This is a genomic window from Streptomyces sp. Act143 (genome assembly GCF_003143935.1).
Taxonomy (GTDB): domain Bacteria; phylum Actinomycetota; class Actinomycetes; order Streptomycetales; family Streptomycetaceae; genus Streptomyces.
On sequence record NZ_QFRX01000001.1, the window covers coordinates 3918834 to 3969935 of the forward strand.

The 51102-nt window shown below is 71.2% G+C and carries 43 protein-coding genes and 4 pseudogenes (1 of these 47 cut by a window edge); 22 read left to right on the plus strand and 25 right to left on the minus strand.

Features of this window, described 5'->3' with window-relative positions:
* On the minus strand, positions 1-1008 hold the 5' portion of the coding sequence (locus DI272_RS17405; RefSeq protein WP_109496253.1) for a bifunctional succinyldiaminopimelate transaminase/glutamate-prephenate aminotransferase. Its footprint begins 84 nt before the window's first position; the window shows 1008 of its 1092 coding nt (coding positions 1-1008); its start codon is at positions 1006-1008; the stop codon falls past the left edge of the window.
* Positions 1009-1123: 115 nt separating this feature from the next.
* A complete protein-coding gene (gene fdxA, locus DI272_RS17410; RefSeq protein ID WP_004926152.1) occupies positions 1124-1441 on the minus strand; it encodes a ferredoxin in 318 nt (105 codons plus the stop codon).
* A 140-nt stretch (positions 1442-1581) separates the two neighbouring features.
* On the opposite strand from fdxA, the gene DI272_RS17415 reads away from it, so the two are divergent.
* Entirely contained in the window at positions 1582-2592 is a 1011-nt protein-coding gene (locus DI272_RS17415; RefSeq protein WP_109496254.1) for a GNAT family N-acetyltransferase, read from the plus strand.
* 29 nt (positions 2593-2621) lie between these two features.
* Positions 2622-3473: a transglutaminase-like domain-containing protein gene (locus DI272_RS17420; RefSeq protein ID WP_109496255.1), complete on the plus strand. Its 852-nt coding sequence runs from the start codon at positions 2622-2624 to the stop codon at positions 3471-3473.
* Positions 3474-3489: 16 nt separating this feature from the next.
* On the opposite strand, the gene DI272_RS17425 is transcribed toward DI272_RS17420, so the two are convergent.
* The 8 genes from DI272_RS17425 to DI272_RS17460 form a co-directional block, all read right to left on the minus strand.
* Positions 3490-4104, minus strand: coding sequence for a response regulator transcription factor (locus tag DI272_RS17425; protein ID WP_109496256.1), 615 nt, complete (start codon positions 4102-4104; stop codon positions 3490-3492).
* A complete protein-coding gene (locus DI272_RS17430) occupies positions 4101-5291 on the minus strand; it encodes a sensor histidine kinase (RefSeq protein ID WP_109500887.1) in 1191 nt (396 codons plus the stop codon). Before DI272_RS17430 ends, DI272_RS17425 begins: the two co-directional genes overlap by 4 nt.
* Before the next feature lie 5 nt (positions 5292-5296).
* Positions 5297-6037: an ABC transporter permease gene (locus DI272_RS17435; protein WP_109496257.1), complete on the minus strand. Its 741-nt coding sequence runs from the start codon at positions 6035-6037 to the stop codon at positions 5297-5299.
* Positions 6034-6939: an ABC transporter ATP-binding protein gene (locus DI272_RS17440; protein ID WP_109496258.1), complete on the minus strand. Its 906-nt coding sequence runs from the start codon at positions 6937-6939 to the stop codon at positions 6034-6036. The genes DI272_RS17435 and DI272_RS17440 overlap by 4 nt, the downstream gene beginning before the upstream one ends.
* 133 nt (positions 6940-7072) lie before the next feature.
* A complete protein-coding gene (locus DI272_RS17445) occupies positions 7073-9481 on the minus strand; it encodes a peptidoglycan binding domain-containing protein (RefSeq protein WP_109496259.1) in 2409 nt (802 codons plus the stop codon).
* A 160-nt stretch (positions 9482-9641) separates the two neighbouring features.
* Positions 9642-10052, minus strand: coding sequence for a DUF6113 family protein (locus DI272_RS17450; RefSeq protein ID WP_109496260.1), 411 nt, complete (start codon positions 10050-10052; stop codon positions 9642-9644).
* A complete protein-coding gene (gene mshB, locus DI272_RS17455; protein ID WP_109496261.1) occupies positions 10049-10909 on the minus strand; it encodes an N-acetyl-1-D-myo-inositol-2-amino-2-deoxy-alpha-D-glucopyranoside deacetylase in 861 nt (286 codons plus the stop codon). Before mshB ends, DI272_RS17450 begins: the two co-directional genes overlap by 4 nt.
* Positions 10910-10940: 31 nt before the next feature.
* Positions 10941-11135 carry a hypothetical protein gene (locus DI272_RS17460; protein ID WP_109496262.1) on the minus strand — a complete coding sequence of 65 codons (195 nt, stop codon included), beginning with the start codon at positions 11133-11135 and terminating at the stop codon, positions 10941-10943.
* 178 nt (positions 11136-11313) lie between these two features.
* Here DI272_RS17460 and DI272_RS17465 point away from each other — a divergent pair, with 178 nt between their 5' ends.
* Positions 11314-13428: a S9 family peptidase gene (locus DI272_RS17465; RefSeq protein ID WP_109496263.1), complete on the plus strand. Its 2115-nt coding sequence runs from the start codon at positions 11314-11316 to the stop codon at positions 13426-13428.
* A gap of 159 nt (positions 13429-13587) precedes the next feature.
* On the opposite strand, the pseudogene DI272_RS17470 reads toward DI272_RS17465, so the two are convergent.
* Positions 13588-13818, minus strand: a pseudogene (locus DI272_RS17470) (peptide ABC transporter ATP-binding protein); the annotation flags it as partial.
* A gap of 605 nt (positions 13819-14423) precedes the next feature.
* Between DI272_RS17470 and DI272_RS44180 the strand changes: the two are divergent.
* Positions 14424-14951 (plus strand): hypothetical protein, encoded by a 528-nt coding sequence (locus DI272_RS44180; RefSeq protein WP_146238340.1) that lies wholly within the window; start codon positions 14424-14426, stop codon positions 14949-14951.
* A gap of 318 nt (positions 14952-15269) precedes the next feature.
* Here DI272_RS44180 and DI272_RS17480 read toward each other — a convergent pair.
* Positions 15270-16028: pseudogene (locus tag DI272_RS17480) on the minus strand (IS256 family transposase); the annotation flags it as partial.
* Between the two features lie 227 nt (positions 16029-16255).
* A protein-coding gene (locus tag DI272_RS17485; RefSeq protein WP_258314890.1) for an IS5 family transposase occupies positions 16256-17055 on the minus strand; the annotation gives its coding sequence in 2 pieces (ribosomal slippage) (positions 16256-16717 and positions 16720-17055; 798 coding nt in all).
* A gap of 185 nt (positions 17056-17240) precedes the next feature.
* Here DI272_RS17485 and DI272_RS17490 point away from each other — a divergent pair.
* The 4 genes from DI272_RS17490 (at position 17241) to DI272_RS17510 (ending at position 23468) form a co-directional block, all read left to right on the plus strand.
* Positions 17241-17432 (plus strand): hypothetical protein, encoded by a 192-nt coding sequence (locus DI272_RS17490; RefSeq protein WP_109496265.1) that lies wholly within the window; start codon positions 17241-17243, stop codon positions 17430-17432.
* 594 nt (positions 17433-18026) lie between these two features.
* Positions 18027-21419: a S8 family peptidase gene (locus tag DI272_RS17500; RefSeq protein WP_109496267.1), complete on the plus strand. Its 3393-nt coding sequence runs from the start codon at positions 18027-18029 to the stop codon at positions 21417-21419.
* Positions 21420-21659: 240 nt separating this feature from the next.
* Complete coding sequence (locus DI272_RS17505; protein ID WP_109496268.1) at positions 21660-22517, plus strand: aldo/keto reductase; 858 nt, start codon at positions 21660-21662, stop codon at positions 22515-22517.
* A gap of 18 nt (positions 22518-22535) precedes the next feature.
* On the plus strand, positions 22536-23468 hold the full coding sequence (locus DI272_RS17510) for an aldo/keto reductase family oxidoreductase (protein ID WP_109496269.1): 933 nt from the start codon (positions 22536-22538) through the stop codon (positions 23466-23468).
* Here the strand turns inward: DI272_RS17510 and DI272_RS17515 are convergent.
* The 3 genes and pseudogenes from DI272_RS17515 to DI272_RS17525 form a co-directional block, all read right to left on the minus strand.
* Positions 23413-24077: pseudogene (locus DI272_RS17515) on the minus strand (ATP-binding cassette domain-containing protein); the annotation flags it as partial. The gene DI272_RS17510 and the pseudogene DI272_RS17515 sit on opposite strands and share 56 nt — an antisense overlap.
* Positions 24078-24184: 107 nt before the next feature.
* Positions 24185-24733 (minus strand): hypothetical protein, encoded by a 549-nt coding sequence (locus DI272_RS17520; protein ID WP_109496270.1) that lies wholly within the window; start codon positions 24731-24733, stop codon positions 24185-24187.
* Between the two features lie 76 nt (positions 24734-24809).
* Complete coding sequence (locus DI272_RS17525; protein WP_109496271.1) at positions 24810-26207, minus strand: S8 family serine peptidase; 1398 nt, start codon at positions 26205-26207, stop codon at positions 24810-24812.
* Positions 26208-26574: 367 nt separating this feature from the next.
* Here DI272_RS17525 and DI272_RS17530 point away from each other — a divergent pair, with 367 nt between their 5' ends.
* The 9 genes from DI272_RS17530 (at position 26575) to mqnP (ending at position 38329) form a co-directional block, all read left to right on the plus strand.
* Positions 26575-28044 (plus strand): MFS transporter, encoded by a 1470-nt coding sequence (locus DI272_RS17530; protein WP_109496272.1) that lies wholly within the window; start codon positions 26575-26577, stop codon positions 28042-28044.
* 42 nt (positions 28045-28086) lie between these two features.
* Positions 28087-28725: a TetR/AcrR family transcriptional regulator gene (locus DI272_RS17535; RefSeq protein ID WP_109496273.1), complete on the plus strand. Its 639-nt coding sequence runs from the start codon at positions 28087-28089 to the stop codon at positions 28723-28725.
* A gap of 272 nt (positions 28726-28997) precedes the next feature.
* Entirely contained in the window at positions 28998-31931 is a 2934-nt protein-coding gene (locus DI272_RS17540; RefSeq protein WP_146238341.1) for a helix-turn-helix transcriptional regulator, read from the plus strand.
* Between the two features lie 109 nt (positions 31932-32040).
* Positions 32041-32214, plus strand: a complete 174-nt coding sequence (locus tag DI272_RS44525) for a hypothetical protein (protein ID WP_181387220.1) — start codon at positions 32041-32043, stop codon at positions 32212-32214.
* Positions 32215-32406: 192 nt separating this feature from the next.
* Positions 32407-33480 (plus strand): S8 family serine peptidase, encoded by a 1074-nt coding sequence (locus DI272_RS46235; protein WP_109496275.1) that lies wholly within the window; start codon positions 32407-32409, stop codon positions 33478-33480.
* Positions 33381-36068 carry a S8 family serine peptidase gene (locus DI272_RS17550; protein ID WP_375138114.1) on the plus strand — a complete coding sequence of 896 codons (2688 nt, stop codon included), beginning with the start codon at positions 33381-33383 and terminating at the stop codon, positions 36066-36068. Before DI272_RS46235 ends, DI272_RS17550 begins: the two co-directional genes overlap by 100 nt.
* Positions 36068-36712: a hypothetical protein gene (locus DI272_RS17555; protein ID WP_109496277.1), complete on the plus strand. Its 645-nt coding sequence runs from the start codon at positions 36068-36070 to the stop codon at positions 36710-36712. The genes DI272_RS17550 and DI272_RS17555 overlap by 1 nt, the downstream gene beginning before the upstream one ends.
* A gap of 236 nt (positions 36713-36948) precedes the next feature.
* Complete coding sequence (locus tag DI272_RS17560; protein ID WP_146238342.1) at positions 36949-37347, plus strand: peptidase inhibitor family I36 protein; 399 nt, start codon at positions 36949-36951, stop codon at positions 37345-37347.
* A 76-nt stretch (positions 37348-37423) separates the two neighbouring features.
* Positions 37424-38329 (plus strand): menaquinone biosynthesis prenyltransferase MqnP, encoded by a 906-nt coding sequence (gene mqnP, locus DI272_RS17565; protein ID WP_109496279.1) that lies wholly within the window; start codon positions 37424-37426, stop codon positions 38327-38329.
* A 545-nt stretch (positions 38330-38874) separates the two neighbouring features.
* Here the strand turns inward: mqnP and DI272_RS17575 are convergent.
* Genes DI272_RS17575 through DI272_RS17585 form a run of 3 tightly spaced genes read right to left on the minus strand, consistent with a single transcriptional unit; the run spans position 38875 to position 41212 of the window.
* On the minus strand, positions 38875-40428 hold the full coding sequence (locus DI272_RS17575) for an alpha/beta fold hydrolase (RefSeq protein ID WP_109496281.1): 1554 nt from the start codon (positions 40426-40428) through the stop codon (positions 38875-38877).
* Complete coding sequence (locus DI272_RS17580; RefSeq protein WP_109496282.1) at positions 40326-40994, minus strand: condensation domain-containing protein; 669 nt, start codon at positions 40992-40994, stop codon at positions 40326-40328. Before DI272_RS17580 ends, DI272_RS17575 begins: the two co-directional genes overlap by 103 nt.
* A 5-nt stretch (positions 40995-40999) precedes the next feature.
* A complete protein-coding gene (locus DI272_RS17585; protein WP_258314589.1) occupies positions 41000-41212 on the minus strand; it encodes an MbtH family protein in 213 nt (70 codons plus the stop codon).
* Between the two features lie 229 nt (positions 41213-41441).
* Here DI272_RS17585 and DI272_RS17590 point away from each other — a divergent pair, with 229 nt between their 5' ends.
* From DI272_RS17590 to DI272_RS17600, 3 genes are read left to right on the plus strand one after another with little or no spacing between them, the layout of a single operon-like run.
* Positions 41442-42377 (plus strand): SDR family NAD(P)-dependent oxidoreductase, encoded by a 936-nt coding sequence (locus tag DI272_RS17590; RefSeq protein WP_109496283.1) that lies wholly within the window; start codon positions 41442-41444, stop codon positions 42375-42377.
* A gap of 30 nt (positions 42378-42407) precedes the next feature.
* Positions 42408-43130 carry an alpha/beta hydrolase gene (locus DI272_RS17595; RefSeq protein ID WP_181387221.1) on the plus strand — a complete coding sequence of 241 codons (723 nt, stop codon included), beginning with the start codon at positions 42408-42410 and terminating at the stop codon, positions 43128-43130.
* Positions 43127-43780 carry a TetR/AcrR family transcriptional regulator gene (locus DI272_RS17600; RefSeq protein WP_109496284.1) on the plus strand — a complete coding sequence of 218 codons (654 nt, stop codon included), beginning with the start codon at positions 43127-43129 and terminating at the stop codon, positions 43778-43780. Before DI272_RS17595 ends, DI272_RS17600 begins: the two co-directional genes overlap by 4 nt.
* Before the next feature lie 88 nt (positions 43781-43868).
* Here the strand turns inward: DI272_RS17600 and DI272_RS17605 are convergent, their stop codons facing one another.
* The 4 genes from DI272_RS17605 to DI272_RS17620 all read right to left on the minus strand — a co-directional run bounded on the left by DI272_RS17605 (position 43869) and on the right by DI272_RS17620 (position 47950).
* Positions 43869-45131, minus strand: coding sequence for a family 43 glycosylhydrolase (locus tag DI272_RS17605; protein WP_258314590.1), 1263 nt, complete (start codon positions 45129-45131; stop codon positions 43869-43871).
* A gap of 201 nt (positions 45132-45332) precedes the next feature.
* Positions 45333-46247, minus strand: a complete 915-nt coding sequence (locus DI272_RS17610; protein WP_109496286.1) for a helix-turn-helix domain-containing protein — start codon at positions 46245-46247, stop codon at positions 45333-45335.
* A 258-nt stretch (positions 46248-46505) separates the two neighbouring features.
* Positions 46506-47369, minus strand: coding sequence for a hypothetical protein (locus tag DI272_RS17615; protein WP_181387222.1), 864 nt, complete (start codon positions 47367-47369; stop codon positions 46506-46508).
* Between the two features lie 101 nt (positions 47370-47470).
* Entirely contained in the window at positions 47471-47950 is a 480-nt protein-coding gene (locus DI272_RS17620) for an RICIN domain-containing protein (RefSeq protein WP_109496287.1), read from the minus strand.
* A gap of 358 nt (positions 47951-48308) precedes the next feature.
* Here DI272_RS17620 and DI272_RS17625 point away from each other — a divergent pair, with 358 nt between their 5' ends.
* Complete coding sequence (locus DI272_RS17625) at positions 48309-48899, plus strand: flavoprotein (protein WP_109496288.1); 591 nt, start codon at positions 48309-48311, stop codon at positions 48897-48899.
* 3 nt (positions 48900-48902) lie between these two features.
* On the opposite strand, the gene DI272_RS17630 is transcribed toward DI272_RS17625, so the two are convergent.
* Positions 48903-49853: a helix-turn-helix domain-containing protein gene (locus DI272_RS17630; protein WP_109496289.1), complete on the minus strand. Its 951-nt coding sequence runs from the start codon at positions 49851-49853 to the stop codon at positions 48903-48905.
* A 7-nt stretch (positions 49854-49860) separates the two neighbouring features.
* A complete protein-coding gene (locus DI272_RS17635) occupies positions 49861-50223 on the minus strand; it encodes a DUF2255 family protein (RefSeq protein WP_109496290.1) in 363 nt (120 codons plus the stop codon).
* A gap of 246 nt (positions 50224-50469) precedes the next feature.
* On the opposite strand from DI272_RS17635, the pseudogene DI272_RS17640 reads away from it, so the two are divergent.
* Positions 50470-51102 (plus strand): annotated as a pseudogene (locus DI272_RS17640) (alpha/beta hydrolase); the annotation flags it as partial.

Genomic DNA, 51102 nt, shown 5'->3' on the forward strand with positions numbered 1-51102 from the left:
GAAGTCGCCCGGCGCCACCAGGATGCCCAGCTCGGCCAGGTGGGCGACGGTGTCCCAGCAGGACTCGTCGCGGGTGGCCCACAGGTAGAGGCTGGCCTCGCTGTGCTCGATGCGGAAGCCGTGCTGCACCAGCGCCTCGCGCAGGGCCTCGCGGCGGGCCGCGTACCGCTCGCGCTGGATCCGGACGTGCTCGTCGTCGCCGAGCGCCGCGACGACCGCCGCCTGGGTCGGGGCCGACGTCATCATGCCGCCGTGCTTGCGGATCTCCAGCAGGGGGCCGAGGACGGCCGGGTCGCCGGCCAGGAAGGCCGCCCGGTAGCCCGCCAGGTTCGAGCGCTTGGAGAGGGAGTGGACGGCCACGATGCCGTCGTACGAGCCGCCGTTGACGTCCGGGTGCAGGACCGAGACCGGGTCGGCCTCCCAGCCGAGCTCCAGGTAGCACTCGTCGGAGAAGAGCAGCACCCCGTGCTCACGGGCCCAGGCGACGATCCGGGTCAGCTCCGCCTTCGACAGGACCTTGCCGGTCGGGTTCGACGGGGAGTTGAGCCAGAGGAGCTTCAGGCCGGCCGGGTCGAGGGTCGTCGGGTCGTCGTAGACCTCGTACTCGGCGCGGGCCAGCCGCGCGCCCACCTCGTACGTCGGGTAGGCCAGCCGCGGGTAGGCGACCCGGTCGCCGGGGCCCAGACCCAGCTGGGTGGGGAGCCAGGCGACCAGTTCCTTGGAGCCGACGATCGGCAGGACGTGGCGGTGGGTGACGTCCCGGGCGCCGAGGCGGCGCTCGACCCAGCCGGTGATCGCGTCGCGCAGTGCCGGGGTGCCCCAGACCGTGGGGTAGCCCGGGGAGTCCGCCGCGTCGATCAGGGCCTTCTGGATCAGCTCGGGGACCGGGTCGACGGGGGTGCCGACGGAGAGGTCGACGATGCCGTCCGGGTGGGCTGCGGCCGTCTTCTTGTACGGCTCCAGCTTGTCCCAGGGGAAGGTGGGGAGGCGGTCGGAGACTGCGGACACGGGGGCTGGCTCACTTTCTGGTACGTACGGCAAACGCCTCGGTCCCGTACGGCGATCGGAGCTGATCCGGCCGTACGGGACCGAGGCGGCACGAAGCTGCGGGCCGCTTGTGCGCTTACGCCTGCGGCGGCAGCGCGGCGATGAAGGGGTGGTCCCGCTCGATCAGACCCAGCTTGCTGGCGCCGCCGGGGGAGCCGAGCTCGTCGAAGAACTCGACGTTCGCCTTGTAGTAGTCCTTCCACTCCTCCGGAGTGTCGTCCTCGTAGAAGATCGCCTCGACCGGGCAGACCGGCTCACAGGCACCACAGTCGACGCATTCGTCCGGGTGGATGTACAAGGACCGCTGGCCCTCGTAGATGCAGTCGACCGGGCACTCCTCGATGCACGCCTTGTCCTTGACGTCGACACAAGGCTGCGCGATGACGTAGGTCACGCTGTCGTTCCTCCTCGATAGGGCGCTGGCGGGCCTCCATAGGCTCCGCCGCCTGGCGCGCGGGAGCGCGGCGTCGTCGATGCCCGCCCCTAGTATCTCCGTTCTTGGGCATGATCCGAACAGGAGGGGTGAACTGACCTGTGGAAATCTCAGCGACAGGACGCCACGAGGTCCGCATCACCGCTGCTGACGTGGGTAAACGGGTGTCCGTGCGCCGTCTGGACGATCCTGCGGTTCCGGGCGAGAAGTTCACCGACACGGTGGGTGTTCTCGCATCATGGGACAACGGTGTGCTGCTGATCACACGGAAGGGTGGCGAGACCGTCCACATCGCGGAATCCTCGCTGGTCGCGGGCAAGGTGGTGCCGAGTGCCCCGGCCCGCCGCCGGGGCCCCTCCGCCACCTACGAGGAACTGGCCCACGTCTGCTCGCGCGCGTGGCGGCCGGTGGAGAGCGAGCGGCTCGGCGAGTGGGAGCTGCGGGCCGCCTCCGGCTTCACCCGGCGGGCCAACTCCGTGCTGCCGCTCGGCGACCCCGGCCTGCCGCTGGACGACGCGCTGGAGACCGTACGACGCTGGTACGGCGAGCGCGGCCTGCCCGCGTACCTCCAGACCGCGACCGGCGCCGCGGGCACGCAGGAGCTGCTGTGCGCGGAGCTGGAGCGGCGGGCGTGGGTGCGTGAGGTGACGGCCGAGCTGTGGATCGGGGCGCTGGCGCCGGTCGCCGACCGGGCCCCGCAGGTCGACGTGGAGCTGTCCCGGGACGCGGACGAGGCGTGGCTCGCCCGGTACCAGCGCAAAGGGGTGAGCGAGGTAGCGCTGCAAGTGCTCGGGAGCGGGCCGTCCGTGTGGTTCGCGAAGGTGCCGGGCAGCGGTGCGGTGCCCGCCGCCATCGGCCGGTGTGTCGTGGACGGGCGGTGGGCGTCCTTCGCCGCGGTCGAGGTCGACCCCGCCCAGCGGCGGCGGGGCCTGGCCACCGAGGTGATGGCCGCGCTGGCCCGGCGGGCGCTCGACGAGGGCGCGTCGGCCGCGTGGCTCCAGGTCGAGAACGAGAACGCCGGTGCGCGGGCGCTGTACGCCGGGATGGGCTTCGCGGCGCATCACGCGTACCACCACTACCGGGAGCCGGCGACTCCCGGCGGCGGCCGGTAGCGATCGCTGTGAGAGGGCACGAGCCAGCTATGCGTCGTCCGCATCCACCGTCCCCGGAACGCTCCGCCGAACTGCGCCGGCGGTTCGCCGAGGAGGCCCGCTCCGAGCGGCCCGACCTGTCCGCGCTGTGCCTGCTGCTGGGCGCGGAGGCGGACGGGGGCCTGGACGAGGCGGGCATCGACGCCGCGCAGATCGCACTGGACGAGCTGGCCGGACGGCTGCCGTTCCGGCCGGGCGGGCCGCGGTCGTGGGCGGTGGCGCTGCGGGAGCTGCTCGGGGAGCGGTGCGGGTTCCGCGGCTCCGCCGCGGACTATCAGCGGCTGGAGTCGTCGCTGCTGCACGAGGTGCTTCGGCGGCGGCGGGGGTTGCCGATCCTGCTGTCCGTGGTGTGGATGGAGGTGGCTCGGCGGGCCGGGGCACCGGTCTACGGGGTCGCACTGCCGGGGCACTTCGTGGTGGGTTTCGGGGCCGCGGAGGAGCAGGTGCTGGCCGATCCGTTCGACGGGGGGCGGGTGCTGGCCGGGGCGGACGCGGAGCTGCTGGTGGTGGGGGCGACGGGGGCGGCACTTGATCCGTCGATGCTGACGCCTGCCGACCCCTTGGATGTGGTGCTGCGGATTCTCAACAACGTGCGGGCGTGGGCGGCAGCGCGGCCGGAAAGGTCGGATGTCGCCCTGTGGGCCGTGGAGTTGTCGCTGTTGCTGCCTTCCCATCCGGCACGGTTGCGGTACGAGCGGGCGCAGTTGCTTGTCGAGCGGGGGGATTTCCTCGTGGGGGCCTCGGAGTTGGAGGCTTACGCGGAGGTGGTGGGGGCGGTGGACGAGGGGGCGGCCGAGCGGGTGCGGAGGCAGGCTCGGGCCGCGCGGGCGATGCTCAACTGACATCGCCGTGGCGGCTTCACAGCCAGCCCTTCTCCCTTGCCAGGCGCGCTGCCTCCGCCCTGTTCCGCACCGCCAGTTTCTGGATCGCCGTGGAGAGATAGTTGCGTACCGTCCCCTGCGACAAGTGCAGCTTCGCCGCCAGCTCGGCATTCGTCGAGCCGTCCTCCGCCGCCCGCAGCACTTCGCGCTCCCGGTCCGTCAGGGGGTTCGCGCCGTCGGCCAGGGCCGCTGCCGCCAGCGTCGGGTCGATGACCCGCTCCCCCGCCAGCACCTTGCGTACCGCCGCCGCCAGTTGGGCCGCGGGGGCGTCCTTGACCAGGAACGCGTCGGCGCCCGCCTCCATCGCGCTGCGGAGGTAGCCGGGGCGGCCGAAGGTGGTCAGGACGACCAGCCTCACGTCCGGCAGGGCCTTGTGGACCTGGGCCGCCGCCTCGATGCCGGTCATACCGGGCATCTCGATGTCCAGGAGGGCCACGTCGATGCCGTGTGCCTGAGCCGCGGCCACCACCTCGTCGCCGCGGGCGACTTGGGCGACCACCTCGATGTCGTCCTCCAGGCCCAGCAGGGCGGCGAGGGCCTCGCGGACCATCGACTGGTCCTCGGCGAGCAGGACCTTGATCGTGCGGCTCATGCCCCGGATCCTACGGGCGTCGCCGCGCCCGCGGGCACCCGGGCGACCAGGCGGAAGCCGTGCCTGGTCCGGGCCGCCTCCAGCGCGCCGCCCGCCTTCTCCAGGCGCTCGGTCAGGCCGGTGAGGCCGTTGCCGGGGCCCTTGCCGGAGCCGCCGGAGCCGTTGTCCTCGACGGAGAGTTCCAGCACCGGCCCGTCCAAAGTCTGGCGGCGCAGGACCTCGATCGTGCAGCGGGTCGCGCCGCTGTGCCGTACGACGTTGGTGACCGCCTCGCGCAGCGACCAGGCGAGGGCGCTCTCGCTCTCCTCGGGCACCCCGGCGAGGTCGGGTTCGGCGGGCACGTCGGCGATGACGTCGGCCGCCGTCAACGCGACCTGCGCGCCCGCGAGTTCCGCGGACAGCCGGGGCCTGCGGTAGCCGGTGACGGCCTCGCGGACGTCCACCAGGGCCTGGCGGCTGACCTGTTCGATGTCGGCGACCTGCTGGGCCGCCTTGTCGGGGTGGTCCGGCAGCATCCGGCCGGCCAGCTCGCTCTTCAGGGTGATCAGGGAGAGGGAGTGGCCGAGGAGGTCGTGCAGGTCGCGGGCGAGGCGCAGGCGCTCCTCGTTGGCGGCGAGCTGGGCGACGGTGGCGCGGGCCTTGCGCAACTCCACCGTCGTGCGCACCAGTTGCTTCACGCCCATCATGGAGAAGCCCAGCAGCAGCACCACCAGGACCAGGCTCCAGTAGTCCGCGCCGACCCGCAGGCCGACCAGGGCCATCGCCACGGTGTTCCCCCCGACCGCCCAGTAGGCGGCCCGCTGCGGCAGGGTGGCGCCGCACGCGACGGAGACGTACACGAACAGGCCGATCCACTCGCCGCCCAGGGTGAGGCACAGGGTCACGGCGAGGACGCCGAGCAGGGCGACGAGGACGCCCACGATCGGCTCGGAGAACGGCCGCCCCATGTTCCGGAAGACCAGGGTGAGGTAGACGCCGGTGAAGAACACGAGGGCCACCCAGCCGGCGGCCGTCGCGGCGGTGCCGTGGTCCCCGGATTTCAGGTCCTGCACCGGCGAGGCGAGGAAGATCAGCCAGGGCAGGATCCACACGAGCTTGCGCACCGCCTCGGCCCGGGTGCGGGGCGGCCGGCCCACCCGGACCGAGTGCTCGGCCCGGACGTCGGCGGGCAGCTGGTCGTCCGTCATCGCGCTCACGCCTCCAGCGTGTCCTTCCGGTACAGCCAGGCCGCACCGCCGGTGAACAGGGCGAAGAAGACGGCGAGCACGGCGATGTCCTTGGCCTGCGGGGCCCGGCTCTGCTCGATCGCCTGCCCGAGGGCAGCGTACGCGTGCGTGGGCACCCACTTGGCGATGTCCTGCAACCAGGAGGGGAAGGTCGTGGTCGGCATCCACAGGCCGCCGAGGATGGCGAGGCCGAAGTAGGTGATCATCGTGATCGGCCGGACCGCGTCCCCGCTCGCCAGGTACCCGATGGCCACGCCGAGCGCGGCGAAGACCAGGCTGCCCGCCCAGATCACGCCGGTGAGGGCGAGCCACTGCCAGGCGTCCAGCCGTACGTCCTTCACGGCCGCGGCGACGACGAAGACCACCACGATCGACGGCAGGCTCACCACCGCGGCGCTCGCCGTCTTGGCGAGGACATAGCCGCGCCCGGGCAGCGTCGTCAGCCGCAACTGCCGCACCCAGCCGCTCTCCCGCTCCTTGGCGATGCGCTCGCTGTTGCCCATCAGGACGGCCGTGAGGGCGCCGAAGGAGGCCATGGAGACCATCATGTAGGTCGGCAGGGTCAGGCCCGTGCCGTCGACCTTCTCCGTGCTGTCGGCGCTGCCCGCGATGAGCAGGAAGAGCAGGGACGGGTAGAGGACGGAGAAGAACAGGAACTTGCGGTTGCGCAGGGCCCGGTGGAGCTCCAGCTTGATGAGACTGTTCATGACGTACGGGCCTCCTCGGCCTCGGTGATGGCGACGAAGGCCTGCTCCAGACCGAGCCCGGCGACTTCGAGGTTGCGGGGGTAGAGGCCGAGGCCGTAGAGGGCGTGGACGGTGGCGTCGGCGTCGGCGGACCGGATGCGGACGGTCGAGCCGGAGACGCTGAGGTGGGCGAGGAAGGGCAGCTCCCGGAGCGCCTCCGCGTCGATCGGGCCCGCCAGGTCGAAGGAGATGCGCCGGGCGCCCGCCCTGGCCTTGATCTCGGCGGCCGTGCCGTCGGCCAGCAGCCGCCCCCGGTGCAGCACGAGCACGCGGTCGGCGATGGCGTCGGCCTCTTCGAGGTAGTGGGTGGCGAACAGGACCGTCCGCCCCTGGTCGGCCTGTTCGCGCATGGTGGCCCAGAAGGCCTGGCGGGTGCTGACGTCCATGCCGGTGGTCGGCTCGTCCAGGACGATCAGGTCGCTGTCCCCCGCGGTCGCCAGCGCGAAGCGGACGCGCTGGGCCTGGCCGCCGGAGAGCTTGTTGACCTTGCGGTCGGCGATCTGTGTGACGCCCGCGCGGGCGAGCACGTCGGAGGGCTGGTACGGCCGCGGATGCAGGTCGCAGGCCAGCCGGACGATCTCGCCGACGGTCACCTCGTCCATCAGCCCGCCGCTCTGCAGCATCGCGCCCACCCGCCCGGCGACGATCGCCTCGCGCGGGGTGGTGCCGAAGAGCCGGACGCTGCCGCTGTCCGCCTGCTTGAGCCCGAGCAGCAGGTCGAGCGTGGTCGACTTGCCGGCGCCGTTGGGGCCCAGCAGGGCCACGGTCTCTCCGGGGTGGAGGCTCAGTGTCAGGCCGTCGACGGCCCGGACCTCGCCGTACGCCTTGCTCACCTGGTCGAATGCGACCGCTGTCGTCGTCATGTGATCCAGAGTGGCCGCCGCGGCCCCCTGACCGGCAGTGTCGGCGATCCCGACTCCCGGATGACAGATGTCATACGACGAGCAGGGGGCACCCGGCGGGTGCCGGGTGCCCCCTGGTCAGAGCCTGGTGAGGTCAGCTCGGGTCGGTGTCGATGGTGACGACGCGCTCGGCCGCCGTCTTGCCGCGCAGCGCCTTGCGCAGGGCCGAGGCGACGTCCTCGGGCAGGACGTCCCGCTTGCCGCTCGCGCCGTTGATCTGCACGCCGGCGAAGGTGGTGCCGTACGCCGTCTTCAACGCCTTGAGGTCGTAGTAGTCCACGAGCTTGCCGTCGACGGCCTTGAAGCTGAGGATGTCCGGCAACGACAGCCGGCCGAACTTGATGGAGTGCGCCGCGTCGGTCTGCACCTGGACGGGGTCGGTCATCGCGGGCTCGGCGATCGACTTCATCACCTCGTCGACCTCGGCGTTCGAGATCGTCGGCTGCTTGGTCGTGGTCGGGAGCGTGACCGCGCCGGCCGAGCCGGTCTCCACCTGGGTGCGGTACGCCTGCTCGACCGCCGCCGTCGACTTGGCGACGTCGATGCCCTTGCCGGTCTTGCCGTACACGGCGACGGCCTTGCCGTTCTGGAACTTGATCGTGCCGTCGGTCGCCGAACCGGAGCTGCCGGAGGCGTCCTCCAGGGCCGCGGTCAGCTTCTCCTCGTCGACCGGCATCTCGGGCTCGACGACCCGTTGGCCGCCGAAGAGCGAGCCGATCACCGAGACCGGGTTGTAGTCGCTGGTCGCGGCCTTGCTGACGGTGGCCTGCATGTCGAACTGGAGGCCGGCCTGGTCGGGCTGGAGCTGGACCGTCCGGCCGCCCACCGACAGCTTCAGCGGCTGGTTCACCTTCTTGTCGAAGGCCGCGTCCAGCTTCTTGACCGCGTCGTCGCGGGTGCCGCCGCCGATGTCGACGCCGAGCACCGTGGTGCCCTTGGGCACGTCGGAGTGGTTCATCAGCAGACCCGCGCCGTAGGCGCCGCCGGCGATGACGACCACGCCCACGCCGACCAGGGTCAGCTTGCTGCGGCCCTTCTTCTTCGTCTTCTTCTTCGAGGACGAGGACGCCGGCACGTTCTGCGCGACGGGCTCGGGCAGCTTCGGAGGCGTGTGCGGCAGCGGTCCGTCGGTGGCGGCGCCCGGCCCGAACGGGGAGTTCTGGGCGGTGGGCGGCACGACCGGGATGCCGCTGGTGACGGTGTGCCCGGAGACGTTGTCCGGCGGGGTGCCGTAGCCGGGGGTGCCCGGCTCGGGAGCGGGCTTCTGCGGGGTGAGGATCGCGGTGTCGTCGCTCAGACCGCCGCCGGGGCCGCGACCGGGGGCACCCTGCGGGCCGCCGTGGGGGCCGACGCCGGGAGCTCCGGGAGGGGCGCCGACGCCGGGGCCCGCGAGTCCCATGGCGGCAGCGGGCGCACCCGGGCCGCCGGGGCGGTGCTGCCCACCGGGACCACCGGGACCACCCTGCGGGCCGTTGACCGGCGGGACGACGGGGCCGTCGCCGGTGACCGGGCCGCCGGTCGGACCCGCGGGGCCCTGCGGGCCGCCGTAGCCGCCGGGGCCGCTGAAGTCGTTGGGGCCGTTGAAGTCGTTGGCGGGCGGGAAGCGGTGCGAGCCGGTGGAGCTGTTGAAGTCGTCCGGGGTGCCGGGGAGGCCGCCCTGGGCGCCGTAACCGTTCTGACCGGGATGGACGCCCTGGCCGTTCTGGCCGTGCTGCGCGCCGCCGTTGTCCGAGAAGTACGGCAGGTCGTCGCGCCGCGGCTCGCCGCCGGGGCGGGTGCCGCCGCCGAGCGGGCCCGCCGCCAGCGCCTCGGTCACGTCGAAGGAACCCGTGCCGCCGCCATGGCCGGGCGCGACGGGGCCGCCGGTCGCGCCGGGCAGGCCCGCGCCGTTGGTGCCGCCGGAACGGGAGCCGCCGGGCACGCTCATGGAGCCGACCACACCGCCGGGGCGCCCGGCACCGGGCCGCGCACCGCCGGGGGCACCGCCGGGAGCACCGCCGGCCGGAGCCTCCGGAGCGGCGCCGGCACCGTTCGGCGCGGACGCCGAACCTCCGGGCAGACCCGCTCCGTTGGTGGCGCCGCCGCCCTGACCGCCCTTGGCGGGGCCGGACTTGCGCGGCGCGAACCAGTCGCTCGTCTTCTCCTCGGCGGGCGGAGCCGGTTCGGGGGCAACCTCGGCCGTGCCGTTGCCGGCCGCGCCGTTGGCGACGGGAGCGCTCGGTGCCGGCGTCTCGGCCGTGGTGTCGCCCGTGGTGCCCTCGGCGTCCGCGACGGGCTTCCGCACGACGACCGGCGGGATCGGCCGCGATCCGGGGATGTTGATCCGGATACGGGTCGTCAGCGTGGTCTCGGTCTTGCGCTCATCGGACTGCGCGGCCGAACGGCCCGCGCCCGTACCGTCGTCGGAAGCCATGGGGGTCCCGTAGGGCGGCGTGCCCGACGGGTAGGCGGCTCCGCCGTGCCCGTTGGGCCCGGAGGACGGAGTGTCAGTTTCACGACTCAAGGCAGGTTCTCCCGGTTGGCTCCACCGCCCGTGTCGACCTCAGTGCTTCGGGCGGCTCGGCGGCGCGCACCACCATACTGGCCACTTCTGGCCCGTATCCCACGACCGCTGGGGAAACCCACACGGGACTCGCACGTCCCTGCCGCGGCGAAGTGGTACGTCACTTGCCAAGTCGGACGGCGGCGCCGTCCGGTTGCCGCCCCGCGCCGAGCGTGGCGCAGATCACAGCAGTAGCCATGCCACCGAGCAGGAAGAGGTACGAGCCGGCTCCCGCGCTGAAGAGGAAGTCGCCCTCCGGGCGGCTGGCGGTGAGCAGGACGACGGCGAGCATCCAGCCGCCCGCCGGCGCGACGGCCCCGGCCCGGCCGCCGACGGCCCGCGCGCCGCCGAGGCAGAGCCCGGCCTCGCCCGCGAGCGCGAGCAGCAGCCCGCCCGGGAACCAGCCGGACTGCACGAGCGATCCGGCGGCCCCGACGACGGCGCCGAGCACGAAGAGGCCCAGGTAGAGGAGGGCGCGTCCGGCGGAGGGGGCCTTGAGGGGCTGGGCGAGCATCGATCCGCGGTCGTTCATGAGAGGTCCCCGGTGCCGGCGAAGAGGTCGGTCTCCTGATTCCCGGGTACCCGCTCCCCCTGGACCAACTCGTAGTACTCGGTGGTGAAGAGGGGCTGCGCGAGGTCGTTGGAGAGGACGAAGTACGGCTCGGCCACGGTGATCTGGGTGGCGTGCGCGCGCATCGCGGCGGCCTTGGCGGCGGCGTACGCGGTGCCGTCGACCGCGGTGGTGATCCGCTCGTCCTCGACGACGCCCGGCACGTCGTCCAGGACGCCCTCCTTGGTGAAGGGCAGGCCGGGCAGGTCCTCGTGAAGACGGGCGAAGGCCTGCTCGCCGACCGTGCGCGGGACGCGGTTCCAGTAGATCTTGGGGATCCGCCAGCCCTGGTCCGCGGCCAGTTCGGCGGCGCGCATGGCGACGCGGTGGGCCTGGATGTGGTCGGGGTGTCCGTAGCCGCCGTTCTCGTCGTAGGTGACGAGGACGTGCGGACGCACCTCCAGGATCACCCGGACGAGATGGGCCGCCGCCTCGTCGACGTCCGCCTGCCAGAAGCAGGCGGGGTCGTCGTTGTCGGCGAGGCCCATCATCCCGGAGTCGTGATAGCGGCCCGGACCGCCGAGGAGACGGAAGTCCTCGACGCCGAGTTCGCGCATCGCGGCGGTGAGCTCGCCGAGGCGGTACTCGCCCAGAGCGGCGCCGGAGAGGTGCTGGAGCTCCGGCGGGATGACCTCGCCGTGCTCACCGAGCGTGCAGGTGACCAGGGTCACCCGGGCACCCTCGGCGGCATAGCGGGCCATCGTCGCGCCGTTGTTGATCGACTCGTCGTCCGGGTGGGCGTGCACCAGGAGGAGGCGTCGGGCGGATGGTTCCGTCATGGGACCACCCTAAAGGCGACCTCGGGAAGGGTCAGAACTTGATGCTGCCGATCATCCCCGCGATGTTCGTCGTCAGCTCGCTGATCGTCGGCGCCATGGTCGAAGAGGCCAGGTAGAAGCCGAGCAGCATGCAGACGATCGCGTGTCCGGCCTTCAGTCCTGACTTCTTGATCAGCAGGAAGACGATGATCGCCAGCAGCACCACCGCCGAAATCGAGAGTGCCACGGCGGCTCACCTCCAAAGATCCCAAGAGCGCGGGGGGTTCGGACCAGGGGGGCAGATAAATCCATACGACAGCCAGCAGGTTCATACCCACTATGCGCTAGTGATCATAACTATCCGTACTCGCGCATCGGTCGGCGCACGGACGCACAAGGGGGCGTATGGCCAATATGGTCGAGGCATGACGACGACGTCCGACTCCTTCCCTCGCCGGCACGCCCGCACCCAGCGCTTCACCCTCGGCGCGCCGCGCGCGTTCACCGTGGCTCCCGACGGTTCCCGTGTCGTGTTCCTGCGCTCGTCCTCCGGTACGGACCGGGCGAGTTCGCTGTGGGTGCTCGATCCCGTGGACGGCGGGGAGCGCGTGGCGGCCGACCCGCGCGCCCTGCTCGGCGGGGCCACGGAGGATCTGTCGCCCGAGGAGCGGGCGCGGCGCGAACGCAGCCGTGAGGGCGGTGCCGGAATCGTCGGCTATGCCACCGACGCGGCGGTGGAGTTGGCGTCTTTTGCCTTGTCAGGGCGGCTGTTCACGGCAGAGCTGCGGGCCGGTACGGCGACCGAACTCCGGGTGCCCGGGCCGGTGATCGACCCACGCCCCTCCCCCGACGGCCGGTTCGTGGCGTACGTCGCCCAGGGCGCCCTGCGGGTCGTCGGGGCCGCGGGTGAGGACGACCGGGCGCTGGCGGCGCCGGAGTCGGAGCACATCACCTACGGTCTCGCCGAGTTCATCGCGGCCGAGGAGATGGGCCGGTCGCGGGGATTCTGGTGGTCGCCGGAGTCGGACCGGCTGCTGGTGGCGCGGGCGGACGACACGCCGGTGCGGCGCTGGTGGATCTCCGACCCCGCGCATCCGGAACGTGATCCACAGCACGTCCCGTACCCGGCGGCGGGGACGGCGAACGCGGAGGTACGGCTGTACGCGATCGGGCTCGACGGCACCCGCACGGAGGTGACGTGGGACCGCTCCCGCTACCCGTATCTGGCGCATGTGCACTGGTCAGCGGCGGGTGCGCCGCTGCTGCTCGTACAGGCGCGTGACCAGCGCAGTCAGCTGTTCCTGGCCGTGGACACGGCGTCGGGGACGACCCGGATGGTGCACGCGGACGAAGATCCAGTTTGGCTTGATCTTTTCCCCGGGGTGCCCTGCTGGAGCCCGTCCGGGCGGCTGGTCCGGATCGTGGACGAGGGCGGCGCGCGGGTTCTCGCGGTGGGCGAACGTCCGCTGACGGGGCCGCAGTTGCACGTCCGTGCGGCGCTGGACGTGTCGGACGACGACGTCCTGGTCTCGGCGTCGGCCGGGGAGCGGGCGGCGGCGCCGGAGACCGGCGAGGTGCATGTGTACCGGGTGAACGAGCTCGGTGTGGAGCGCGTGTCGCAGGAGCCGGGGGTGCACTCGGCGGTGCGGGCCGGGAACGTGACGGTGCTGGTCTCGGCGACGCCGGGGCGGGCCGGGTCGTCGGCGCAGGTGCTGCGGGACGGGAAGCCGACGGCGACGATCGCCTCGTACGCCGAAGATCCTGGTATGTCCCCGCGCGTGACGCTGACCGAGGGGGGCGCACGGCGTATCCCGTGCGCCGTGCTGTTGCCTCGGAACCACCAAGGGGATGGTCGTCTTCCGGTTTTGCTCGATCCCTACGGGGGACCGCACGGCCCGCGTGTCCTGGCGGCGCACAACGCGCACCTCACCAGCCAGTGGTTCGCCGACCAGGGTTTCGCGGTGGTGGTCGCGGACGGCCGGGGCACGCCGGGCCGCTCGCCGGCGTGGGAGAAGGCGATCCACGACGACTTCACGGTGTCCCTGGACGACCAGGTGGAGGCGGTGCGGGACCTGGCGCAGCGGTACCCGCTGGACCTGGACCGGGTGGCGATCCGCGGCTGGTCGTACGGCGGCTGGCTGGCCGGCCTCGGGGTCCTGCGCCGCCCGGACGTCTTCCACGCGGGGATCGCGGGCGCCCCGGTGACGGACTGGCGGCTCTACGACACCCACTACACGGAGCGGTACCTCGGCGACCCGGCGGCGTCCCCGGAGACGTACGCGCACAGCTCCCTGGTGACGGACGACGGCCTGTCCGCCCCCGCCGAGCCGCACCGTCCGCTGATGATCGTGCACGGCACCGCCGACGACAACGTGGTCTTCGCCCACGCCCTGCGCCTGTCCTCGGCCCTCCTCGCCGCGGGACGCCCGCACGAGGTGCTGCCGCTGTCCGGGGTGACCCACATGACCCCGCAGGAACAGGTCGCGGAGAACCTGCTGCTGCTCCAGGTGGACTTCCTGAAGCGGTCGCTGGGGCTGTAGGGGGCGCGGAGACGGCAACGGACCGGGGTGACATGGCGTACCCCGGTCCGTTTACGGCACCCGCACGGCCGTACGTCGTTCAGACTGACGCGTCCGTATATCGGGATCGGGTCAGTCAAGTTGCCTGCGTGTTAACGCGGTTGATGAGTGTTTGTGTGCTTATTCCCGTCCCCCCGCGAGATCATCCGTCGGCTGCTCCGGCGGCACCACCTGCTTCTCCTCCGCGAAGTGGCAGGCGGAGTCATGGGCCGCGGGGCCGGAGGTGAGGCGGAACTCGCTGGGGACCGCCAGGGCGGGGACCTCCATCGCGCAGCGTTCCTGGGCTTTCCAGCAGCGGGTGCGGAAGCGGCAGCCGGAGGGGATGTTGGTGGGTGAGGGGACGTCGCCGGCGCGCGGTCTGCTCCGCAGACACGACGCGGTGCCGCTACGCGGCACCCCCAAGCGAGCGCTCCGCGCTCGCCCTCCCGGCGGCTCCGCCGCCGGACCGGACCACTCCGTGGCCCGGAATCCCGGATCGCTCCGCGATCCGGGAGACGGAGCCCGCTCCGCGGCCTCCTCAGCGGCAGCAACTAAGATGCTGAACAAGCGAGTTGATGTTCCGCCAGAGATTTCTGACGGAACATCAACTGAGAGAACGTCAGAAATGGACACCCTCTCTTCCCCGACTAACAACCCACCCAGCAACACATAACCACACAACGCGGACACACATGTTCCTTGGCGTCCCCCACCCGACCCACACCCGCCAATGCGACGACCACTCCGGCCGCCACGCGCAGTGCGGCCGGATTACTCCCCGGCACCCGGCGCTGCACCTCTAGCATTCTCCTCATGAGGCCTGCCTGTGGGGCAAGCCGTGGGCCCTGACATGGTGATCACGTGATCGCCTCACGGCGGCCGGTTCCCGATCTCCGCCCGCTGGTAGCCTCTGCACGTGCTGACCAGCGCAGCCGTTCTGGAATCGATCCTGCGGCTCGGTTCTTGGAAAGAGTGACGTGATCAAGCGGGTGCACATGACCGCCGGGATGGCTTTGGCAGCAGTCATAGTTTTGTCCGGATGCGGCGCCACGAAGTCGGACAAAGCGAAGTCCACTCCGCAGACCGCGTCAACCGCAAAGTCTGGCAGCGCGGTCGGCGCCCCCAGCGCCGACTCCGCGCCGAGTACCGGTGAAAGCAGCGGCAAACAGAGTGCGCAGCCAACCGCCCCTTCCACCCCCACAGCGTCCCCCTCCGCCACTGCTGCCCAGCCTCTGAAGGACGGCACCGCCGTACTCACGCACTGCGCGGACAACGACGACCCCTACGCGACCGTCACAGTTCGCAACCCAAACGGGCGCCGGGGGCTTTTCGCCGTGAAAATCAGCTACAAGACCGCAAACGGCTTCACCATGGCCGAGACCTACAACCAGGTATCGGTGCCTGCGAAAAGCAAAGCGACGGTCCGGGTGGCCGTGGCCAGCGCAGGCCCCGTGGACGAGATCGCTCGCTGTGACGTCAACCCACGGGCCACTGCCGTACGGTGACAGGCCACAGAACTCACCCCGTCCAACACGGCCTGGTCACCGCGCGGCATCAGGATTGATGCCCGCGCTCACCAGGACGCAATCTGGGGCCGTCAGCAGATGATCAACCGGCTTCGGTCACACCTGCGCGAGCACTATCCAGCCGCCCTCACCGCCTTCCTCGCCCCTCGAAAACCCGGACTCAACTACCCCCGCTTTTCGGCATCTCCTACGAGGGCGACCGACCGGATCATCGACCACCTCGGAACCCCTGGTACCCACCCGCGACCACACGGTGGCCGGGGTGTGTCAAGTTAACGGCTGATCTTGGTTGTTGAGTTATCGCTGGTCGGTGGGGGTCAGGCGGCCATCGAAGGCGATCTGGAAGGCGTTCAGGGGTGCCTTCCAGCGCATCGTCCAGCGGTGCCGGCCCTTGCCCGTCGGGTCCAGGCTCATCAGCGCCATGTAGACGCACTTTAACGCGGCGGCCTCCGAGGGGAAGTGCCCGCGGGCCCGAACCGCCTTGCGGATCCGGGCGTTCACACTCTCAATCGCGTTCGTGCTGCAGATGACCTTGCGGATTTCGACGTCGAAGGACAAGAAGGGCACCATCTCGGCCCAGGCGTCGGACCACAGCTTGATCACGGCCGGATACTTGGTGCCCCACTTCACGGAGAACTCCAAGAACTGTTCGGTTGCGGCGGCCTCGCTGGGAGCGGTGTAGACGGGCTTGAGATCCCCTGCGACCTGGGCCCAGTCCTGGCAAGCACAGTACCGGATGCTGTTGCGAATCAAGGGAACAATGCACGTCTGCACCACAGTACGGGGCCAGACCGTCTCGACCGCGTCCGGCAGACCCTTCAGCCCGTCACAGACGAGCATCAGGACATCTTCAACTCCTCGATTCTTCAGCTCGGTGAAGACCTGCAGCCAGTGCTTGGCGCCCTCACCACCGTCACCCGCCCAAATCCCGAGAATGTCCCGGGTGCCCTCGACCGTGACGGCCATCGCAACGTAGATGGGGCGGTTGGCGACCTTGCCATCGCGAATCTTGACGTTGATGGCATCCACGAAGACAACCGGGTAAACGCGGTCCAGAGCGGGGGCTGGCGAAGTGCATTCACGATGCGTGCGGTTTCTCGCCGGATCTCAAGTTCGTCTTCCAGGTCGACGAGTCTCTGTTCAGGGCTGTGCCATCGGGAGTCGGCTACGGCTCCGCCGATGCACAGACCGATCAGGACTCCGCAGAAGATGTCTGGCCCCACGAACCGGGAAGGCGTCTGCCAGTTCCACACCGTCCAGCCGACGCCGGCTAAGACGTCATCTCATTTGGTGAGTCTGCGGTAGCAGATGAGGGTGCAGGCGATGCTGGTGCAGGCCAGGAAGTGCTCGGCTTTGCGCTCGTAGCGGCGGTGCAGTCTGCGGCATCCGGCGAGCCAGGACATCGTGCGTTCTATGGTCCAGCGGTGACGGCCCAGCCGGGTCGAGGACTCGATGCCTCTGCGGGCGATGCGGTGCCGGATGCCGCCTCCCCGTAACCATCGCCGCAGGTGGTCGTAGTCGTATCCCTTGTCGGCGTGGAGTTTGGCCAGCCTGCGCCGTCGGCGTCCGCGCCGGGAGCGGATCGGCGGTATCCCCTTCACCAGTGGAATCAGCGCCTGGCTGTCGTGCAGGTTCGCCCCGGAGATCCCCACGGACAGGGGCAGACCGGTCCGCTCGGTGATCAGGTGGATCTTTGAGCCGTACTTGCCCCGATCCACAGGATTCGGGCCTGTCAGCTCCCCCTTTTCAACGCCCGCATGTTCACCGAGTCGATCGCACAGCGCGACCAGTCCAACTCACCGCGGGAGCCGAGTTCGTCGAGGACCAGGCGGTGGAGCTTGGCCCACACCCGGGCCTTCGACCACTCGGCAAAGCGCCGGTGAGCCGTCGCACCCGACGGCCCGAACGACGCGGACGGCAGCTGCTGCCACGTACAGCCCGACGTGACCACGAAGACGATTGCGGCCAGCACTTCGCGGTCGCCATGCCGGCGACGTCCACCGCCCTGAGGCCGTGATGGCGGCTCCGGCACCACACGCTGGAACAGCTCCCACAACTCATCCGGCACCAGCCGCTCAACGATCGAAACCACGACCGACAGGATAGCGAGCCAAATGAGATGACGTCTAAGTCTCCGCCGACGCCGAGGAGTGGTACGAGGCCGGCCCGGTCACCGACCTCACCGTCCGGAACAACACCTTCCTTCGCCCGTCCACCCCCGCGATCCTCGTCGCACCGAGCACCACCGACCTCGACCCCGCTCACCCCGTGCACCGCAACGTGACCATCAGCGGCAACGTCTTCTACGACGCCCACGCCCCGGTGATCCGCGCCCGCTCAGTCGGCGGGCTGACCGTCACCGGCAACCGCGTGACGGGCGCCGGCGCGGAAACCGTCACCGACGCCCATCTGGTGGCCGCCGAGGGCTGCTCGGACGTGGTCGTGGAAGGAACGACGTGACGCGCTCGCTGATCGGCTCCGCACATGTGACGCGAACGTCCCGGGGCCCGCGACCATCCTCGGCGTGACACCGATCACAGAGGTTTTGGCGCTCCCCCGTGTAAGAAACGTGTCGCTGCGCCCATTACTCCGTGTGAACGCCGGGACGGGAGGAGGGCGCGTGGCGCGTGCCGAGCACTTTCACGTGGGTCTGGGGCGGTGTGCCACCACTGCGCGGCGTCTCCCGACTCCTGCTCTCTTTTCGGGAGAGCCTGCCGCCCATGCGCCTCCACAGGCCCCGTCTGTCGGCGTCCGCGGCGGTCATCGTGTCCGCGCTCGGCGTCGCCGCCTGCCTCCACCAGCTCCAGAGCAACCGGCAGCCCTGTCGGTGACCGCTGACGGGGCCTTTCTCGCCCGGTGATCCCGGGCGGCACCACATGGCGAAGCTCGGCGACCGCGGCCCGCACCCGGTCGGCGACTTCCCCCATGGTCACGAGGTCCGCTGAGGGCCTCGTACAGGCAAGGCGGTTCGCCCGCTGGATCGGCCCGTCCGATCAGCGCTTCAGCGAACCGGTCCTTGTCTCACACCAAGACGACGGACAGGAGCCGTTTCTCATGCGCAGACCCAGATACGTCACGGGGGCCGTCGCCCTCGCCGTGGCGCTCACCTCAGGATTAGTCGGTGGAGCCGCCGCAGCGCCGCAGGGCGGTGCACACAGCGTCGGTGGCGCCGGTACTGCGAAGGCTGCGAAGGCGTCGAAGACGGTGACGCTGATCACCGGCGACCGGGTCATGGTGAACGCGACCGGCCAGGTCGTGGGGGTGAAACGGGCGAAAGGCCGCGAGCGCGTCCCGTACTCGGTCCGGAAGGTCGCCGGACACACCCACGTGGTGCCCGGCGACGCGGAACTGCTTCTGGCGACCGGCAGGTTGGACCCGCGGCTGTTCGACATGAGCGAGCTGGTGGCGGACCACTACGACGACGCACACCGTCCCGACCTGCCGCTGATCGTCACGTTCTGGGACCGGGACCGGGGAAAGCGCTCGGCGAGCATGTTCACCGAGGCCGGGGCGCAGATCGAGCGCACGCTGCCGGTCGTCAACGGGGCGGCGGTGCACTCCGCCAAGAAGCGCGGTACCGCCTTCTGGGACGCCCTGACCGGGGCCGGCACGGCGGCCGGCGCATCGGAACGCGACCGTTCCAGCGGCGGGTTCGCCGCCTCGGCGGGCGTGCGGAAGGTGTGGCTGGACGGCACTCTGCGGTCCGCCCTCGACAGGAGCGTCCCGCAGATCGGCGCCCCCACCGCCTGGGCCGCCGGCTATGACGGCACGGGCACCAAGGTCGCCGTGCTGGACAGCGGCGTGGACAAGGACCACCCGGATCTGGCGGGCCAGGTGATCGCGGAGCAGAACTTCTCCGACTCCCCCGACACCGAGGACCACTTCGGACACGGCACACACGTGGCGTCCATCGTCGCCGGGACCGGCGCCGAGTCCGGCGGCAGGTACAAGGGCGTCGCGCCCGGGGCGAAGATCCTCGACGGCAAGGTCCTCGACGACCGCGGCAGCGGCGAGGAGTCCAACGTCATGGCCGGCATGGAGTGGGCGGTGGCGCAGGGCGCCGACATCGTCAACCTCAGCCTCGGCGGTGAGGACACCCCCGGCACCGATCCGGTGGAGGAGGCGGTCGACCGGCTCTCCGCCGAGACCGGCACGCTCTTCGTCGTCGCGGCCGGGAACGAGGGGCCGGGCGAGCACACGATCGACACCCCGGGCAGCGCCGCGGCGGCGCTCACCGTCGGCGCCGTCGACAAGGAGGACCGGCTCGCGGGCTTCTCCAGCCGTGGCCCGCGGGTCGGGGACAGCGGGGTCAAACCGGACCTGACCGCGCCCGGTGTCGCGATCACGGCGGCCGCTTCCCCCGGCAGCGTGCTGGAGACGGACCACCCCTCCGGCATCCCGGGCTACGTCACCCTCGACGGCACCTCCGCGGCCACCCCGCACGTCGCCGGCTCGGCCGCCCTCGTGGCCCAGCAGCACCCCGACTGGAGCGGTGCGCGGATCAAGGCGGTGCTGACCGGTTCCGCCGAGCCCGGCGCGTACAGCTCGTTCCAGCAGGGCACCGGCCGTACCGATGTGGCCCGTGCCCTCGGGCAAGGCGTCGTCACCGAGCAGGGGCCGCTCGACTTCGGCCGGCAGGAATGGCCGCACGACGATGACGCGCCGGTGAGCAAGCAGCTCACGTACCGCAACCTGGGCACGGGGCCGGTCACGCTGGACTTGTCCGTCGACGCGCTCTCGGTCGACGGCCGGCCCGCCGCCGACGGCATGTTCACCCTCTCTCCGCAGCGGCTCACCGTCCCCGCGGGCGGCGAGGCGAGCGCCACCGTCACGGCCGACACCCGGGCGGGAACCACCGACGGCACGTTCGGCGGTGCGGTGTCCGCCGTCTCCGCCGACGGCAAGGCGAGGATACGCACCGCCGTCGGGGTGGAGCGCGAGGTCGAGATGTACGACCTGACGCTGAAGCACATCGACGAGACCGGCGCTGCCACGGGCGACGCCGTGGCCCAGGTCCAGGGCGTGGACAGCGACTTCAACGCCTCCTACGCCGACGAACAGGACGGCGAACTCACGGTCCGGCTGCCCAAGGGCACCTACTCGCTCAGCGACATGATCCACCCGGCCCCGCAGTCCCCCAGCCACGCGCTGGTGTTCCAGCCGAGACTGCGGCTGGACAAGGACACCACCGTCACCTTCGACGCCCGGCAGACCCAGCCGGTCCGGGCCACCCTGCCCGATCCGGCGGCCACGAACATCGACGCGCTGATCGCCGTCGGCTGGCAACGAGGCGAAGGCCTGGCCAAGGGCCTCTTCAGCTACAGCTACCCCGATTTCAACAGCTTCACGGTCGGGCAGCTCGGCCCGGAGCTGCCCGCCGACCAGGCCTACGCCCAGTACGCGGGCACCTGGAGCCACCAGGACGGCAGTACGCCCGTGAACTACCACCTGGCGTGGAAACGAACCGGCCGGCTCGGTGGCTTCAGCACCGAGGTCGCACCGCGGCAACTCGCAGCGGTCGACTTCCGGATCGGATCGCCCACGGCGGGAGCGCCCGTGTCCCTCTTCGCACAGCCCCTCACCCCGGACGGCCAGTTCACCTCGCTGGGCGCACCGGTCACGGGCACCCTGCCGCTGCGGAGCACCGACTACGTCCTCGGCGACGACATCAGGTGGAATGTCCTCGTCGTGGCGGGCTCCGGTCCCGACAACGAGTTGTGGACCACCAGGACGTACCGGGCCGGCCGGCACTACACCGAGCGGTTCAACGTCGGCGTCTTCGGTCCGGCCCTCGGGGAGACGAGCACCGCGCCGCCCATCCTCACTCCCGGCATCGCGCGGAGCGGCAACGTCATCCGGGCCTACCTGCCGCAGTACAACGACGGCGCCCGGCACTGGAACACACACGCCGGGACAGTGCGGGAGAGCTCGCTCCAGGTCGACGGCACGGAGGTCTCCGATCCCGGCGGCGTCTCCCCGGCCGAGGACGTCGCCCGGTACACGGTGCCCGCGAAGGACAGCACCTACAGGCTGACCCTGGACTCCTCCCGTGATCCCGCGCTCACGCCGGTCAGTACCCGGGTCAGGTCGGTGTGGACCTTCCGCTCCGCCGAGACGCCGCAGGGCGCCTGGTCCGCGCTGCCGCTGTCCGTCGTCCGCTTCACGCCCCGTCTGACGCAGGCCAGCACCGCCAAGGCGGGCCAGACGTTCGACGTGCCCTTCCACATCGAGGGCGCGGCCACGGGACACCGGCTCAAGAAGCTCGCCTTCGCCGTCTCGTACGACGACGGCAGCACCTGGCAGTCCGCCGAGGCCGTCGGCGGTACGCATCTGTCCCTGCGGCACCCGGCCGAGGCGGGGTCGGTCTCCTTGCGGGCCGAACTGACCGACACCCAGGGCAACACGCTGGTCCAGACGATCGAACGCGCCTACCTCACGACCTCGTAGGCCACCGGATCCGGGACATCGTCTGGCCGGTGGCGCCGATGCCGCCGGCCAGACGGCTGTCGGCAGCACCCAGGCGCGGAGGGCACTCGCGTTTTCGCAGATCAGTGGATTCCGGCCGTCGCACCGCATTCATCACTTCAGTTTCTGAGTTCGACAATTGACAGTTGTTGGACTTCTAGATCACTGATTTCTACAGTGAACGCGCGGCGTCGATCAGCGCCTGCTGACGGGAGAAGACACATGCGAGAACGCACTATCGGCGGTCACGTCGTCTTGGCGATCGGCCTGGGCGGCATGCCCCTTTCCATCGAGGGCCGCCCCGACGAGACCCGCTCCATCGCGACCGTCCACGCCGCGCTCGACGCGGGCGTCACCCTCATCGACACGGCCGACGCTTACCACCGCGACGCCGACGAGGTCGGTCACAACGAAGAGCTCATCGCCCGGGCCCTGCGCGCGTACGGCTCAAGTGCCGACGGCGTGCTCGTGGCGACCAAGGGCGGTCATCTCCGTCCCGGCGACGGGACGTGGACGCGCAACGGCGACCCGGAGTACCTCAAGCGCGCGGCCAAGGAGTCCGCGCGCCGGCTCGGCGTGGACGCCATCGGCCTGTACCAGTTCCACCGCCCCGACCCGGCCGTGCCGTACGCCGAGTCGGTGGGTGCGCTGCGTGATCTCCTCGACGAGGGCGTGATCCGCATGGCCGGCATCTCCAACGCCGACATCGCGCAGATCGACCAGGCCCGCGAGGTGCTCGGCGGCCGGCTGGTATCGGTGCAGAACCAGTTCTCCCCCGCGTTCCGCTCCAGCCTGGGCGAGCTGGAGCACTGCGCGCGGCTCGGCATCGCGTTCCTGCCCTGGAGCCCGCTGGGCGGCATCGCCAACGCCAAGAACCTGGCCGCGGGCCACGGCGTGTTCCAGGAGGTCGCGGACGAGGTGGGTGCCAGCGTGTACCAGGTCACCCTCGCGTGGGAACTCGCCCTCGCGCCGGTCGTCGTCCCCATTCCCGGCGCCTCCCGCCCCGAGACCATCCGCGACTCCGCGGGCAGCGCCGACCTGGTGCTCACGGCCGACCAGGTCGCCCGTCTGTCCGCCTGATCCGACCCGGAGAGAACCGTGAAGACCTTCACCCTGCCCGGCACCGACATGGTGGTGCCGAACATCGTCCTCGGACTCATGCGGATCCAGGACAAGACCGACGACGAGGTGCGCACGCTCGTGAGCACCGCCCGCGACTGCGGCATCACCTTCCTCGACCACGCCGACGTGTACGGGTCGAGCCTGCACGGCTGCGAGCGCCGTTTCGCCGAGGCGCTGAAGCTGACCCCGTCCGAGCGCGAGCAGTTCGTCATCCAGTCGAAGGCGGGCATCGTCACGGACGGGCCGTACTTCGACTTCTCCCACGAGCACATCGTCGAGTCGGTGAACGGCTCGCTCGCGGCGCTGGGCACGGACTACCTCGACATCCTGCTGCTGCACCGGCCCGACGCGCTCGTGGAACCCGAGGAAGTCGCCCGCGCCTTCGACGAGCTGTCGGCGTCCGGCAAGGTGCGCGCGTTCGGCGTGTCCAACCAGACCCCGCGCCAGCTCGACCTGCTGCGCAAGTACGTCACCCAGCCGATCGTCGCGAACCAACTGCAGCTGTCGATCACGCACGCGCCGATGATCGCGCAGGGCGTCGCGGCGAACATGCAGGGGCTGGACCAGTCGGTCGTGCGGGACGACGGCATCGTCGACTACTGCCGTCTGCACGACATCACGATCCAGGCCTGGTCGCCGTTCCAGGCCGGGTTCTTCGACGGTCCCTTCCTGGGTTCGGACCGCTATCCCGAGCTGAACGCCGTGGTCGACCGCCTGGCGGACAAGTACGGCGTTCCGGCCGAGGCGATCGCCGTCGCGTGGATCACCCGCCATCCCGCGCGGATGCAGGTCGTGCTCGGCACCACCACGCCCGAGCGGGTGGCCGCCGCGGCGCAGGGCTCGGAGCTGCCGCTCACCCGCGCCGAGTGGTACGAGCTCTTCCGCGCCGCCGGTTACACCGTGCCGTAGGGCCGTTCGGGCTCGGGCGTGCCTGCCCGGGCTCGGGCGTGCCGACTCGTTCCTGCTCGTCCTGGAGCGGATTCTTCTTCGGTGCCGGTGCCGGTGCGGGCCGCCAGGTGCGGGCCGGGACGACGAGCGGGCCGCCGGTTACCGGGTCGGGGACGACGACCGCCGGCAGGCCGAAGACCTCCTGAACGAGTTCGGCGTTGACCACCTCGTCCGGCGGGCGCTGGGCGACGATCCCGCCGGCCTTCATGGCGACGAGGTGATCGGCGTGGCGGGCGGCCTGGTTGAGGTCGTGCAGGACGGCGCCGACGCCCGGCCGCGTTCGTGGTCCAAGTGCCGTACCAGGTCCAGCACTTCGACCCGGTGGGTGATGTCCAGGCAGGTCGTCGGCTCGTCGAGCAGGAGCCGGTCCGTGTCCTGGGCGAGGGCCATGGCGATCCACACGCGCTGCCGCCGGCCGCCGGACAGCGCGTCCACTAGGTGGTCGGCGAGGTCGGCGGTGTCGGTGCGCTCCAGGGCCTCGGTGACGGCTTTCTCGTCCGCCTGCGACCACTGCTGCCACCATTTCCGGTGCGGCTGCCGGCCGCGCGCGACGAGGTCGGCGACGGTGATGCGACACGTTCCGCGCGTTGTCGACCGGTGACGGGTCCGGCGGCGGCGCACGGGAACACCGTGGACCGCCTCCTCGGCGTTCGCACGGTGTCCCCGGGGCGTACGGATCAGTGCTCCTCGCCCTCGCCTCCGCCGATACCGGTCGTCCACGAGGTGACCAGCACCCCGCCCTTGTAGATGTCGGTCGTCCCGGGGAAGAGGAAGCTCGTGCCGCGGCTGCTTCCGTCGGGCATGGCGAGGGTGAGTCCGTTGACCTGCACCTTGTTCTCCGGCAGGTCCGGGATCGAGTAGGCGACGGTCGCATGAAGGGGAGAGTCGGGGCGCAGCACCAGCGTGCCGCCCCGGCCGTTGACCGTCAGCGGGATCTTCGCGGTCTCGTCCGGTGGCGTACGAAGGGTGAGCAACGGGGTGTCGCTGAGGGTGCAGGTGATGCCGTCGTGGGCGAGCAGCGTGATGTCGAAGCTGCGATGACTGAGCCCGTAGGAGTAGCCGCCGAAGTAGAAGGAGACGTTGTCGGTACCGCAGGGCCGGACCGAGGGCTTGGGGGCACCGGGATCGGCGCTGGCGTTGGCGCTCGCCGTCGCTGAGCCGGTCAGCAAGGTGGCGCCCAGCGCGGCCGTGACCGCGACCGCCGAGACTCGGGTTCTACGCCGCATGGGAACAGGTCCTCTCTTGTCGCCCGCAGGATCGTCTGTCGTCCGGAGAGCAGTGGGTGGGAAGGAACGGGCTGGGTCAGAAGGCGCCGAGGCCGTGCGGCACACCGATGCCGGTCGGTCCGTCCCAGCCCGGTCCTGCGGTGCACAGGGAGGTGCTGACGCCGGGGTACGCGGCGCACGCGTGGTAGGTCTCGTTGTTGCCGCTCGTGATGTCCGTGAAGTCGGAGGACCGGGCCTTGTAGAGGGTGTTGGGGCCCTGCACGGAGGCGAGGTGGCCGGCCCGGGCGTACAGGCCCGCTATGTACGGTGCCGAGGCGCTCGTGCCGCCCACGATGGTCCAGTCGTTCGGCTCGCCGCTGCTCGGCGCGTAGGTGTCGTACACGGCCAGGCCGGACGCCGGGTCGGCGTCCGCGGAGACGTCCGCCGCCGCCCGGTGGCCGCCGCAGGCCGCTGCCGCCGGGGCGGGCTGGCCGGTGGCCGCGGTGAAGCGGGTTTCGCAGCCGCTGCCCGCGGACCACCAGGCGGTCGCCGGGTCCGTCGGGGACAGGGTGACGCCACCCACGGCGACCACGGAGGGCAGGTTCGACGGCCACAGCTGGTGGATGCCGCCGTTGAAGCCCTCGTCGCCGGTCGCGGCGGTGATCGCGATGCCCTTGTGCGTGAGCGCCTTCAGGATGGAGCCGCTGGTGTTGGTCACGTCCGCGGTGTAGCCGTAGCTGATGCTCACCGCGGAAGCGCCTTCGGCCACCGCGGTGTTGACGGCCTGGGCGAAGTCGCCGGTGGAGACATCGTTGTCGTCCTCGCCGTCCTGCCACGGCACGGAGATCTCCAGCAGGTGGCAGGTGGGGCATGCGGCGGAGGCCGCGTCCATGTCGAGGGCGGTCTCCAGTGCGACCGCTTCTTCGAGCGCCGCGCCGGCGCCGCTCTTCTGCGGGGCGGGCTGTTCGCCGCCGGTGTAGTCCTTCAGCGTCAGGCAGCCGGATGCCGTGTCGCAGGCGGGCAGGTGGAAGGCGGCGCGGTAGGCGGCGAGATCGGACGCGAGGTGGGGGTCCACTCCCGCGTCGATGATCGCGATGGTCGCCGTGCTCTTGGTCGTGGCGGGCAGTCCGAACGCCTTGGAGAGGTCGGCGGGGCCGTAGCCCGCGGGCGCGGCGGTGCGCAGCGGGGTGTCGCTGCCCTTCTTCTCCGTCACGACCTGGGCCGCGCACCGCGGGCAGACGGTGTGCACGCCGTGCTGGTCCAGCAGCGAACCGGACGTCACTTCCCGGCGCAGCCGGGAGACTGACGGGTCGTCGGCCGCGGTGACGGAAGTCCGCCGGGGGTCGTGGTCCGTCGGCCCGGCGGCCACGGCGTGCGATGAGGCCAGCGTCGTGAGCGCGAGGGCGGACAGCACGGCCGCCGCTCTCGCTCCGCGGGACCGCAGGCTCCGGCCCCTCGCGAGCGGAGCCGACCGGCTCCCTCCGGTGGTGTTCATGTGTGTCCTTTCTGCGTCACGTCGGTCAGGCGCGGGCGTGACACGTCGGCACCGGTCGCGGTCGGCCCGCGATCCGGCCCCGGACCGTCGTCGACACCTACCGCAGGGGGAAGGCGTTGCCCAGGCGACCCTTGGCGGCCACCCTCGCCGAGATCTCACACGTATGAGAACAGCGTCAACTTATGTGTAGGACACACCTGATGCAATGCGCACTCCCCATGCGTCCGGCCCAGGGGCGTACGGCGCCGTGCGCCCCTCCGGACACCCCCGCCGACCAGACACACATGTCGACTGCTTAGACTGCAGCAAGCGGAATCATGCTTCCGTTTCTACTCCGGCGCATCGGCCGGTGAAACGAGGGAGGACCATGGCGTCCGAGACGCGGCGCGCACACCACCAGGTCACGTTCGCGGTACTGACAGCGGGTGTCGGCGCATACGCGCTGATCCAGTCGCTCGTCACACCTGTACTGCCGACCATCCAGGCAAACCTGCACACCACCCAGGACACGGTCACCTGGGTCCTGACCGCGTATCTGCTCTCGGCGTCGGTCTTCACGCCGATCATGGGCCGGGTCGGAGACGCGATCGGCAAGGAGAAGGTGTTCGTCGCCACACTGCTCGCCCTGAGCCTCGGGTCGCTGCTGGCAGCCGTCGCCGGCAACATCACCGTGCTGATCATCGCGCGGGCGATACAGGGCATCGGCGGGGGCGTGCTGCCCGTGGCCTTCGGTATCGTGCGCGACGAGTTCCCCCCGCAGAAGGTCTCCGGCGCCGTCGGACTGCTGGCGTCCCTCACGGCGGTGGGCGGTGGCTTCGGCATCGTGCTGGCAGGGCCGCTCGTCAACGCCCTGGGATACCGCTGGCTGTTCTGGCTGCCGATGATCGTCACCTTCGCCGCGGCGCTCGCCGCACACTTCTTCGTCCCGTCGTCACCGCAGCGGACCCCGGGCCGGATCAGCTGGCAGCCCGCGCTGCTGCTGTCGGCATGGCTGGTGGCGCTGCTGGTCGCCTTCAGCCAGGCTCCGAAGTGGGGTTGGGGATCCGGACGGACCCTCGGCCTGATCGCCGCCGCCGCTGTTCTCGCCGTCGCCTGGGTGCAGGTGGAACGGCGGTCTGCCGCACCCCTGATCGACATGAAGATGATGCGGCTGCCCATGGTCTGGACCACCAATCTCGTGTCCCTGCTGTTCGGCGCCGGTCTGTACGGGGCGTTCGCGTTCGTGCCGCAGTTCGTCCAGACGCCGTCCTCCGCGGGCTACGGCTTCGGGGCTTCCACCACTCAGGCCGGACTGATCCTGCTGCCGCTCACGCTCATGACGTTCGTTCTGGGGTTGGTCGCAGGCCGGCTCGCCGGCCGGATCGGCGAGAAATCGGTCGTCCTGGTCGGGTGCGCCATCGCCGTCGCGGCCATGCTGTGGATCGCTCTCGCGCACACCTCCACCTGGCAGCTGTACCTCGGCACCGGAGTCCTCGGGGTGGGCTTCGGGCTGGCCTTCGCCACGATGTCCAGTCTGATCGTCTCCGCCGTGCCCGTCTCCCAGACCGGTGTCGCGAGCGGCATGAACACGAACATCCGGACCATCGGCGGCGCCATCGGCGCGGCGCTGATGTCCAGCACCGTCACCGCCGGCCTCGGCCCGGGCGGACTGCCCGCGGAGTCCGGCTACACCCATGGGTTCGTGTTGCTGGCAGGTGCTCTGTTCATCGCCGCCGGGGCGGCGGCCGTCATCCCGGCGACCGCTCGACGGCATCACGTCGTCGGGACGCACGCGCCGGACAAGCCGCTCGGCGTCCTCACGGAGGACGTCACCGACGGGACGATGCAGGGTTCCTGATCCACAGTGCGGACACCGACCGGGGATGAGTGCGGAACGACGATGACGGGGCAGGACAGGGGCGTCCGCCCGCTGCGGCGCGACGCGGTGCGCAACCAGCGGCAGATCGTGGACGCCGCCCGGCAGGTCGTCTCCGAGGCCGGCACCGATGCCAGCATGGAGCTGATCGCTTCACGGGCCGGTGTCGGCGTCGGCACCGTCTACCGCCACTTCCCCGGCAAGCAAGCCCTCGTGGACGAACTGATCCGGCTCATCCACGACGAACACATCGACGCGGCCCGGCGTGCGCTCGCCCGGGGCGACGGCACCGGACTGGAGGAGTTCCTCCGGGCGCTGGGCGGTTCCCTCAGCGAGCACCGAGGGTATGGCAACCAGCTCATCAGCCGTACCAGCGCCAGTCATGCGGACCGGTTGCGCGAGCTGGTAGCCGAACTGCTGGCGCAGGCACAGGAACACCGGCGGGTCCGCCCGGACATCACACTCGGGGACGTCATGACGACGGTGTGGGCGATCCGCGGCATCATCACCACCAGCGGCTCGGCGGCTCCCCACGCATGGGCACGGCACCTGGACATCCAGCTGGCGGGCATGCGCTCCACGACCCGCCCCAGCGACCGGCCCGAGGTCACCGTCCAGGAGCTCATGCGGATCAGCGGGGCCAACCGCGATCCCGACACGTAGACATCGGGCCGTCCTTGACCAGCGGGGGCTGTCCGGTCGGCGTGTGTGGTGTCCACGTGTGGGCCGGTCACGAGGCAGGCACACGGTTGTCTTGCGACGCCTCCGCCGGAGTGAGTGTCGCGCGATGTTGTCGGCCGTAACACCAATGTCGTCACATGTGGTTTACAGTCTTGCAGCCGTCCCCACAGGTATCGCGCCCGTGCAAGCCGCGGCGCCGCCCGCGAGGCCGGCGGGTGTGATGGCGGCCGGCGAGGGGGGATGTGGCGGTGGTGATGGCGGGAGCCCTGGGGAACGGTCGTCGGCTTCCGGCGCTGTCCGCGCCGCGGTTCGTGGGCCGGGACGGCGAGCTCGACGCGCTCGGGTCGGCGCTCGCGGGCGACCCCGCCGTCGTCCTGATCGAGGGTGAGGCGGGCATCGGCAAGACCCGGCTGCTGCGGGAGTTCCTCGCGTCCGAGGCGCAGCGGGGCCGGCACGCCCTCGTCGGTGCCTGTCTGGAGCTGCGGGTGCCGTACACGCTCGGCGCGGTGGTCGACGCGGTGCGCGAGGGCATCGACGACATCGGGCGGTTGCGGCTGAGCGGGCTCGCGGGGGCGCTCAGGCCGCTGTTTCCCGAGTGGTCCGACGTTCTGCCCCCTGCCCCGGAGCCGTTGGACGATGCCACCGCCGCCCGGCACCGGTTGTTCCGGGCGTTCGTCGAGGTCCTCGACCGGCTCGACGTCGCGGTCCTGGCGCTGGAGGACGTCCACTGGGCCGACGAGGCCACTCTCGAGTTCCTGCTGTTCCTGGTCTCGCGCCGGCCGCAACCGGTCGGTGTGGTGCTGACCTACCGGCGCGACGAAGTGCCCTCGTCGTCGCTGCTGTTGCGGCTGTCCTCGCGGCTGTCCCCCGATTCCCGCCTGGTGCGGCTGACGCCGCGGCCGCTGGACGTCGAGGAGACCGCCTCGTTCGTCTCGTCGATGCTGGCCGGCGGGCATGTGTCCACCGAGTTCGCGGCCTTCGTGCACGCGCGCACCGAGGGTGTCCCCCTGGCGGTGGAGGAGTCGGTGCGGCTGATGCACGACCGGGCGGACCTGATCCACCGGGGCGGCGGCTGGGCGCGGCGTCGGCTGGACCGCATCGAGGTGCCGCCGACCATCCGCGACGCCATGCTGGAGCGCGTCCAGCGGCTCGGCCCGGACACCCGTGCCGTGCTGCACGCGGCGGCGGTGCTCTCCGGCCCGGCCGATCCCGCGACGCTGCTCGCGGTGACCGGTCTGCCGCAGGAGCGGTTCGCGGCGCAGTCGGCCGACGCGCTCGGCAGTGGGCTGCTGCGCGAGGAGGGCCGGTCCGGGCAGTGGTCGTTCCGGCATCCGCTGGCGTGTTACGCGGTGTACGACGTCATTCCGGCCGTGGACCGGCGCGCCCTGCACCTGCGGGCGGGCCGGGCGCTGGAGCGGTGGCCGGTGCCGCCCGTGGCGCAGTTGGCGCGGCACTTCCGGTTGGCGGGCGAGGTCGAGGCGGCCTGCCGGTACACGGAGGAAGCGGCGGATCTGAGCACCCAGTCCGGGGATGTGGCCACCGCGGCGCTGCTGATCCACAGTCTGGTCACCACCGTCGTACTGCCCGCCGGGGTGCTGGTGCGTCTGGTGACGAAGCTTCAGTTCCAGGCGCTGTCCGGCTCCGACCCGTATGCGCCGGTCGTCGGGGCGCTGCGTACGGCGCTTTGCGGTCAGGGCCTGACGCCGGTGGTGAAGGCGTCGGTCCGCTACCAGATCGGCCGGCTGCTGATGGCGGCGGGTGAGATCGAGGCGGGCCGGGGCGAGATCCTCACCGCGCTGCCCCATCTGCCGCCCGATTCGGCGGAGATGGCGCGCGGCCGCATCCTGCTGGCGCTGCCGCTGGGCGACGCGCGGCCGGTCGCGGAGCACCTGCGGTGGCTCCGGCAGGCGCCGCCGCTGCCGGAGTCGCTGCCTTCCCTGGACCGCCTGCACCTGGCCGCGGATCGCGCTTTCGCGCTGCTCACACTGGGCGAGGAGGCCGGGTGGGACGCGGCGCGCGAGATCCCGGACGAGGTCGTCGATCCGCGGGCGGCGTCCATCGTCACCGTCGGCCATTCGAACATCGGCGAGGAGGCGATGCGGTGGGGGCGGTACGCGGAGGCCAGGGCGCGGCTCGACCGGGCCGGGGCCCTCGCCGAGCACCACCACCTCCTGCACTATCTGGACAGCATCGCCTCCACACGGGCCCACCTCGACTGGTTCACCGGCGCCTGGCCGGGGCTGGCCGAGCGGACGGCGAGGCTCCTCGACGACCACGGCGGGGTCCGGCTGAAGGACCGGTGCGAGGCGGCGCTGGTGGCGGGCCTGTTGCAGGCCGCCACCGGAGACCGGGAGGCGGCCCGAGGGCGGCTGCGGTTCGCCGGCCGCGACGACCAGCAGCGCATCGAGGCCACGGCCGCGCTGGCCCGCCTGTGCCTGGACGACGGCGACGTCGAGGAGGCGGTCCGGCTGACCGACCGGTTCGCCGAGGTCACCCTCGGCAGTGGTACGTGGTCCCGGGGCGTGGAGTTCGCTCCCGTGCGCACCGCCGCGCTGGCCGCCGCCGGGCGGCTCGGGCCCGCCTCGGACGTCGTGAACGCCCTGCGGGAGGCGCTGGGCGACCGGGACGCGCCGGCTCCCCAGGCGTCCCTGGTGCTGTGCCGGGCGATCCTGGCGGAGGCCGAAGGACAACTCGGCGACGCCGCCGCGCTGTTCCACCGTGCGGCGGCGGCGTGGGAAGCGCTGCCGCGCCCGTACGACGCCCTCCTCGCCCGGGAGCGCTCGGCGCGGTGTCTCATCGCGGCCGGGCGGGACGAGGAGGGGCTGCCGGTGCTGTCGGAGGCCGCGCGGGCCCTGTCGGAGCTCGGCGCCCGCAACGACGCCGACCGGATCGGCCGCTTCCTCGCCGGGCGGGGGCGGAACGGCCTCGGGGTGCCGCGCGGCCGGGGGCGTCCGGGGTACGGCAATCAGCTCTCGCCGCGCGAGCTGGAAGTGGCCCGGCTGCTGGTCGCGGGGATGACGAACCGTCAGATCGCCGACGCGCTGACGGTGTCGGCGCAGACCGTGGCCAGCCAGGTGAAGTCGGCGATGCGCAAACTGGACGTGGCCTCGCGCACGGCACTCGCGGTCAGGGTCGTGGAGTCGGGCCTCGTCGGGGACCCGGCGCGGCAGCCGGTGAACGACGAGTGAATGGCGGCTGCCTCGCCGACGACGACGAAAAGGCGAGGGCCGAACGGCGGGATTAAATCCCGCATCTGACCGATCGTGCCGGTCGCCGGTGCGATCGCACACTCGTGCCATGCAGTCCGCTCAATTACCGACCCCCGACCCGAAGGACGACCGGCCCGGGTCGGACGCCCGTCCTCAGGACGCATCCGTACCGGCCGCGGAGGCGCCCGTCCCGGAGGGCAGCGCCGACGTCCGCGGAGGGACGATCAGCACCGACGAGGACACCGAGTACGAGCCGCTCTGACACGCACTCCTGTACCGCGCGGCTGCGAACCCCCTTTCACACACGCGTCCATGACGTGTGCCGCCGCACGCCCCGGCCCGCCCCGGCCGAGCGTCCTCACTCGCGCTCACATCCCGATCGCTGAGGCGCCGCAACGTCGCGGCCCTGACCCGTGTCCACGTTCCGCTCATTGCTCTCGAGGGAGATTCATCGATGAGGTCAAGCGCAAGAAGGGGCGTCGGCAGACGCTGGGGCGCGGTGACCGTCGGCCTGACCGCCTTCGGCATGCTCGTGCCGGCGACGACGGCCGACGCCACCGAACCGGCGCGGCAGACGCCGTCGTCCGGTGTCGCACCGGCGACCGCCCCGAAGGCGGCCGACGACGAGCTGGCGCGGGCCGTCTCCGCGGCCGGCGGGTCCGTGCCGGTCACGCTGGTCACCGGCGACACCCTGCGGGTGGGTGTCGACGACGCCGGTAGGCCGGTCGTCCGCGCGACCGACAGCGCACCCCGGGCCGACGGCCTGCCGGTCGTGTTCCACACCCTCACCCGCCAGGGCAGCGTGTACGTCGTGCCCGACGACGCGCTCGTCCTGGTCGGCCAGGGGCTGCTCGACTGGTCCCTCTTCGACCTGCGGGAGTTGGTGAGGCTCGCCGCGGCGGGCACGTCCGACAACGTGCCGGTGCTCGTCACCTACACCGGCGACTCGGAAGCCGCCAAGAAGCGGAAGGTCGACGGGGCGTCCGGCGGCCGGTCGCTGCCCAGCATCAACGGCCGCTCGCTGAAGATCGCCGATGACGGGCAGTGGTGGCAGGGGGTGCGGGGCAAGAGGGCCGCCACACCGGCCACCGCCCGGTCGTCCGGTTCCCTCGCCGGGGTCAGGAAGGTCTGGCTCAACGGCCTGTCCCACGTCGACCTGGAGCGGTCGGTGCCGCAGATCGGTGCGCCGATCGCCTGGGAGCGCGGCTACGACGGCACCGGGGTGACCGTGGCGGTGCTGGACACCGGTATCGACGCCACCCACCCCGACGTGTCCGCGGCGGTCGTCGGGAAGGCCGATTTCACGGGTACGTCCGCGGAGGCGAAGGACGGCCACGGGCACGGCACCCACGTGGCCTCCACGGTCCTGGGCAGGGCGCCGCCTCGAAAGGGCTGCGCAAGGGGGTGGCGCCCGGCGCCAAGCTGCTGGTGGGCAAGGTCTGCAACGACCAGGGCCAGTGTCCCGACGACGCGATCATCGCGGGCATGGACTGGGCCGCCCACTCGGGCGCCAAGGTCGTCAACCTGAGTCTGGGCGGTGACCCCACCGACGGCACCGACCCGACGAGCCAGGCGCTGAACGAACTCAGCCGCACCACGGGAACCCTGTTCGTGGTCGCCGCCGGCAACCACAGCTTCGGCACCCAGAAGGTCACCTCCCCCGGGTCCGCCGACGATGCCCTGACCGTGGCCGCCGTCGACGACAACGACGAGATGGCCACGTTCTCCAACACCGGACCGCGCTTCGGCGACGGCGCCGCCAAGCCCGACATCTCGGCACCGGGCGTCGACATCGTCGCGGCCCGCGCGGCGGGCACCTCGATGGGTACGCCGGTCGACCAGTACTACACGGCGTCCAGCGGCACTTCGATGGCCACGCCCCATGTGGCCGGGGCCGCGGCCATCGTCGCCCAGCAGCACCCGGAGATGAACGCCCAGCAGCTCAAGGCGCTGTTGATGGACACCGCCACCGACCTGGGGCACGACATGTACTCCCAGGGCACGGGTCTGGTGAACCTGGCGGCCGCCACCAACCCGAAGGTGTTGCCGAAGGGCACCCTCAACTTCGGCCGCCAGGCCTACCCGCAGTCGGCGCAGACCAAGAAGATCGTGTACACCAACCGCACCGACCAGCCGGTCACGCTGCACCTGTCGCTGGCGGCCGCCTTCGGCGACGGCAAGCCGGCCAAGGCGGGGCTGTTCACCCTCGGCGCCGACCAGATGGTCATCCCCGCGGGTGGGACCGCGGACGTACCGGTGACGGTCGACGGCAGCGTCCTCGGGGCCGACGACCCGCACGGGAGCTACACCGCCCTGCTGACCGCCCGTGACGACTCGGGCGGGATACACCTCGACTCCCGCATCCACGCCTTCCTGGAGGCCGAGAAGTTCCCGCTCACCCTCAAGGTCATCCCCCCGGACGGCGCCACCGACGTCCGCTACGGGACGGTCGGCTTCACCCCGGTCGACGACCAGGTGTACCTCCACCCGGGCCAGACCTACGTGCCCGGCGCGGACACCACGACCGCGCCCCTCTTCCGCGGCACCTACGCCGCTGACGTGGCGGTCAGCTGGCGCGACGCGGTCGGCGACGTCCAGCAGGCCACACCGATCGCGGCACAGGTGAGCCTCACCAAGGCCACCACGGTCACCCTGGACCTGCGCAAGGCCAAGCCGCTGACCGTGCAGTACCCGGAGCCCACCGAGACGTACACCATGTCGGACGCCGTCAACCGGGTCTCCAAGACCGGGGCGTGGACGACCGCCACGTCGGTCGCCTTCGACTACCGGGCCACCGAGGCGAACCGGTGGCTGCTGCCCACCGGCAAGGTGACCATGGGCACCCTCACCCACGACCTCTACCACTCCGGTACGACGCCCGTCGTCAGCCTGCGCGCCACCGGTGGCGGCGCCCCCTCCGCGCTGTCCGCCCGCTACGTGAGCCCGGACTCCGCGCTGTCCCAGACGCAGATGTGGTTGCGGGACGCCGGTTCCGGCGGTACCCAGGAGGCCTCGATCAAGGTCCCCCGGCTCCCGGTGAAGGGCGAACTGCCGGTGGCCTACGCCGGTTCCGGCACCTCAGCGGAACTCGCGGCCGCCGACGTCCGGGGCAAGCTCGTCCTGCTGACGCCCACCGACATCTGCCAGGGCACCTGCGACTACGCCAAGCTCCAGGGTGAGCGGGTGAGCGCGGCCGCTTCCGCGGGCGCCGTCGGCGTCCTCGTCGCGGCACCGGGCCTCACCTCGCTGGGCCGCTCCGCCGACGCCGACCAGTGCTGGGACGGGCCGCAGAGCTGCCCGGCGATCCAGCCGTACGCCGCGGTGCCCGTCCTGAGCCTGCCCTACGCCCAGGCGCAAGCCCTGATCGGGCGGATCAAGGCGCACGGCCCGAAGGTCCGGATCGCCCTCGGCGGCACCAGCGTGCCGCGGGTGTACGCCGCCACCTTCCACGAGGCCGGACAGACCGGCGCGACCACCTTCCGGCTCGGGACGAAGGACCTCGACCGGGTCGGCCTCTCCTTCCACTCGGCCCGGCCCGGTGAGGTGCACCAGCTGAACTGGACCCAGATCACCGAAGACGCCGCGGTCTCCTCACCGGTGCAGCTGCCCCGGCCCGCCACCCAGCGGACGATGACCGTCTTCGTCAACCGGGAGAAGAACGCCATCACCCGGTTCGCGGCCGGCTGGGCCGAGGTCGGGGCGGGCCGCCTCATCACGCACAGCCGCACCGAGATCGACGAGCTGGTCCTGACCGGCGGGGACGAGATCCACTTCAACGCGGGGCCGTCCGTACCCGGAGCCGTACCCCCGGTGCGCACCGCGTCCGGCTTCTCCCTCCAGCGGGGGCCGTGCGCGGGCTGCCGGCAGGGCGACAGCTTCTACCCCACCCTCTACCTGACGAGTGCCGGCGGCGGCCGCCAGGCCCTGATCGGCATCGTCGACGACGAGACGCTCACGCACGACTTCACCGATCTGCCCTCGTGCAGCACAACGCCCTCACCCACCATCCCGAACCTGGACTCCGTCTGCGACTTCAGGCTCAAGGACGCCTCCGGCAAGGAGATCGAGCGCCAGACCGTGCACCTGCCCGACCAGAACCTGGACCCGATCCTCTGATGGCACCCGACACCGACAAGGAGACCGACACGATGCACCACATCCGCGTGCCCTCGGTGCGACGCCGCAGGGGTGTCCTCGTCCTGCTCGCAGCGGCGACCACCCTGCTGCTCTCCGGCTGCAAGGGCGGGGATCTCGTCTCGTACGAACTCCCCGCGCGGTCGGCCCGGTACACGTTCGAGACGGAGACCGACGGCGTCAGGACGGTGTGGCGGTACAGCTCCGCCAAGGCGACCGAGGACGACACCGCGACCCTGAGCCCGTGCATCGGCGAGCTGGTCGGCAGCAACCAGGCGACCTGCCGCCCCGAGCCGCTGATCTTCCTGCGCTACGACTTCGGCCTGGCCCTGGACAACACGGCCAGGGCCGGGGCGGCGCACGAGGTCACGGTCGTCGGCTACTACCAGGAACGCCTTTCCGCCCTCCCCGAGGTCACCTCCCTGAAGGCGGAGACCACGTTCGACGGGGGCAGCACCTGGCACCCGGCCCCCAGCAAGGCGACCGGCAGGAACACCTTCACCACGACCATCAAAAACCCGCGGCGCGACCAGGCCCCCAAGGGGGTCGGACTGAGGATCAGCGCAACCGACAGCCAGGGCAACACCGTCACGCAGACGATTCCCCAGGCGTACAGCCTGCGCTGACCGCAGCAGGCCCGCACGTCCGGCGGGGCCGGGTGAGACCACGTCTCATCCGGCCTCGCCGTGCCGCATGTGCCGACCGGCGGACCGGCGGACCGGAAGTCGCTCACCGCCACCAGGTGTGCCCGTGAACCCGCGGCCCCACCGGTCCCGTGTACACACTGGCCCAGCGACACGACGGCCTTCCGTCGTGCCCCGAGGGGCCGTCTCTGTTCCACCTCCGACCGGAAGGACCCTCCGTGTCTGTTCGTTCCCTCATGGCAGTGGCCTGTGGTGCCGCCGCGGCCCTGGCTCTGGGTGTCTCCCCCGCATCGGCCGCGCCCGCCGCGCCCGCCGCGAGCTGTGACGGCGCCCTCGTGCTCTGGGACAACGTCAGCTACAACGGCACCCACATCTGCTTCAGTTCGTGGGAATCGGAGAGCGACCTGGGCAAGATCGCGGCACTTCCCAGCGGCAGCATGCAGGACAAGACCTCGTCCGTGCAGAACTACACCGACTCGGCCTTCTGCCTGTACGTCGACAACAACTACTCGGGTGACCGGTTCACCATCGCCGCGCACACCTCGATCGTCGACATGCGCAACCCGAACCCGTACTGGAACGACAAGATCAGCTCCCTGCGTCCCGGCAGCTGCTGAGACGCCGCCACACCCGGACAGGAATCGCACACGTATGTCTTCAGGTTCGCCTGGGCACCCCCAAGGAGCAGGGCCCGTGAGTTCAGTGTCGCCGACGGTCCCCCGACCGGGTCGTACCCGGGCGTTCCTGCGGCTGGTGATGATCGAGCACTCGGTCTTCGCCCTGCCCTTCGCCTACGTCGCGACGCTGACGGCGATGGAGGAACGGGACGGCCGAGTCGACTGGACCACGCTGTTGCTGGTCACCGTCTGCATGGTGGGGCTGCGCACCTTCGCGATGGCCGCGAACCGGATCATCGACCGGGAGATCGACGCCCGTAACCCGCGCACGGCCGGACGTGAGCTGGTCACCGGCGCGATGTCCGTGCGGCACGCGTGGACGGGCGCGTGGATCGCCGTGGTCGTGTTCCTCGGTGCCGCCGCCTTGCTCAACCCGCTGTGTCTGGCGCTGGCGCCCCTCGCTGTCGTGCCGATGGTGGTCTACCCCTACGCCAAGCGGTTCACCGACTTCCCCCAGGCGTTCCTGGGACTGGCACAGACCATGGGCCCGGTGGGTGCCTGGCTGGCGGTGACCGGACACTGGTCCTGGACGGCCGTGATCCTGGGGCTCGCGGTGGGCATCTGGATCGGCGGGTTCGATCTCCTCTACGCCTGCCAGGACGTCGAGGTCGACCGCCGGATCGGTGTCAGGTCCGTTCCCGCGCGGTTCGGTGTCCCGGCCGCCGTTCACGGTGCGCGCGTCTGCCACACCGTGACGACCGCGTTGTTCGTCTGGTTCGGCCTCACCAGTCATGCCGGGGTCTTCTTCTGGCTGGGTGTGGTGATCGTCGCCGGGGCCTTCTGCTACGAGCACACCCTTGTGCGTCCGCACGACCTGTCCCGTCTGAACCGCGCTTTCGCGCAGGTCAACGGATTCATCGGCATCGCCCTTTTCGTCTGCGCCCTGCTGGATCTGCTGGTGCGGGGAATGTCCCTGCGCTGACACGGGGCGCTGAACCTGCGGTGACGCGGGATGCGTTCAAGGGACAGCGAGTCATGATCGCTCATTGTCCGATGCCGAAATCGAGCGATCGAAAAGGCTGACGGAAAGGCACACCCGGTGATTCTGAAGCGCATCACTCGGACGGCAGCGGTGTTGGCGGCGACGGTGGGGCTGGGGGTGGGCCTCGCGGCTCCCGCGTCCGCTTCGGCCGCCAGTCCGACCGCCGCTCTCGCCACGACGTGGTGGGACGGAGCGGAATTCCAGGCTCAGGTGGACAACCGTCCGGGCAACGGGTCGGAAAGCTGGCTCTGGCTCGCGGACTATCGTCACCGCGATGGACTGGGAGCCATAGCCCACGTCAAGTACTACGGGGACAACACCTCTTATGGGTGGGGTCCGCCGGAGGACGGTACCTCCGAAGTGGGCCTGTCCCGTGACGTCTCTCAGTTCCCAGTGTGCGAATTCGGCAACCAGACGTACCACAACTGCAGTTCCTGGATCAGCCTCAGTCGCTGACCTTCCCGCCGGTGCAACGAGACCGGCCGTCAAGGCCGTTGTGCCTGGAACGTCGTCCAGATCCGTTCCAGGTGCTCCGGCAGGACGACGTCGTGGTGTCCGCAGTCCAGCCTGCGTTCCTCGATGTGCCCGGTGATGGTCGGCGCCCAGTCCTCGACCGGGTCGACGTGCGCCGGTTTGTCGGCGGTCGCCACCACCAGGTACGCGTCGCCGTCGTATCGCCGGGGTGTGTGGGTGAGGTACAGATGGCCGTTGTTGAGGATGATGCGCCGGGCCGTGGCGAACTCCTCGTCGGTCAGTTGCACCGGGTTGGCGCGGATGTAGTCGTCCAGGTTCTCCAGGCGGAATCCGTTTCCCGCGGGGTCGCGTGACGGTTCGTCAGGGAGCGGGGCGGCGGGGTTCGTCGCCGTGTGCGGTCCGGCTGGTGGTCGGTTCTGCTGTTCCGTCTCCAGGGAGGGGAAGGAGTCGAGCAGGATGAGAGACGCGGTGTGTTCACCGGCCTCCTGGAGCTGTACCGCGATCTCCTGGGCGATGACGCCGCCGAGGGACCAGCCCAGGAGGTGGTAGGGGCCGGACGGCTGGATCCTGCGCATCTCCCGGAGGTACTGGGCGGCCATCTCCCGCAGGGAACCGGGCAGCGGGGCGCTGTCGTGGAAGCCGCGGGCCCGGAGTCCGTAGATGGGTGTGGTGGTGGGGACGTGCCGGGTGAGCGGCGCGTAGGCCCAGCTCAGTCCGGTCAGCGGGTGGACGCAGAACAGAGGGCTGTCCGTTCCCGCGGCGCGGATGGGGAGCACGGTGCGGAAGGCTTCCCACTGGGTGGACGGCCCCAGCCGGGGGGCGAGTTCAGCGACGGTGGGCGCCGCGAACAGGGCACGGAAGGGCACGTCGACGTGCAGCCTCTTGCGGATCTCGGTGACCAGCCGGGCCACGAGCAGTGAGTGTCCGCCCAGGGCGAAGAACGAGTCGTGGATGCCTGCCCGGGGGATGCCGAGGACGTCGGCGAACAGTTCGCAGAGGATCTCCTCGCGCGCGGTGCGCGGCTCGCCCGACGGGGTCCTGGGAGCAGGGCCGACGGACGGGAGTGCGTCCCGGTCGACCTTGCCGTTGGCCGTCAGGGGCAGCGCGTCCAGGACCGTGAGGGTCGCGGGGAGCAGGTGGGCGGGCAGCAGGGCGGCCAGTTCCTCGCGGACACGTGCCTCCGCGATGTCGACGCCCGGCGCGCCGACCACGTAGGCGGCGAGCAGGCGTCCTGCGGGGCCGTCCTCCCGCACGGTGACGGCGGCCTGGCGCACGCAGGTCAGGGAGAGCAGCGCGCTCTCGATCTCGCCGGGCTCGACGCGGTAGCCGCGGATCTTGACCTGCCGGTCCGTTCGTCCCAGGAACTCCAGCCGGTCGTTGCGGTCCCAGCGGGACAGGTCGCCCGTACGGTACATCCGCTCGCCGGGCCGGCCGTACGGGTCGGCGACGAATCTCTCTGCCGTCAGTCCAGGGCGGCTGAGGTAGCCGCGGGCCAGTCCCGGCCCCGACAGGTAGAGCTCGCCGGCCACACCGGGCGGGCAGAGCTCCAGACGCGCGTCGAGCACGTAGGCCCGGGGCCCCGGCAGGGGACGGCCGATCGGAACGCGGGGAAGGCGCCTTCCTCGGCAGGGGTTCCGCGGGTCAGGGCGGTGTAGATCTGCGCACAGCGCGCCACCATCAGCGAGCCGCTGTAGCCGTCACCGATGATGTGGTGCACGCGCTGGTACCAGAGGGAGCGGCTGTCCCCCACGACGAGAAGCGCCTGCGTGAACAGGGGACCCTTCAGCAGATCGACCGGACGCCGCACGTCGTCCCGCATCCACGCCTCCGCCGCGGCCTGCGGCTCCGCCTCGCCGCGCAGGTCCACGAGGACGGGGCGCCACTGCGGGTCCGGGGCGAAGCGCTGGGTGACCGAACCGTCGTCGGCGATCTCGAAGCGCACCTGGGCCAGGTCGGCCTCTTCGACCAGCCGGCACAGCGCGGACAGGAACGTGTCGACGTCCAGCGGCCCCCGGAACTCCACGTACTCGGCGATGTTGTAGGCGGCGCTGTGCGGTTCGAGCAGCTGGGCGTTCCATATGCCGAGCTGTCCGGCGGTCAACGGCCACCTGTCACCCGCGTACTCGACCATGCGGCTCAGTCACCGTCCACGGCGTCGGCCAGGCTCTTGGGCCGCAGATCGGACCACGTGCGCTCGACGTGGTCCAGGCACTCCTGACGGGTGGCCTCGCCGAAGACGACGTCCCAGCCGGCGGGTACCGCGGCGAAGGCCGGCCACAGCGAATGCTGCCGTTCCGCGTTCACCAGCACCAGGAACCCGGCGCCCTCGTCCTCGAACGGATTCGTCACCGTCAGCGCCTCCACCTGGCCGTACGTGTCGACGCATGCGTCATCCGCATATCTGTCATCTGGGCATAAAGAAGCATACATGTTGACCCGGACATGTTCGTCGGCGCCCACATACGTATGCAAGCGCAGCCCGCCTGGTCGCGCTGTGACGCTCTGGCCCTCACAGCATGTGTGAACACGTTGTATGGTTTGGGCACCGAGAAACCCACTCCTCGAAGGCGGCACAGGTATGACGCTGACAACCACCCCGTTCGGGCCCCGCGCCACCGCGGCGGACATACTCGACGGAGTCGATCTGAGCGGACGGCGCGTGATCGTCACCGGCGGAGCCTCCGGCCTCGGTGTCGAGACCGTACGCGCGCTCGCCGGCGCGGGTGCCCAGGTCACGGTCGCCACTCGCGACCCCGGCGCCGCCGCGCCGCTGGTGCAGGAGCTGCCGGGCGTACGGGCCGTGGCACTCGACCTGTCCGACCTGGACTCCGTCCGCGCCTTCTGCGCCGACTGGCGCGGGCCGCTCGACGCGCTCGTCGCCAACGCCGGCGTGATGATGCTCCCGACCCGGCAGGTCAACGCGCAGGGCTGGGAGATGCAGCTCGCCACCAACCACCTCGGCCACTTCGCCCTCGCCGTCGGTCTGCGTCCCGCGCTCCAGGCGGCCGACGCACCCCGCGTCACCGTCGTGAGCTCCGGTGCCCAGCTGCGGGCCGGGTTCGACTTCGACGACCCGCAGTTCGAGCGCCGCCCCTACGACCCCTTCCTCGCCTACGCCCAGTCCAAGACGGCCGACGTACTGCTCGCCGTCGGCATCAGCCAGCGTTGGGCCGACCACGGCATCGCCGCCAACGCCTGTGCGCCCGGTTGGATCCACACCAACCTCACGCGCCACCTCGATCCGGCGACCATGCGGGCTTTCGGCGCCATGGACGCCGACGGCAACCTGCTCACCCCCGCCCACTACAAGACCCCGGCCCAGGGCGCGGCCACCACGGTGCTGCTGGCCGCGTCCCCGCTGCTCGACGGTGTCAGCGGACGTTACTTCGAGGACAACCAGGAGTCCGAGGTCGTCGACGGAGGCCCCGACGTCATGGCCGGTGTGGCCAAGTGGTCGATGGACCCGGCCGCCGCCGACCGCCTGTGGGACCTCGCACTGTCCGTCGTCGGCTGAGCCCGCGCCCCTGCCCCTCTGCCTCCCGACATGCGAGAGAACGACATGAACGACGGCCCACAGGCACCCCACTTGCTCCTCGTGCACGGGGCATGGCACCGGTCATGGTGCTGGCGCGACCTCCAGGACCTCCTCACGGAACGCGGCTGGACCAGCCACACCGTCGACCTGCCGAGCGTCGTGGCCGAGGACGCGCACGGCAGGCTCCCCGGGCTGATGGACGACGCCCGAGCGGTCCGCGAGGCGATCGACGCCGTCGAGGCACCCCTCGTGGTCGTCGCACACTCCTACGGCGGCGCCCCGGTGACCCAGGCGGCCGTCGGCGCGGCCAACGTGTCCCACCTCGTGTACGTGTCCGCCTTCGCCCTCGACGTCGGAGAGAGCCTGATGACGTGCTTCGGCGGCGAACAGCCGGACCTCACCACGGTGGAGGGCGTCATCCCCGTCCGGGAGAACCCGGGAACGACGCTCTACAACGACGTACCCGACGACAAGAGGGACGCCGCGCTGGCCCGCCTGCTGCCCCAGAGCGCGCTCTCCTTCGCCGAGCCGGTGAGCCGGGCCGCATGGCACACCGTCCCCTCCAGCTACGTCCTCTGCGACGACGACCAGAGCCTGCCTCCGTCCTACCAGGAGCCGTTCGCCCGGCGGACCGGCGCCGCGTACCGCCTGCCGAGCGGCCACACCCCGTTGCTCTCCATGCCGGACAAACTCGCCGACCTCCTCGAACAGATCGCCCGCGGCACCTCATGAGGCCTGCCACGCGACGCCAGACGAACCACCACGCCGCACGGTCCGCCGCGACCCGGGCGCAGGTGATGCGCGCCCTGGAGCGGCTCCTCGACTCCGGCGAGGCCTTCTCCGAGATCAGCGTGCAGCGGATCCTGGAGGAGGCGGGCGTGTCCCGGGCCACCTTCTACGCGCACTTCGACAGCAAGACGGACGTCCTGGTGCGGCTCACCGACGAACTGCGGGCAGCCCTGCTGGCGTTGGCCGAGCAGTGGGACCCGGGCGCGGAGGAGGACGGCGCCGAACGGTTCGCCCGCTTCTTCGCGGAGGTGATCACGATCCACCGCGCCCACCAGGGCGTGCTGACCGCGGTCCGTGAGGCGGCGGCCTACGACCCGGCGGTGAGCGACTTCTACACCGCCGACCTGGAGGGCTTCGACGAGGCCGTACGGCGCACGCTGCGCGCGGAGCAGGCCGCCGGCACCACCCCCGCCGACGTCGATGTCGTCGCCGCGAGCCGGGTCATCGTCTGGGGAGGCGCCCAGGCGATCGCCCACCACATCGCGGTCGACGACGGCAGCGGCGATGCCGCCCTCGCCCGTGAACTCGCCCGGATCTGGTGGCACGGCGCCTACCGCCGCCCGCCGCGGACCGCAGTTCTCCCGGACCCATGAGTGACCCGCTGCCCTCGGCGGAATCCGCCCGGGCCGCGCGGCAGGACGCCGAGGAGACATCTGCCGGGACACGGTAGGCGTCCGGCCGTCAGCCGACTTCGATGTGATCGAGTTCGGCGAAGAGCGAACCTTTGGACAGGGCGATGGTGTTCCAGCCGGTCTTCAGCGTGACGGTCCTGTCGGCCGATCGCCAGGTGCCCCAAGAGGTGTGCGGGTAGTGGACGGCGCCGGCATCGGTTCCGTTGACGGACAGGCGGTGCGTCGCCGCGGCGGGTGCGCCGGCGGTGTCCAGTGAGCCGTTCGCGAAGCGCACGGAGAGCCTGTGGGAGCCGGCGGAGGCGGCGAACACGCGGAACTCCACGCGGCTGTCGGGGTCGTCGATGTGGCCGACCGCTCTGCCGTCGGACGCCTCGGGAGCGTCGCGGACGGCCGCGCTGTGCAGGTGCGCGCTCTCTGCCTGGTAGAGCACCTTGCTGCCGCGTACCACCGGACAGCCGTCGGCCCAGCCCAGGTCAGCCATGTGCAGGGCGCGGCCTGCACCCTTCCAGCCGTGGAACACGATGCGGTCGCGCCCGTCAGGGCCAGTGACCACGTCCTGTCCTCCGGGGCCCCGTACGGCGCCGGAGAAACTGCTGGTCGTCATCAGGGGGCGGGGCGCCTTGGCGTAGGGGCCGGCCAGGCTGCGGGACACGGCGTAGCCGGTCGCGTAGGCGCTGCCGTCGTAGGCGTTGGCGGAGTAGAGGAGGACGTAGTGCCCGGCGCGCTTGACCAGCGTGGGGGCCTCCACCAGGTGGTTCTCCCAGGGCTGGTCCTGGCGGATCAGCCGGATCGGTTCCCCGGTGACACGGGTGCCGTCCCACGAGGTGGGCTGGAGGTGCAGCCAGGTGTCTTTGCCGAGGTGACAGCAGTTGCCGTCGTTCTTCCACAGGATGTAGCGCCGACCGCCCTCGGTGAAGGTGGAGGCGTCGATGGCGCCGCCCTCCTGTGCCGGGCAGATCAGTGGGACGTCGCCGACCGGCCGGAAGGGGCCGTCCGGCGAGGCCGAGCGGGCCACGCCGATGCATTGCCGGTCGCCGGCCCGGTCACGGGCGGTGTACTGCATCGTGAAGCCGCCGCCATGGTCGAAGACCTCCGGCGCCCACACGAGATCGGGCCGGGGCACGGCCCACGCGCCGAGGGTGGGCAGCACATCACTGTCGTCCAGGGTCCAGTGCCGCAGGTCGCGTGAGGTGGCGTGCTGGACATGGCGGCCGCCGCTGTTGGTGGCGTAGGCGTGAAAGACACCGCCGTCCCTGACGATGTCCGGGTCGGCGAAGTCATGGTCGAGCACGAGCGGGGGCGGGCGGTTCACGGCAGGCGCGGGGTGTGCCGGGGTGAGGCAGAAGGCGGCTGCCAGAAGAGCGAGCGTTCTCCTCCATCGGCGGATCAGATGTCGCACGGGCATATGGCCCTCCTGAGGGGTCACGGGCATGGGTGAGCGACGGAGCGCGGGCGGTGTGGGACGGAGGTTCTACGCCAGTTCCTGCTGGTTCTGCGCCAGTTCCTGCTGGTTCTACGCCAGTTCGATGCCGTCCAGTTCGGTGAAGAGGTCGCCCCTGGAGAAGCGGATCGTGTTGCGGCCCTCGCGGAGGACGACCGTCACCGGTTCGGTCTTCCGCCAGTTCTCCCAGCCGGTGTACGAGTAGTGGACGGGGTTCGCGACGACGCCGTTGACCGACAGGCTGTGCGAGGCGCATGACGGGCCGCCGGCGTCGTCCTGTGAGCCGTTGCTGTAGCGCACGCTCATGGCCCGGGGGCCCGCCGAGGCCGCGACGACGGTGAACTCGACGAAGCTGTCGCGGTAGTCCATACGGGCGATGGCCTTGCCGCTGCGCGCCCCGACGGCGTCGCGGATGGTCACCTGGTTGATCCGCGCCTTCTCGGCCTCGTGGAAGACAGCGCGCCGCTCGCCCGAGTCCTGACGCTGAGCTCCTTGCCCCGACGAGGCTCTGCTCGCGTCCGAGTTCATGGACTCGGCGGCGAACCGCACCCCGTACGCCACCAGACAGGCGCCGACCGCCACGGCACTGACCACCACGGCGACGGCCCGGAGCCGGGATCGGGGGTACCCGGCCGGCAACCTCAGGCGTTGCCGGAAGGCGACCGGCGCGGCGGCGGGCGAACCGTCCTCCGGCGCCGACGCGGGCGCCGGAGGGACCGCGGGACGCTCCGGCGACAGTGCGGACGCCGTCTCCCACAGGCTGCGGAACTCGCTCGGATCGCCGTTCAGGGCCCGGCAGATCTCGACGACCACCGCCCAGGGCACGACGGCGTCGCCGCGGAAGTAGCGCGACAGCGACGAATCGCTGACGGGAACCTGCTTCTCCAGCTCGCGCAACGTGCGCCCCGAGCGGTGCTGCAGAGCGCGCAGCGCCGCGCCGAGCTGTCGTTGCGCGGCGAGGCGGTCGCTGGGTCCGCTGTCCGTCATGGCGGACGACTCCTGAGGTTCGGCAACGAGGTGTCGTTGGCTGCTTCATGGTCCGGGACGGGCTGCCCCAGCAGGTCAGGACTGTATTTATGGCGACTTAAAAGGCGCAACGGACAGTGGGCGGCGGCCGGTTGCAGAGTCGATTCACCGGCCGCACGGTTCACCCGGATGGCCGCACTGGCCGTCAGTGGCCGGCCAGGTGGAGGCAGGCCGGGGTGCGCTCGGCCGGGGCGGGCCGAGCGCACCAGTGGTGACGGGTCAGTCGCCGTACTGGACGGGCCGGTAGGCCCGGTACTCGCTGCCCGCGTTCAGGCCGTAGGTCAGCGCCCGGTGGCTGGTGCCGGGGCCGCCGCGCTGCTCGTAGGCCAGGTAGGAGGTGTGGGCGGCGTCGGTCCAGCGTTCGAAGATGACGACGTGTCGGGTGTTGCTGTTGCCGATGGCGTCGATGACGAGGTCACCGGGCTGGAGTTCGCCCATCGAGAGGGGACGCGTGATGTTCCGGTTGGTCAGACCCACGGTGTTGGTGCCGGGCGCCGGCAGGCCGAGCGCCATGGAGGCGTAGCCGGAACAGTCCTGCCGGTAGCCGTCCCGCCAGTACGCGGACTGGCTGTAGGGGACGGGACGGCCGTTGTTGGCGGTGAGCCAGGTCGCGGCACGCTCCAAGGTGCGCTGCCGGGAGCCGGTCTCGGAGCCGCCGCCGGGAGGAGCGTCCTTGACGGGAACACCGGGAAGCCGGTCCTCGGGGATGTCCACGGCGACGACGGTCAGGAAGCCCGTGACGGGGGCGGTGATGTGGGCCATGAAGGTGGAGCAGGCGCTGCCCTCGCACACGCGGCGGCCGGTGTCGACCTGGTAGTCGGCCGTGATGCGGTCCTGACCCGCGGAGTTCTGGTTGATCATGCCGACGGAAGGCGAGTTGACGTCCGGCGTGGCGTGCACGACCCACCGGGTGCCCCAGGTGGGGAAGGAGGCGTCGGCCCGCAAGACGCTCGCCGGGGGCGCGGCTGCGGTGTTCGCCGTCGCGGCGTGGGCGGGGAGGGCCACGGTGAGGGCTGGGGCGGTCATGCAGGTGAGGGCGAGGGCGGGCAGGATCCTGCGCAGCTTGCCGGGTCGGTGGGACATGCTCGTTCTCCTTGTTCGAAGGGCTCGAGGGGCTCGAGAGGTTCGAGAGGTTCGAGAGGTTCGAGGGGGGATGGCCGTGTCAGAGGCCGGGGTTCGGCCCTCTACTGCCACTGCTGGTTGGCCGAGTTGGTGACGCACGGCAGGGCGACCAGGCGCCTGTTCTCGCCGGGGTCGGCGATGCACGCCCCGGTCTTGACGTTCTTGAACGCGATGCGGCTCTGGGTGAGCTTCTCGACCGTCCACTTCTGGTAGTCGAGGCCGTTGCAGGGCCAGGTGCGCAGGCCGGCCGGGCTGTCGTCCAGACACCGGCCCGTGGACATGTTCGACAGCTGCCGGGTGTCGTCGGTGTGCCGGGTCACCACCCACTTCTGGTGGTTGAGCCCGTTGCACTGCCAGCCCCGCAGACCGCCGCCGTCGCTGTCGTCCATGCACAGCCCCGTGTGCACGTTGCGGTACGTCTCCGCGCCGACCGCATGGGAGACGGGAGCAGAGGCGGCGGAGACGGGAGCGACGGGAGCCGCGCCCAGGACGGTCACAGCGGCTGCCGCGAGGGAGGGCAGGAGGATACGTACGGACGTCATGCGGAGGTCCCTTCGAGGGGGGTGCGAGGAGTCGGCCGATGCGGCCTTCAGAACCGACGTGCGCTCGCCGTCAGGGGCGAACAACGCGGTCGGTGAGAGGAGTTTGCGCAGCTCACAGCCGCTCCACAACCTGGTCCCGGCTGCTTCAGCCGTCTCGGGACAGGCGGGTTCGTGGCCTGCTGAAGCGTGCTTGTCCCGGGACGAGAAGCAGACGGCGCGACAGCGTTGCCGGGCCGCACGGGGGCCTCTCCCGTGTCGACGGTGTCGCCACGGAGCGGGGAATCCGACGGCACGGATGGTCAGTGGAGGTGGCGCACATGGTCATGCCCCGGCCGTATGACGAGCGCATGGTGGGGGCATGACCAGCAACAACTCCGCCGCCTTCGGTGGGCGTCTGCTCATCGGCGCCACCGGCTCGGCCGCAGTGGCCACGCTCCCGGCGTACATCAACGCGCTGCGTGCCACTTTCACGGGCAGCGTCACCGTCCTCATGACGCACACCGCTGCCACGTTCCTGCCGCCGCACACCGTCCGGTTGTTCGCCGACCGGGTGGTCACCGGCACCGCACCCGACGACTGGGCGCGGGAGAACCACGCGACCCTGGCGGCCGAGCACGACATGATGGCCGTTCTGCCGGCTACGGCCAACGTGCTCTCCGCTGTCGCCTCGGGCGCCGTCCCGAACATGCTGACGGCCACGATCACCGCCGCGGACTTCCCCGTCGTGTTCTTCCCGGTGATGAGCGACGAGATGTGGGTCAAGCCTGCCGTCCACCGCAACGTGGACCAACTCCGGCAGGACGGTTACCTGGTCGTCGACCCGCAGCAGGGCCGGCGCTACGACGTCGGTCTCGGGGAGTTCGTGACGGCGCCGATGCCGCCCGCCCCGCCCCGGTTCATCGAGTTGGTCGCGGACCTCATGCCGCGGCGCGGGCCCGTGCCGGTCTGAGCGCTACCGGTGCCGGCACTGGGCCCGGTACATGCCGGGCGTCATACCCGTCACCGACCTGAACGCCCGGTGCAGCTGAGCTTCGCCGCCGAACCCGCAGGCGCGGGCCAGGACCGTGAGGGTCTGGTCGGGGTCCGCTGCCATCAGGCGTTGCGCGTGTGCGACGCGCAGCCTGCGGATCAGCTGCGTCAGCGATTCACCGTCGTCGGCCAGGGCCCGGTACATCGTGCGCCGTGAGACGTGGCAGGCCGCGGCCACCGCGGCGGCGTCCAGGCCGGGGTCGGTGAGGTGGCGGCGGACGAAGCGGTGGACACGTTCCCGCGTCAACGCCGTCGACGTCGGGGGGCGTACGGTGCCGGCGGCCCAGGCCAGGGCCGTGTCCAGCAGGTCGACGGCGTGCGGCAGCAGGGCCGTCGCCGCCCCGGGGTCCGTGCCCGTGCCGTGCAGACGGCCGAGCCCGATGAGGAAGTCCGCGATCACTTTGCCGGGGCCGGCGGCGCTCAACTCCACCGCTGTCGCGCTGTTCAGGGAGCGGTGCGACAGCCGCGCCTTGGGCACCTTCACCACCAGTTGGGAGAAGCCGTCCGCGAAGTCCAGCGCGTAGGGGCGGGAGCTGTCGAGGAAGGCCATGCTGCCGGGGGCGAGCACCGCCACCTGCCGGTCCTGTTCGATTCTGGCCCGGCCGTGCAGCTGGATGTTGGCGAGGAGGACGTCCTGGTCGTCCCGTGCGATGAGCCGCCGAGTCCTGGCCACCTGCTGGGGGCCCGCGGTCAGCGAGGTCAGGGCGACTCCGTCCAGGACGGAGGTCTCGATGCGGCCCTCGAAGACCGCGTCGGGCCCGGGGCGTACCGCGACTCCGACAAACGTGTCACAGACGACGTCGGCCCAGTAGCTGAGGGCGTCGGAGGCCTCGACCTCGGTGCTGGACCACCGCATGTGTGCGCGCTCGCTCATGCGGCCATCATGCCGGGGCCGGATCGATGCGGATCGTCGCGGCCCGGGCCTGCGGGTTCGCGACGAGGGCGGCCGCGACCGCGCCGTACTTGCCGCGGAAGGCGGCGTCGAGGCCGGCGGGGAGTACGAGGCCGTCGGTCGTGAGCACCACGTCGCGGCGTACGGTGCCCAGTCGGATCGTTCCGTGGCCGTGGTCGTGCGCCGCCCGGTACCAGCGGGAGCGGTCGCCGCGGTAGGCGCGCACGTAGAGCTCGCCATCGACGACGGCCATGCCGATCTCCACGCCGGGGTGGTCGGTGTCTCCGGCGGTCAGGACGAGGGAGTAGGTCTCGCGGAACAGGGACTGCTCCTCGGGGGTCCAGGCGGTCATCGGTGTACCTCGGTGGGGGATGCCTGCGCACTCCTGCGGGGCCGGGCGGGAGGCGGGTGTGGGTTCCATGGTTCTCAGTGTGCTGCGGCCGTGGCCGGGCCGGCGCAGGTGTGAGGGGGCAGGTTCTTTCCCAGGCAGAAACCCGCCTCTCCCGCGGACGGGACGGGCGGCGGATGGTGGATGTGTGCCCGGTGAGGACCGGGCGCTCCCACCTCGTTCGTCACCGACTCCCCAGGAGTGTTTTCCATGGCCAGGACCCGTGTCCGTTTCGACAGTGCCGGTATCGAGATCGCCGCCCACCTCTACCTGCCCGACACCGAGGCCCCCGGCCCGCGTCCGGCGCTGGTGGTCGGCCACCCGGGCACCGGGGTGAAGGAGCAGACCTCCGGCACCTACGCGCAGCTGCTGGCGGAGCGCGGCTTCGTCACCCTCGCCTTCGACGCCGCCCACCAGGGCGAGTCCGGCGGGCTGCCGCGCGGTCTGGAGGACCCCGCCCAGCGCATCGAGGACTTCAAGGCCGCCGTGTCCTACCTGACCACCCGCGAGGAGGTCGACGCCGAGCGGATCGGGTTGCTGGGCATCTGCGCCTCCGGCGGCTACTCGCTGGCCGCCACCGGCGGCGACCACCGCGTCAAGGCCGTGGCGGCCGTGAGCACCGCCGAACCGGCCCGCCAGTTCCGCTTCGGTGCCGATGGCTCCCAGGACCCGGCCGTCTTCCAGGCCCTCCTGGACGCCGCCGCGACCGCCCGCACCCGCGCCGCCCGTGGCGAGGACCCCGGCGTGCTGACGATGTTCCCCGACACCGCCGAGGAAGCGGGCGCCCTGGGCGGCGAACACGGCGTCGAGGGCTGGGAGTACTACTGCGGCGCGCGCGGCTAC

What these genes read in the sequence shown, in the direction of transcription:
- DI272_RS17420 (WP_109496255.1), top strand. Translation starts at nt 2,622, where the DNA reads ATGCGTCGTCCGCATCCACCGTCCCCGGAACGCTCCGCCGAACTGCGC.
- DI272_RS17425 (WP_109496256.1), bottom strand. Translation starts at nt 4,104, where the DNA reads ATGAGCCGCACGATCAAGGTCCTGCTCGCCGAGGACCAGTCGATGGTC.
- DI272_RS17430 (WP_109500887.1), bottom strand. Translation starts at nt 5,291, where the DNA reads ATGACGGACGACCAGCTGCCCGCCGACGTCCGGGCCGAGCACTCGGTC.
- DI272_RS17435 (WP_109496257.1), bottom strand. Translation starts at nt 6,037, where the DNA reads ATGAACAGTCTCATCAAGCTGGAGCTCCACCGGGCCCTGCGCAACCGC.
- DI272_RS17440 (WP_109496258.1), bottom strand. Translation starts at nt 6,939, where the DNA reads ATGACGACGACAGCGGTCGCATTCGACCAGGTGAGCAAGGCGTACGGC.
- DI272_RS17450 (WP_109496260.1), bottom strand. Translation starts at nt 10,052, where the DNA reads ATGAACGACCGCGGATCGATGCTCGCCCAGCCCCTCAAGGCCCCCTCC.
- mshB (WP_109496261.1), bottom strand. Translation starts at nt 10,909, where the DNA reads ATGACGGAACCATCCGCCCGACGCCTCCTCCTGGTGCACGCCCACCCG.
- DI272_RS17465 (WP_109496263.1), top strand. Translation starts at nt 11,314, where the DNA reads ATGACGACGACGTCCGACTCCTTCCCTCGCCGGCACGCCCGCACCCAG.
- DI272_RS17500 (WP_109496267.1), top strand. Translation starts at nt 18,027, where the DNA reads ATGCGCAGACCCAGATACGTCACGGGGGCCGTCGCCCTCGCCGTGGCG.
- DI272_RS17505 (WP_109496268.1), top strand. Translation starts at nt 21,660, where the DNA reads ATGCGAGAACGCACTATCGGCGGTCACGTCGTCTTGGCGATCGGCCTG.
- DI272_RS17520 (WP_109496270.1), bottom strand. Translation starts at nt 24,733, where the DNA reads ATGCGGCGTAGAACCCGAGTCTCGGCGGTCGCGGTCACGGCCGCGCTG.
- DI272_RS17525 (WP_109496271.1), bottom strand. Translation starts at nt 26,207, where the DNA reads ATGAACACCACCGGAGGGAGCCGGTCGGCTCCGCTCGCGAGGGGCCGG.
- DI272_RS17530 (WP_109496272.1), top strand. Translation starts at nt 26,575, where the DNA reads ATGGCGTCCGAGACGCGGCGCGCACACCACCAGGTCACGTTCGCGGTA.
- DI272_RS17535 (WP_109496273.1), top strand. Translation starts at nt 28,087, where the DNA reads ATGACGGGGCAGGACAGGGGCGTCCGCCCGCTGCGGCGCGACGCGGTG.
- DI272_RS17540 (WP_146238341.1), top strand. Translation starts at nt 28,998, where the DNA reads ATGGCGGGAGCCCTGGGGAACGGTCGTCGGCTTCCGGCGCTGTCCGCG.
- DI272_RS44525 (WP_181387220.1), top strand. Translation starts at nt 32,041, where the DNA reads ATGCAGTCCGCTCAATTACCGACCCCCGACCCGAAGGACGACCGGCCC.
- DI272_RS46235 (WP_109496275.1), top strand. Translation starts at nt 32,407, where the DNA reads ATGAGGTCAAGCGCAAGAAGGGGCGTCGGCAGACGCTGGGGCGCGGTG.
- DI272_RS17555 (WP_109496277.1), top strand. Translation starts at nt 36,068, where the DNA reads ATGGCACCCGACACCGACAAGGAGACCGACACGATGCACCACATCCGC.
- DI272_RS17580 (WP_109496282.1), bottom strand. Translation starts at nt 40,994, where the DNA reads ATGGTCGAGTACGCGGGTGACAGGTGGCCGTTGACCGCCGGACAGCTC.
- DI272_RS17590 (WP_109496283.1), top strand. Translation starts at nt 41,442, where the DNA reads ATGACGCTGACAACCACCCCGTTCGGGCCCCGCGCCACCGCGGCGGAC.
- DI272_RS17595 (WP_181387221.1), top strand. Translation starts at nt 42,408, where the DNA reads ATGCGAGAGAACGACATGAACGACGGCCCACAGGCACCCCACTTGCTC.
- DI272_RS17600 (WP_109496284.1), top strand. Translation starts at nt 43,127, where the DNA reads ATGAGGCCTGCCACGCGACGCCAGACGAACCACCACGCCGCACGGTCC.
- DI272_RS17610 (WP_109496286.1), bottom strand. Translation starts at nt 46,247, where the DNA reads ATGACGGACAGCGGACCCAGCGACCGCCTCGCCGCGCAACGACAGCTC.
- DI272_RS17615 (WP_181387222.1), bottom strand. Translation starts at nt 47,369, where the DNA reads ATGTCCCACCGACCCGGCAAGCTGCGCAGGATCCTGCCCGCCCTCGCC.
- DI272_RS17620 (WP_109496287.1), bottom strand. Translation starts at nt 47,950, where the DNA reads ATGACGTCCGTACGTATCCTCCTGCCCTCCCTCGCGGCAGCCGCTGTG.
- DI272_RS17625 (WP_109496288.1), top strand. Translation starts at nt 48,309, where the DNA reads ATGACCAGCAACAACTCCGCCGCCTTCGGTGGGCGTCTGCTCATCGGC.
- DI272_RS17630 (WP_109496289.1), bottom strand. Translation starts at nt 49,853, where the DNA reads ATGAGCGAGCGCGCACACATGCGGTGGTCCAGCACCGAGGTCGAGGCC.
- DI272_RS17635 (WP_109496290.1), bottom strand. Translation starts at nt 50,223, where the DNA reads ATGACCGCCTGGACCCCCGAGGAGCAGTCCCTGTTCCGCGAGACCTAC.